Raw genomic sequence first — 56,606 nt, 5'->3', positions numbered from 1 at the left:
TAATCCCGCGCCAAGGTTTTCGGAAACGGGCATCACAAAACCTGTACCGATGGTATTGATGCCGTCAAAGTTATAGTGAGAATCATAGGTGGAGAAAACGGCTGCGGTGGATATGCCGCCAAGCCCGGCAACGTTATTGCCGATGGCGTAATAATCAGACCGTGCGATGGTCGCGTTCGCCAGGCCCCAGGCTTTTGCACCGACGGGAAATGGATTCCCGTCAGCGAAAGCCCTGTAAGTTATTGCAATAAAAATAACGAAGGATCGAAGGAAGTTTTTCTGTCGAGATAAACATCCAGATCGCTCTTTCATATTTACTACGCCAGTAAAATAATACGACGAAAACGGCTATTGCCTCAGCTGAATTTCCGTTTAACAATGGACAACAATGCCTGAATTGCCTCTCCGTTTACATCCCATGCATATTTGGAAGCGTAACGATGCCAGATCAGGTTTTCGGCTTCTTCAAAATTTTTCACCAGGTCCAGCTCATAAATCGCCTTATCAAAGTGTTCGCTATTCCTGTTGAACAATTGATTTACAAACATAAACCGCTGCCCCAACGGAATAGATCCGGCAATATTTTCAACTTTCACCTGGACACTTCCGTAGCGGCTTTCATCAGAAACCTTGGGTATCTCTACCTTGAAACGGTTATTCAGCGATTCTCGCTCGGAAGAATTTGTCTTAGAAACAATTTCAGAAAGTACCGCTACCCCTGGTTCCGCACGTTGCTGGCTGGAAGTCTGCCCTGGAATAGTGACCGGCCTGGCAGGATCAATTTCAGAAAATGCCGAATCAAAAAATGATTTCGGTTCCTGCTTCTGACCATTCTGGGCAGATACCTGCGACGAAACATGAACCACCGGAAGTAATTCCGACGAATCCAATGTCAATATCTCAGAAAACTGACTGATAAAAGGTGTCACATCGTCCAGCAATTCCGCATCGCTTTTTACTTCATAAAGCCATCCGATTACCTGTGTCATGTAAACAGAATCTGCATTGCTATCGGCCAGGCGTTGGGCAAGGGCTTTGGCAATACCGTTATGAATCTGTGTATATTTCACCAGTTGTGCTGCATTCTCGGGGGTAAAAACCGACTCTGGCATTGCCCGGAGCTTTTCTTCGAAATAGCTTTCCGGTGTATATAAAAGCGTGATGGCATCCTTCACAGCATCCAGAAAAAGCGGTTCGAGATCATTGCGTTTTACGGCAATATGCTGCGAGGCCGTATTCATGAACGCCTGAAGTGCTGTCTTGACATCTTCACTTTCAAAATCAAAATATATACTGCGGAATGCAAGGGCCGTATTTTTCCATTGTTCAAACAGTCGGTTAAGGATACCGAGATTAACCTGACGAACAGGTGTAATTTTCAGTAATTCAGGACCTTTTACAACAGTTTCGTTACGATATGCTTCATTAAGGACAGTAGCCGTAAATCGCGCTGCATATTGATTAAGTGCATTTGAGTTCAAACTATTCGGCATGACGAATAAGAGCTTTGTAACAAGAGTGTTTAAAAAATGTGTTTGTTTTGTAAATATAATTAAAAAATGACTGTTCAGACAGTCAATCACAGATTCAACTTATTTCGCGGCCATCATGTTCATCGAGCCTTCACATGTAAGACACCACCAATACCCCCGCGCAGGATGGATTGAGGTGATTTGCGGATCCATGTTTTCGGGTAAAACCGAAGAATTAATCCGTCGGCTTACCCGCGCCAAAATTGCACGCCAGAAAATAAAGATCTTTAAACCTGCTCTGGATAAACGCTATCATCTTGAGAACATTGTTTCACATAACGAGAATTCCATCGAAGCGATCCCGGTTAAAAACGCATCCGAGATTATTGCGCTGTCTGGCGATGCAGAGGTAGTCGGACTGGATGAAGCACAATTTTTTGATGAATCCATTGCTGCCGTGTGTGATGAGCTGGCAAATTCCGGAACGCGCGTGATCATCGCCGGACTGGATATGGATTATCTTGGAAAACCCTTCGGCTGTATGCCTCGGCTGATGGCCATTGCGGAGTACGTGACCAAAGTGCATGCGATCTGCATGGTTTGCGGGGAAGTTGCCTCTCATTCATACCGGCTTTCGCCATCGAATGAAAAAGTATTACTCGGAGAAACCGATTTGTATGAAGCAAGATGCCGCAGGTGTTTCAACCTGGGCGAAGAGGCTTATCATCAGGAATAAAAAAATCGGAGGTTACCGCGCGCTGCCGTAACCTCCGACTGTAAATATTATTTTGTCAATTCTTCAACCAGTCTGTTGGCTTTGTAAATGTATTTCATCGCCGCGATCATCCCGCCGGCATGCACCGAAACCGTACGGTTGCCAGCATCCGGGGCGAAGATGAAATAACCCGGCAAACTTTCCACGTTTCCGTCAAATATCAATCCGACGGCTTCCAGTTTCTGATTCACCATGGGCGATCCTGAATTTCCACCGATGATATCGTTGGTCGAAATAAAGTTAACTGGCGCCTTCAGCAACTCCGTTGGAGGATTCAGCCAGCGTTTTGGCAATGACCAGGGAAACACGCCGCCATTGGATTCATAACGGTCATACATTCCGAAGTAGGTTGTTTTAACCGGCGCCGTGGTACCATTGTATTCAAATGATTTGACAACACCATCGCTGATACGTAAAGAAAAAGTAGCGTCCGGCGGAATGCTTGTTCCGTAAACATCATACAGCAAACGGCCAAGTTTACTGCGGTCCACATTCAATTTCGCATTGGCATCCCGCGCGGTCGTTGCGGCATACATAAATCTTGGCTGAGAAATCCTGGCCAGCCTGATAAGCGGATCATCCGAAGCAGTGATTGCAGCGGCGCCACCATCCAGCAACTTATTCACATAAGCGTCGTCACTGAGTTTTGTATTTTTTAGCGCTGTTATCGCCGCTTCCTTCGGTGATTTACCCCCCAAAGCCGTCTTTACGTATTCATCATTTCTACCTAAAAACATAATGGCTTCTTCAAAGTGAGCCGTCAGATACGCCTCTTCCAACGAAGCAATATCCGGCTGGAATGCTTTCAAAGTACCTTTCAACGTAGCCGCACGGTCCGGATTCGTCTTAGAAAGCGAAGCGAAGTCAACCAGCTGCTGTGCAAAAGTCAGCAATTCACCCCGCGAAAGCGGATTCGGCTGCATGATCGAGACATCGTTACGAACGGCACGCAAAGTTTGCACGTTTTCAGAAATATTATCCCACATGCCATAATTCGGCGTCAGCTTCGGGTTTTCACGAACGGCCTTCTTAAAATTCTTTTCAAAATCCCGCTTACGCGCCATCAAAACCGGATCCTTCATGCCTTCCAGTCGTCCGGCATAAGCCTTGTAACTGTTTTCGTAGCTAAAAATTTCATTCAGGATACTATCGTTTTTTGCCGTTTTATTATATTCCTGCAAAGCAAGAGAACGGTTTTTCAATAACTGAAGTGTGAAAGGTATAACCAGGTCACGGTCCAGTTCCAGTTCATCCACCGTACGCAAACGCCCCGTGCTTCCCGGATTTCCTACGACAAAAACAGGCTCGCCATCCTTAACCCCATCCGTATTGAATTTGTAATAGTTTTCTGTTTGAAGCGGTTTGCCATTGTCGTCATAAACCCGGAAGAATGAGCAGTCCAGGTTATAACGCGGATAGGTAAAGTTATCCGGATCGCCACCGAAAAAGCCCATTTGAAGCTCCGGCATAAATACCACCCGCACATCTTTATATCTTTTAAAACCGTATAAAGAATAACGGCCTCCGCTATAAAAACTCACCGTTTCAACTTCAAGTCCCTTCCAGTCCTCTTTTGCCTGATATTCTTTTTTAATATTCTCGAACGCCTGGTCACGCAATTTTACGCGCTCGGTATTTGACTCACCCTGGTCTTCGATTTTCTGAATTCGTTCGGTAATGTCTTCAATTTTCACAAGCTGGTCAACAAACAGGTCCGCGACTTTTCTTTCATCGGAAAGTTTGGTGGCATAAAACCCGTTTGCCAGGAAATCCTCTCCTTTTTTCTGAACCGCCACACCCGACTCACGCGCGCAATGGTGGTTGGTCATCACCAGACCATTGGCCGAAACAAAGGAAGCCGAACAATACGTAGCAAAACGGAGCGCCGAAAGTCTGGCCTTTTCAAACCACTTTTCATCCGGCGTAAAGTTGTAGGTCTTTTGAAAATACTCGGCAGGCGGGGTATCGAACGTCCACATTTTGCCCATATCAAATTCCCCGGCTTTTACAGAGTCCAGCCTGATATCCTGTGCCTGAACGACCACATGCCCAAGGGAAAGCAATCCGATCAAACCAAGTTTTTTAATGATTTTTGTTGTTGACTGCATAAATTTATCCAAATAATAAAGATGTAACACCGTTGCACAAAGCTAGCAAGTTTATGTAAAAGTATATCTCAATAGACATATATCGTTATTATTTGGAGCGAAATCATGACATTTAGAGCATTTGTCGTTGCCCGGCTTTATTAAACTGAATCTTATAGATGAAAACAAAATCTATCCTCCTTATTTCTTTGGCGTGCAACATCATCTTTCTGATCACCTGTTTTTATATTTTTCGTGATAAGTGGATTCAAAAAATCGTAGCGATGCAAGGCGACGCCAAAATAGTCATGTTCGGGAACTCCCTGACGGCGCAGGGAAAATGGGTTGAACTTCTGGGTCGAACCGACGTGCTCAACAGCGGCTTTCCCGGACTTTGCACCTATCATTTTGTGTCTCTTTTGCAGCCTCATGTCATCGACAAACATCCGTCCGTTTGTTTTGTTGAGGCAGGAATTAACGATATCACCGTTGGCGTTTCGCAGGAGAAAATCCAGCAAAACTATCAGGTTATTTTAGAAACGATTTTAAAAAATGGTATCACACCGGTCGTCACTTTGACGCTTTACGAGCAAAATGATCCTGAGAGTAAAAGAGAGGTAATTCAGCTGAATGAATTCCTGATAACCTATTGTCAAAAAAATAAAATTGAGTACCTGGATCTGAATCAATACCTTTCAGATTCAACAGGGCTAAAACCGGAGTTTGCAAGGGACAAGACGCATTTAAATACGGCAGCTTATGAAATATGGGCGGAGGAGGCTGACAAAGTTTTAAAAAGGATGAAGTTATAAAACATTAATGAGCCACAAAAAAGACGGGCCACCTTCCAAGGAAAGTGACCCGTCTTTATATAATTTGGAACCAATCAGCTATTAAGCGTTGATTTGATTCATCACTTCAGTTTGTTTACGGATCGACTCCATGTGTACAAGCTTGAAAAGTTCGTCAACAAGATTTGGGTAAAGATTAAGGCTCTTACCCCAAGTTGCACGGGTTTCCAATACTTCACGGAAACGATCTACCTGGTAAGCAGCAACGTTGTTATCACGTTTGTACTCAGCAAGTTTTTCAACCAGCGCCATACGGTTTGCAAGATTTTCAAGCAATTCACGGTCAAGGTTATCTATTTTACCACGAACGATTTCCAATTGAGACTGGTAATCTGTTGGGTAAGATTCTTTACGAACGTGCAGTTCATGCAACATTTCGCCCAATGCCACAGGCGTCAATTGCTGAGAAGCATCCGACCATGCCTTATCCGGATCGCGGTGTGATTCGATGATCAAACCATCATAGTTCAAGTCAAGTGCACGCTGCGCAACTTCAAACAATAACGCACGTTTACCCGCCATATGGCTAGGGTCACCGATTACAGGAAGCTGAGGGAAAAGCGTTTTAAGTTCAATGGCGATATTCCACATTGGAGAATTGCGGAACTTTGTTTCCTGAGCATTAGAAAAACCACGGTGAATAGCACCCAGTTTTTTCACGCCAGCCTGGTTCAAACGCTCCAAAGCACCGATCCAAAGCTGCAAATCCGGGTTAACCGGGTTTTTAACCAAAACAGGAACATCCACACCTCTCAATGCCTCAGCCAATTCCTGAACGTTAAATGGATTCACTGTTGTACGTGCACCCACCCAAAGGATATCCACACCATACTTCAATGCCAATTCTATATGCTGAGGGTTTGCTACCTCAACAGCAACAGGAAGACCTGTTTCTTTTTTTGCTGCTTGCAACCATGGCAAAGCCGCCTCACCCATCCCTTCAAAACTTCCCGGACGCGTTCTTGGCTTCCAAATTCCCGCACGCAATACGTGAGCAAATCCTTCTTTTTTGATCTGGCTTGCGGTTTCTAACATTTGTTCCTCGGTCTCGGCACTGCAAGGCCCGGCGATTACCAAAGGTTTTCCTTCGGTATTGATCCAACTGCTAAGCGGAAGGATATCTAAAGAAGCATTCATATTCAAAAACTTGTCCTTAATAAAACAATAAGATAACTATAATATTTCGACTCGGTATTATGCGTATTTAACGGATTGCCGTACATTTGATGCGTCAAAAGTATTCAACCCTTTTTGGTATTTACTTTTGCCCGATTGGTTTACTAAAAAAACCAGGAGGAAACCACTCATGATAAACATAAAAATGGCTTACGCTTCTCAAAAAGACCAAATACCTGTATTTTTTGAAGACACTTCAATCGCATTTGCTTCAAAATCAGACTCCCAACTCCGGAAAACGTACTGGGTATTTAGCTTAATGAACCAGGCTCGAGTGGTAAATTTAGGCACTTTTTTTATAAAGATCGCTCTAAAGCTTCACTTACCTATAAAAAATCTTATTCGCGTCACTATTTTTGAACAATTCTGTGGGGGTGAGACGATTAGTGACTGTCAGCATACAATTTCCACATTGGCCCAATCAGGTCTGGGAACGATACTTGACTACTCGGTTGAGGGAGAAGGCGATGAAAATAGTTTTGATTTTACAGCCGATGAAATTTTACGCACCATTCAAAAGGCTTCTGAATCTAAAGATATCCCATTTTCGGTTTTCAAGATCACCGGAATTGCTTCCACGGATTTATTAGAAAAAGTACAACGCAAGGAAACACTGTCGGCCCTGGAGGCAGCGGCCTATGAAAGAGTAAGAGAACGACTTGAAAAGCTTTGTTCATTATCCAACAAGCTTAATGTCCGCATTTTTGTAGATGCCGAGGAAAGCTGGGTTCAGGGAGTCATTGATGAGCTGACTTACGAAATGATGGAAAAATACAATAAGGAAAGAGCCATTGTTTACAACACGTACCAGTTTTACAAACACGAAACACTTGCAGCGCTGAAAAACGCCTACATAACGGCCCGTCAAAAAGGATATCTGCTAGGCGGGAAACTTGTTCGTGGTGCTTATATGGAAAAGGAACGCATCCGCGCCCGTGAAAACGAATATTTCAATCCGATCCATACTTCCAAGGAAGCGACAGACAAAGACTATAATGCGGCCATTGATTTTTGTCTTGAAAATGTGGAACATATCTCCATTTGCCTGGGTACGCACAATGAATACAGTTCACAGTACTGTACCTGCAAGATGAAAAAACTGGGCATCAAAAACGACGATGGCAGAATATGGTTTGCACAGCTTCTGGGCATGAGTGATAATATTTCTTTCAACCTTGCCAAGGTAGGTTACAATGTGGCGAAATATGTCCCTTACGGCCCTATCGATGCCGTCCTGCCTTATTTAATCCGCCGCGCCGAGGAAAATACTTCCATCGCCGGGCAAAGCAGCAGGGAGTACCTGCTGGTAAAAAGCGAAATGCAAAGAAGAGGATTAAGGTCTTTATAAGTAACTTGCTATTTTTGCATTCATATCGATATTAATTGTAATCAATCTGGAATGAACCAACCAAAAAATCCAAGCCGGTATTTACTGTTCAGCGTATTATTAATCGCAGTGGATCAATTGTCAAAACTTTTGGTCTACAAGTATATGGAACCGGGGTTTTCAGGACAGATTTTGCTGATGGGCAACTGGCTTAAACTGCATTATGTATTAAATCCCGGCATGGCTTTCGGCATGCAGCTTGGGCATGAATACGGTAAATTATTTCTTACGCTTTTCAGATTGGTTGCCATGTGTGCCATCGGCTGGTATTTGGTGCATCTTGCCCGCAGCGGCGCATCCAAAGGGTTACTCTGGGCTTTGGCGATGATCCTGGCAGGAGCCGTTGGAAACGTAATTGACAGTACATTTTATGGTGTTTTCCTAGATAATGCCCCGTACGGATCGCCAACACCCTGGTTTCATGGTCAGGTTATTGACATGATCTTTGTGGATTTCTGGGAAGGATTTATTCCTGAATGGGTACCGGTCTGGGGCGGACAATATTATTCAACACCCATATTTAACATTGCGGACTCGTGCATCTTCGTAGGTGTTTGCAGTATACTGATCTTCCAGGGCCATTTTTACAACCCTGAGGAGGGCGATCACCACACCAAGGACACCGACAACAATGAAACACCGGATACGCTTCCAGGAGATGATCAACCTGCTGAAACGGATCCAACCAACGAAGCACCGCAAACAGAAACCTCAGAAAAAAACGAATTCCATCATTCGGATTCTCCCGAGGTTTCTCCTCCGCTAAATCCGGAGGAAGAGGGAAACAAAAAAGAGAGCTTGTAGCTCTCTTTTTTGTTTCCGGTCAGTAAACCTCACGAATAATATTGTAAGACATTTTTGCTATCAGCTATCGACAATCGTCCGAGATGTTGTTTCTTGCATTAATCTGATAGCCGATAGCTGACGGCCGATAGCGCTACAAAAGAATTCGTGATAATATTTAAAATCCCTTTCGGGTTATTCATCTTTCTCCAATGGCATAAAATCCTTAAATGCCTTTTTGATCGCAGCATCTACTTTCTTTTCGTCATAACCCGCTGCCTTTTTATTCTCCCAGTTGGCATCCAATTCCAAAGCGACCAATCCGCTCAGGTTCATCAGTGCTTTGAACTCATCCAGTCTTCTGATAAAATCAGGCGAACGGCGAGCAGACTTCTGGGCGTATTCACGAGCAAATACATCTCCTTTATTCTGCAATTCGTTTTTCTTCTGCATCACATAGTTAAAGCGGTCCAGCAAACCATTGGTGGATTTACCGATAACCTCCGTGGCTTCAAGCGTTCCCAGCGTCGCCACGGTAGTGCCACCCAAGGTTGTGATATAACCTCTTGTTTCCACACTGGATTTAGCAATAACCGGCGCCAGACCTGTCGTTGCTCCCAAGGATGCATTGACCAGCGATCGGCTTCTCTTACCTTTCTTAGCTCTTCCGTAAGCTCTTTTAAGCTCGCCTTCCTTCTCTTTCATTTGTTCAAGCAAACCCCAGGCATTCACCAATCCGCCGCGGTACAGGCCATAAACATAGGCATCACGCTCGGCTTCGTTCACGGTGTTTTCGATCAGAAAGCGTAAAGTTCTTTCCTTTTTATTCTGCTCCTTATCCAGCACATAAAAAGTAACATTGAAAGCAAGCGAATCAAACGGATCCTTCACAAACTCATAACCCGGTTCCCAGATAAATTCATAACTGGTCGGGGCATTTTTAACCAATGCCGACTTAGGAACATTTTTATTTTCAGATACAAAATCAAAAGTGGCAATATCATCGTCTCCGTTCGGATCTGACAAAGTAAATTTCAGGTTGATGCGGTTATTTTCCTTGCTGCGCACCAGTTGGTTTTGCGGTACGATTTTAAAGTCCGGTTCAAGATCCATCTGCGTCACATCAAGTTTCAACCGGCCTTTTGTACGGGCTTTTGAGGGCTGATCTTCCACAAAGAATTCGATATATCTTGGTCCCTTTTTCAACAGGCTAAATTGCGTTGTTGAAGGATCCCAGGTAATCTCTCCCGAGGCCGTCATACGCATTGCTTGCGGCATGCCCTCCAAAATCGGAATAAAGACCACCGGGTCACCATCCGCATCCCGGACAGAATTCATGTCGATCTGATACGTATTCTGCGTCTTATACTGTACGTAAAATGGTTTTAGTTCATCCACTTCCGGCGCACGATTTACGTGCAGAATTTTGAAAGCGATCTGCTGGGAAACCGTTTCGCCAGCCTGATTCGTCGCTTCGAAAACGATCGGCAATAACTTAACCGTATTGATCCGGTCCGCCATTTCATAGGATGGTGTCCACACAAAATGTCCAGTCGAATCAAATTTCATATCCTTTCTCCAGCCACTGGTGATGCTGTAACGTGTCGAGTCGCTCTTTCCCCCACGAACCTGAAGATGAAAATTTATTTCCTTCCCCTCTTCCAGTGTGTTCCACTCCGCATCCTTTGGAAAAATCAACTGGTATGGTCCATTTCCTCCATTCGGCTGGGTATTATCCTGTGCCAAAACCGGATAAGAGCAACATGCGGTTAACAAGAGAATAAGAAAGTAAGAGATATTTTTAAAAACCATAATTGCAGAAATATAATTTATTTTATGAGCTCAGGAATCTAACTTCCATAACGCAAAATTAACAAATCCTGTATGCTTAACGTTCTGAATACTTCTGTTTTTTTAGAAGCCAGAATTTTCATTATATCCAATGCGCCTCATTTTGCACTTTTTAAATACGATACAATTTAAAACCTATTGGATGTCAGGCCACAGAGCGCTGTCAACAAAAAACACGCTCTAAAACAAATACCGGGGAACAGCCTCTAAAAGACTACTCCCCGGTACTATATATTATAAAGACTTAGAAAAAAACGACTGCTTATTTCTTTTTAGGCGTAGCAGCAGGTGTTGTTGCTGGCTTCGTTGCAGGCGCTGGTGTCGTTGCAGCCGGTTTGGTTGCAGGCGCAGCAGCTTCTACTTTATCAGGATCTACACCTAGTTTTTTGAAAATAAAAGGCGTTGCGTTATTTTCCTCAGATCCTACATACAAAATAATTGGTGTAGTATTTGCACCTGCATCCATATTTAAGATGTAAAGGAATCCGAGTTCTTTACCAACTTCCTGAATAGCATTGTTCACCTTTGTAAGAATTGGCTCCATCAACTGTTGCTGTTTTGCCTGCAAAGACTGCTGCGCGTTGGTTTGCATTTCCTGGATACGCGTCTGAAGGTTTTGCAACTCCTTTTCTTTGTCCGCACGGATCACCTCGGTCATCTGCGCGCCGTTTTTCTGGTATGCTTCGTATTTCTCCTGCGCTTCTTTATACGTTTCGCCAATGGCTTTATCCAGCTGCGCTTTAGTTACTTCAAGTTGGTTTTGCATTACTTTACTCTCAGGCAACTTGCTAAGTATATAGTCCACATTGGTGTAACCAATTTTAGTAAGACCGCTAGCAGGTGTTGTTTGCGCCAAAAGAGGAGTACTCAGCATGGCCATTGCGACCATAAACACTATCAATTTTTGTTTCATTGTTTTTTTACTATTTAAGTTTATTGGTTGTACTTTTTTGTTTAGGGGCGCTTTCCTTTGGTGCTACCGCCGGTTCTTCTTTTATTGACTTTTCTTTCGTTTTGGCAGGCTGGGCATCTATTCCCAGTTCTTCCATAATATAATCCGAATAGTCGTGCTTGGGGTTTGAATAAATCATGCCCACGTCACTGGATTTGTCAAACATAAAATCAAGACGTTTCTGCACACATATTTTCGAAACCGCCCTTTGGACTTTCTCCATCACCGGCTTCATCAGCTCCTTTTTTTTCTGAAAGAGCAACCCTTCCATCCCAAAAATCTTACTGTTATATTCTCTCGCCTCCAGCTCCTTGTCCTTTATTTCTGATTGTCTTTTTCTTTTCAGATCGTCCGTCAGCAGAACCTCTTCGGCCATGTAGGCACGCTGCATCCGGCTAACGTCAGCAAACTTATCCTGAATTTCTTTGGCCCATTTTTCGGAGAACTTTTTCATTTCCGTCTGCGCCAGCTGATACTCGGGCATTTTACTGGTAATAAACTCCATATCGGTGTACCCGAATTTCTGAGCCATTATCTGTCCGCTGGAAATAAGGGACAAAACTAGTAAAATAATAATGTTCTTCATGTCAAGCCGCCAATAATTTAAACAGGTTTAACGAAAAGGGATCTATAATATTATCTGATTTGCTGCCCTATAGTAAAGTGGAACTGCGCTCCGCTTTTCTTAGCCTGTCCCTGAATGCTGTCAAATCCATACCCCCAGTCAATACCCAAAAGACCAAACGCTGGCATGAAAATACGAGCACCTACACCGGCAGATTTTTTCAGCGCAAAAGGATTAAATTCTTTGTAAGTTCCCCAGTTGTTACCACCTTCTGCAAAGCCAAGAATGAAAATGGTTGCCTGCGGATTAAGCGAAACAGGGTAACGAAGTTCCATTACATATTTGTTGTAAACGATACCACCACCTGAAGCCGGATATCCCTGAGCGGTCAAAGGACCCACTTTCTGATCTTCGTAACCACGCAAACCGATGATGTCCTGGTCAGCAAGTGAGAAAGATCCCTGACCTGCCAAACCTGATCCCCCAACGATGAAACGTCCGAATTTACTAAAATCAAGTTTATTGTTATATCTGCCCAAATACCCCATGTGTGTTCTTGCGCTCAATACCAGTTTCCCTGTGATGGTTGCGTAGTACGTGGCATCAAACATCCACTTGTTGTATTCTACCCAACGGTAGGTGTCGCTGATATCCTTGTAGTCATTTTTACGCAACGCTGAATAAGGAGGCGTGAAAGTTGCACTTAAAGAGATATTCGACCCGCTTCTCGGGAATTGGAAATCACTTAACGTATTACGTGAGATCGTTGTGTTGAATGAAATGTTGTTGGAAACACCATTGCTGTAACCAATCCGGAAAATATCCAGGTCATTCAAACGATAACGCTGATAAGATAACGAGTGCGTCAACACCAGGTAACGATCCGGTTCTTTTAAACGACGCCCTACTGATAATGTAATACCGGTGTTGTAATAGCCACCACCGTAGCTAACACCCGTCCCTGCACTTGATTGGTAGTAGTTGTTATAACTTGCTACACGATAAACCGTGTGCTGCAAAGAAACCCCGAAATTGATCGGTTTTTTACCTCCCAGCCAGGGTTCGCTGAACGACATCGAATAGGTCTGATACTGCTTACCATTTGCCTGGAAACGAAGGGACAATTTCTGCCCGTCTCCCGATGGAAGTGGTCTCCAGGTTTCCCTGTTTGGAATGTTACGCAATGAGAAGTTATTGAAAACAAGACCCAGCGTACCTACGAAACCGATATAACCTCCCCAACCTCCGGAAAGCTCGATCTGGTCAGATGGTTTTTCTTCTACGTTCCATTCGATATCCACCGTTCCGTCCTGCGGATTTGGAACCGGATTCGGAACGATTTTCTCCGGGTTGAAATAACCCATCTGAGATAATTGACGCTGCGTGTTGATAATCTCCGTTTTACTGAATTTCTGTCCCGGCAATGTAAAAAGTTCACGCAACACGACGCGGTCACTTGTCTTGGTATTACCATTCAAAACGATACGGTTGATCGTAGCCTGTTTACCTTCAAACATCCGAAGTTCCACGTCGATCGAGTCGCCGTCAACGGCTTTTTCAGTCGGATCAATACGGAAATACAAATAACCGTCATCCATATAAATGGAGCTGATATCGCCGCCTGGAATTCCGTTGATTTTCTTTTCAAGTTCTTCCGGATTGTAAACGTCCCCCTTATTGATACCTAACTTTTCACTCAGTGATTTTGACGGATACAGATAGTTACCAGTCCATGTGATATTGCGATAAAAGTATTTCTTACCCTCATCAATTTTCATGTTGATGCTGATCGTCTCTCCGTTACTTTTAATCGTATCGAACTCGATCGTTGCATCGCGGTAACCGTTCTTACGGTAGTATGCGATCAGTTTTTCCTTATCCTCGTCGTACTTTTTAGGAATATATTTTGAAGGATTAAACAGACGGCCAATGCGTTTCTGCTTGGTTCCCTTCATCTTACGTTTCAGCGTAGCGCTGCTGATATCCGAGTTGCCTTCAATTTTAATCTCCTTGATTTTTACCTTACTGCCTTTTGTAATGGTAAAGTTCAGCGTGGCTTGTCCACGTGTGGAATCCGGGATTTGCAGCACCTTTACCTTGGTGTTATAAAAACCTTTATCCAGATAATATTTCTTGATAACAAGCTGCGTGTTTTTGATAACCGTAGGCGTAATCACCCGCCCTTTGATCAGCTTCACCTTGTCATTCAAAGTCTCTCTTTCCCCCTTACGGACACCGGAAAAAGACACTTTATAAAGCCTTGGACGCTCTTTGATGTGAATATTAAGCCAGATCTTTTCGCCTTCCACTTTGGTCGCTGCGATTTCCACATCATCCAAAGTTCCGAAATCCATCATTCTTTTGATCGAAGACGGAATAGCCGGGCCCGGCACACGAATTTTATCCCCAGGTTTCAAACCCGAAATAGAAACCATAGAATTCGGATCCAGAAACTGCGTTCCGGAAACCGTAACTTCTGCAATTGTATATTCCTTTGGATTAGCCGGATCAATGCCGAGATTGGCAGTAGCTGCTGCCGGTTTTGGAGATGCACCCAACCCTACTTTTTGCGCCTCAGCCGAAAAACACCAGCATAACAATACTCCTGTTAGTGCCCAATTACTTTGTACGAATGTCTTAATAAAGTTTCTCACCAGGTTCATATAATTCTACTTAGCTCCATTCGCTTTTACTTGTTCACCGGTTTTACCAAAACGCCGTTCCGTTTTCTGGTATGCCAAAATTGCCTCATAAAGATGTTCCTTGCGGAAATCGGGCCAAAAAAGGTCTTTATAAAAATACAACTCCGCATAAGCGAGCTGCCATAACAGGAAATTACTGATCCGATGATCACCACCGGTGCGCAGCATCAGGTCCACTTCGGGCCTGTCCTCCGTAGAAAGATGCTGATTCAACAAAGTTTCGTTGATTTCTTCGGGCTTAATCGTGCCTTTCTGAACTCCCTCTGCAAGCTTTTTCGCGGCCTGCACAATATCCCATTTCCCGCTGTATCCCAGGGCAAGAATAAGATTAAGCCCCGTATTCTGGCGGGTGCTTTCAACGGCCTCCGCAAGCTGGTTCTGACAACTTTGTGGTAAACTATCCATATCACCAATGGTGTCCAGCCTCACGTTGTTCTTCTGCATCGTAGGAAGCTCGTTGCGGATAGACTGCACCAATAACTCCATCAATGCACGAACTTCAAACTGCGGACGCGCCCAGTTCTCCGTGGAAAATGCGTAAAGGGTCAGATAGGATACTCCGAGTTCAGCACAGCCTTCGGTCACCTCTCTTACTGCTTTGATTGCATTACGATGCCCGAATACACGCGCCGCACCCTGGTTCTGTGCCCATCGCCCGTTACCATCCATGATAACGGCTATGTGCTTTGGCAGATTGCCCGAATCAATGAGTTCTTTCATTATATCTGAACTCTTTTAACCTTTTTTAACAAAAACAAACGAACCATTATACGCCGATCTTATAAATTCTATTTGATGTTTTTTTCAATCTGACATGTAATGTGGGTCTTCCGCTCCTATTGAGGTACGCAGATTGTGTCACAATTGTGTCGAAAAATATTAAATTTCAACAACAAAAATTCGCGATTACAACACAAATGTACTGATAAAGAGCACATTAAACCAAAAACACATACGTCGGATTTTAACAGGGGCGCAATTTAGGAATAAGTATGCCGTCTTCAAAATCAATATTTCCAACAGCACACCAGGATGCAAGGTGATTAATTATCAAGAAGATGGCGAATGACTTCCGTATAAGTGCTCCCGCTTTGCAGTTGAGAGACTTTCTTGTCGCGCATCACAACGACATATTTTCCATTAAAATGCTTTTGAATTTCTTTGATATGGTGGGAATTTACAATACCTGCCCGGCTGATGCGAAGGTAATGTGAAGGAAGCTTTTCTTCCAGTGAAGTCAGCGTATAGTTCAGAAGATATTTTAATCCGTCCAGCGTATTGAGAAATACATACTTCTCCTCCGCTTCAAAATGGGTGATTTCCGTTAACGGAATGAGCAGGATGCGGTCTCCGGATTTTACGGATAGTGAAAAGACCTCCTTTTTGGGTTTCATTTCTTCCAGTAAACGTAAAAGGTTGTCAGAATAGGGGTTATACCTTTCTCCTGTTTTAAAACCAGCCTGAAGAATGTTACGGATCTTGTCGATTGTTTTTAACAACCGGTCGTTTTCAACGGGTTTTAATAAATAATCCACTGAATTTTCTTCAAAGGCACGGATCGCGTACTGGTCGTAGGCCGTGGAGAAAACAACCAACGGCATTTTTGTAAGTTTTGCCAGCATCTCGAAACCATTGAGCAGCGGCATTTCGATATCCAGGAAAATAATATCTGGATTATGTCTGTCAATTTCGAGCAGGCCTTCGGCTCCGTTTTTCGCTTCTGCCACAATCAGGAAAGTTTCCGGATGTTTTTCCAAGAGTCTCCTGAGGCGGCTTAAGGCCAAAGGCTCGTCGTCAATTAATATAGTCTTTAAAGGAAAATTCATTTGAGATTAATTTTTCGCAGCGAAATGGTGCGTGGAATTAACAATTATTTTACAACAGGATTTCAAAATTAACAACTATTCCATGTCTTCTCCGCCTTTCTCGATCACAGATTTAAGAATCGAAATATTGACCGATTTATGCGGCTCGTTGTGAAGCTCCAGGCGGGCATCCTCACCATACAACAATTTAAGTTTTTCCTGGATGCTCCGTATGCCATAACCTGCACCCATGGTATCTGCAAAAAGCGGGCCGTTGTCATGCACACAAAGATGCAGCCATCCGTTTTCTTCATAAATCCGGACAATGATCTTGCCCTGATCGGCAAGTTTAGCAATGCCATGTTTAATGGCGTTCTCGACAATCGGCTGTAAAATAAATTTAGGGACCTGAAGGGTTTTCAACTCCGGATTAGTTACCTCTACGTCAAACTGCAGCCTTTCCCCGAACCTTACTTTTTCCACCTGAAGATAGGTCTGCACCATTTCCAACTCATTTTCGATCGTGTCAAAATAGTCCCTGTTTTTACGACCGGTGGTATAACGGAAAAGCTTCGAGAGCAATAACGTCATTTCCTCCGCCTTATCTGGATCTTCATGCACGAGGCTGGCGATACTGTTGAGCGCATTGTACAGAAAGTGGGGGTTGATTCTGGCCTGCAGGGCGTCCAGCTCCGCACGGGTTTTCAGTTTTTCAAGATTGAGAAGCTGATATTCCTGATCCGAAATTTTCCGGGACAGCTGTCGTCCCTGTCGTGCCAGATAATAAAACACGTTGGCTACAACAACAGGGCCAATGGTATACCAATACCAGGCATCGTTCTGATCCCCTTCCTGCGGATATTGAACATGCATCGCCTGAATAATATTTTGCCCAAAGGACAAATACATCCCCATCAACAATGCCAGAAAAAACAACACAATCACTGCACTCAGGACAAGATGCCGGAAAATGACCCGATCAATCGTGGTATCCAGCCAAACCGCCATGTTCTGCGCGATTAAAACGGTCATCACACCGCCAATTACATTTTGGGCAATGATATATTGATTGAGCTGAACCCGGACGGCGTTGGATGTATATAAAATTTCGAGGGTAAAATAGATAATCGCACTTGTCCCGTAAAGCATCAGTGCCCCGATGAATACAGCCACCAATGTGCCCACCCAGCTCTGGCTCTGGATAAGTCCTATTAATTTCAGATCCTGCCAGTTAAACGATTTCCCCTGAGAGGAAAAACTAAAATTAGCCCCTTCGATCTTCGCGCCGGTCATATCGGTATCGGTCAGACTGCTGAAACTCATGTCTGCATTCGTCAGGTCCGCGTTTCGGAATGTCGCTTTTTCCAAGGATGCAAACCGTATTTTCGCTCCCCGAAGATTGGATCCGTCAAAATTGATCCCTTCCAGGCTCGAAAAGCTAAAATCAGCACCTTCCAGATTCATGTTACTAAAATCCCGTCCTTCAAGCGAAGTGCCGGTCATACGCAAAGGCTTTTTCTTATCTTCCATCGGGTTATTCCAAAATACTTAATGACTTACTGATTTGCCTGGGAGAGCATCCACTCCGCTTCCATTTTGCCCCACTGCGGAGCAATGGTGCTTTGCGGTTTGAAAGTAGAAAATTTTGCAACGGATTTTTCCAACAAAGGCTTCGCCACTTTTTTACCACCGCCATACTCTTCCGGCTTAAAAAACAGACTTGAACCTTCAAGATAATAAATACGTGGGTTATCACCATTTATCGCTTTGGCGGCGTCAATATTTTCAGTAAAGAGAGCGCCATACTTTTGCCAGCGGTTCATGGCATCGGCCGCCAGCCGGATCTGTGCTGCATAAGCTTTCATAATCAGTATTTCATCGGAAGGTTTTCCGGCCAGCGTCTCCGATTCTTTGAGCAAGCCGTCTGCTTTATCCAAAAATTTATCTTTCTCTTCAATCGAACTTCCCGACAAACCCATTAGCGTATAACAATAGGCAGCATAATAACGTGGCAGCCATTCTTTTGCCTCGGCTGTGCCAATGCGCTCGAAACGGTTGGCTATTTCCTGTAATTCAACCGGGTCATTTTTTGCTTTATCGACTTTATTTAAAAGGCCAATAGACGACTCCATAGCCTGCACGTATTTTTCATTTTGTGCAAAAACGCTGATCATGGAAACCAGCAGCAGCGCGGATGTAATGAATAACTTTTTCATAATTTTTCTTGATTGGGATCGTATGATACAAATAGGTTATAAATCGTTTTTATCAACTTTGGCTTTTTTCGATAACATAATCTGGGTACCTACAAAAAAACTGCGGTAACTCTGCGGCCCCACCGCGTACCGCGTTTTGCCGTCGGGTGTGTAACGATAGGTAAATACATTTTTTATGTTGAGAATATTGTCAACGGAGGCGTACAGAATAATCAGGTTGCCTTTGATGCTTGTAAGCTTACTTGCCTGAATACTCAGATTATGCACGGTCGGTGTACGGTTGGCTAAAAATTCTTTGCTATTCGGATTGTAATAGGGGCGGCCACTCGTAAAAGCATACGTCATACTGAGGTTCGTCTGGATTTTATCAAACCACTTTTTAGTAATCAGGCTGGCATTGTGATGGGAGATAAAAGTCGGGGTAGCCGAATGATCAAATTGTTGAAATAACCTTTTGGAATCGACATAGCTGTATGTAACCCAGTAATCGAAGTTTTTGATCGTTTTTTGATCGCGCCAGAAAAAATCGAAACCTCTTGCATAACCATGCCCGCCATTGCTGGTTGTGCCCCAGGGAAAACGATAAGGATCGGCATCATAAGCCTGTCCCGTAAACTCCCGGACCAGCTGTGCATAATTTTTATAAAAAGTCTCAAAGCGGAAAGTGCGCTGATTCTTGATGATCTGGAAATTCAGGATCAAATGATCGGCTCTTTCAAAATTGAGGTTTTTATTGCGGTATAAATAACGGTAATCGGGGTTCTGATAAAACTGCCCGGCGGCTAAGGAAACCTGGCTGTACTTCCCGGTTTTATAAGCGAACGATAACCTCGGTGCTAGGTTAAAACGGCCCAGTAGTGCAGAATACTCACCGCGAACACCCACGCGACCGGCAAGAAGCCGGGTCACATAAATTTCACTTTCCGCAAAAACAGTCGTGTAACGGTCTTGCAGATGATACAATTTCCCGTTTACGCCATTTTGTAAATTTATAATATGCGCCTCGCCGCCAAAAAGGATGGAATTATTGCCCGACAATAACCCGGTCAATACCAGACGTGCCTGTGTTCTTTCATCAAAACGATCAAAATTGGCGGCGTCGAACGTCATATTGTCTTTATTACGGCTATACGAAAAACCCGAATTCAACAGCCATTTCCCCTCGCGCCATTGGTCGGTATACGTACTTGTTACAAAAGCATTCCGGTTTTTCAGGTCGAGTTTCATCTTGCCCGATTCGCTCGACGGATCTTTTGAATTCATGCTCAGTCGGCTATCGGAATACATACCGTAGACTTTCAGCACCCCATACTTGGTCGGTTTCAGACGATAGGTCAGTGAGGAACCTTTAAACTCAGGTTCGTGCAGCCAGTCCACATTCTGCCTGACCAATGTAAAAAGCGGTTTCAAATTTCCGTAGTAGGCCACGGCCGATACAGACTGATTTTTGGTAGCATAATCATAATTCAGCCCGGCGTTGGCAAGATTGAGACTTATGCCTAAACCATTGTTACTGGCCTTATCCGTTGTATTCAGCAATAAAACCGAAGACAAGGCCTGCCCATACTGCGCCGAATAACCACCGGTGCTGAAAGATGTGCCCTTAAACATAAACGGATTGAAACGGCCCCGCTGCTGCACGTCCGGCAACGAACTAAAAAATGGATTTTGAACAATCATCCCGTCGATTACCACCTTGGTTTCCTGTCCTGAGCCTCCGCGGACAAATAGTCCTTCCTGCTCCCCTACCCGCTGCGCTCCAGGTAAAAACTGGATGGCACCCGTAATATCCGCAGCGGCTCCGGCCGTCGTAACGATATCCAGCGGTTTGAGCATAGCCATTCTTTTTTCATCAGAAGCGTCAAAAGCGCCAGCCGTGATGACAACCGTATTCAATTCGTTGGCAAGTTCTTCAAGACGAAATTGATGGCTAATCTCCTTTTCCTTTAAAGAAAGTTTTGTTTCAGCAATTTCGAAACCAACATAGCTGGCAACCAGTGTAACGGTATCTTTTTCAAAGGTTTTAAAATAAAATACGCCGGAAGAATCCGTGGTGGTACCATCATAAGTCCCTTTAAGGAATACATTGGCTCCCGGCATCGCATGCCCCTTTTTATCCAGCACCTTTCCCTTCACCACCGTTTGTCCGTAAGAGACCGTGGTTGAGAAAAAGAGCAGATAATAAAAAAGCTTCATGGCTGACAGATTTTGTGTTTTTGATGACACAAATCTATCAGCCATGAAGCCAGTATGTTACCTAATTCCGACGAACTGCGCCTTAACACCGCATGAACCTCGCAACTATGGAAATGAATAAAAAATCAAAGTCCTACATTTCTTCAAGAACGATGTCCTTCCAGCGTACTTTAATGCCTCCGCCCGAGTGAATCTGCAATGCAATCGATCCGTTTGCTGCGCCAATTTTAGCATCATCAAAATCTACCATGGCATTACCGTTTAACCAGGTTTGAACTTTTGGCCCAACCACGCGGATTCTTAACGTATTCCACTCACCCATTTTCAGGAAACCTTCCTTTTCGTCCGGGATTTTCACCAGCCACTCGCGGCCATAAGATTCGTAAACACCACCGGTGTCATGGTTTGGCGGCGCCACTTCTACCTGCCAGCCAGAAACTTTTGTGCCGTCAACCGTCGATCTGAAAAACACACCGCTGTTTCCGTTTGCTTCCTGCTTAAACTTTAAAGAAAGATCAAAATTCTTGTAAAATTTATCCGTAGTCAGATAGCCATACTCCTTGTCCGGGCCGCTTTCACAGATCAACTCTCCTTTTTCAGCATACCATTTTTCAGTACCGTTGATTTTCCAGCCGGTCAAATCTTTACCGTTAAACAATTTTACCGGCTTCTTTTTAGTTATAGTTCCATCCTCTTTAATGACCAGAAAGGCGGAACTTGTAAACAAAATGACCGCACAGCACGCGGCTAAAAATTTAAACTTTAACATGTTATATTGGGTTTAGAATTAAAAAAATTTGGTTATAAAATTCATCAAACTACAATTTCAATTAGTTTTACAAAAATTAAACCGATTCGAAGCTATGAAAAAAATCAACTTTATAGGGCGTTATACGGCAATTTTTTTGTCGGTTCTATTATTAGGCACCGTAATAACCTCCTGCAAGGAAGATGACAAGGACGTTGTAAAACCGAAAACCATTACGGACGTTATTATGACGAACAGCCAGTTTTCGATCCTGAAAGAAATTATTGTAGCCAATGGGCTGAGTGATGCTTTCAGAACTGAAAACATTACCCTATTCGCTCCCGATGACGCTGCATTTAAAAATTCCAAGATCACCAGTGCCATGGTAAATGCGTTGGATACAACAGCGGCAAGAGCTTTCGTGTTAAAACACACCTTAAAGGGAACCATCAAATATGGTGATCTTAAAGAAGGCAATTTTCTTGGCTATATAAAAGGCGATACCATCAAGGTTGCAAAGGCGTCCAAAACGGACACGACCCTCCTGCTCAATTCAGAAGGAAGAATAATCACTAAAAATGTCAATGCGAACAATGGCATCATCCAGGTCGTTGACAAGGTTCTGGTAAAAGTTAAGTAAAGTTATTTTCTATAAAAAAGGCCTAATGTCGCTGACATTAGGCCTTTTTTATAGAAACAGTTTCCAGATTAGAACTGCTCCGTGTGTGCGAAAAAGAAGTTTCCTTCAATTTCAGCGTTTTCGTCTGAGTCAGAACCGTGGATCGCGTTTGCTTCGATCGATTTGGCAAACAATTTACGAATTGTTCCTTCGTCCGCATTGGCAGGGTTTGTCGCCCCGATCAGCGTGCGGAAATCTGCTACTGCATTTTCCTTTTCAAGGATCATCGGGACAATAGGACCTGATGACATGTAGGCACATAAATCGTTATAGAAAGGTCTTTCTTTATGTACTGCATAAAACTCTCCCGCACGCTCAGGAGTTAATTGTGTTTTCTTAAGGGCCACAACACGGAATCCGGCTGCCTCAATCATTTTGATAATAGAACCTGCGTTTCCGTCTAATACGGCGTCAGGTTTGATCATCGTGAAGGTCTTATTAGTTGACATACAGTTTGCTATAATTTATTTGGCTGCAAAACTACAATTTTCATTTTACATAGCCAGCAATTCTGTCAGGAACGTCATTTAAGCATAAAAAGATTGGGTTGAGAATAAGCCTTTAGTACTCAACATTAAACAAATCCCAACAGTTTTGTTAATTTTGTGATCAAAATGCAGGGTCCAAGTTTTCTTTTTGAATTAAATAACTGTGAATCAAACCATTGAAGAGCTTGTTGCTTTTCTATCTACTCCTCAAAAAATCATCATCACGATGCATAGAGATCCAGACGCGGATGCGCTTGGTTCTTCGCTTGGGTGGGCAAGTTATTTATCCAAAAAAGGTCATACCGTCACCGTAATCAGTCCAACCGACTATGCCGCAAACCTTTGCTGGCTACCCGGCGTGAGCGAAGTGATGGTGTATGAGAAAACTGGTGAAAGCGGAAAGGCAAAAAGAAAAATCGAAGAAGCGACCTTAATTTGCTGTCTGGATTTCTCTGCACTGTCCCGTTTAAAAGATCTCGGAAAAGTAGTTCAGAATGCCAAGGCTCCTAAATTAATGATTGATCATCATCTGGAACCTGAACATTTTGCGAAATGGATGATCTGGGACACGGCCGCTGCGGCAACGGCGCAGCTGGTTTATGCGTTAATAAAAGAAATGGAAGGAGACGTTCCCTCCACGGATATCTTTGATATTCCGATGGCCGAATGTCTTTATGCGGGCATCATGACCGATACGGGTTCCTTCAGGCACGGCAATGTAACACCGGCCGTACACCTGGCCGTGGCAGATCTGATGCTGACCGGATTTGATTCCAGCAGAGTGCACAGGCTGATTTATGACAATTCGCCGCTGTCGCGCCTTCAGTTCCTGGGTTATGTATTGTCCCAGAAATTAACGGTGCTTCCCGAATACCGGACCGCTTACATGGTGCTTACGGAGACCGAACTGATCCGGTTCAATTCCAGTGCCGGGGAAACGGAGGGAATTGTCAATTACGGATTGCAGGTGGAAAATGTGGTCATGTCCGCCCTGTTTATTGAAAGAAAAGGGGAGATAAAAATATCTTTCCGCTCAGTTGGCGCGTTTTCGGTGCGTGATGTTTCGAGCACTTATTTTAGTGGCGGAGGACACAAAAATGCGTCAGGAGGAAGAACGGAGCTTTCGATCAATGAAACTGTTGATCTGTTTTTATCCATCCTTCCAAAATACAAAGAAGAACTTTTAAAGGTTGACTAATACAAATATAACATTCACATAAATATTTTTTAATTAATACAATCCAATGAATCTTAAATCACTAGGTTATGTACTAGGCATAACTATCCTCGCATCAGCCTGCGACAAGTATAAGACAAAGGTTAATGAAAACGGTCTTAAATACCAGATTTTTGAGCACGATGATGACGCTCGCAAAGCGAAACTTGGTGATATCATGTCATTTCATCTGGTTCTAAAAAATGGCGCTGATTCAGTTTTAAAAGATAGTTACAAAGACAAAAACCCTGTTAAACTGGTTCTTCAGGCGCCTCCTTTCAAAGGAAGTTTCGAAGAAGGTTTGGCGATGCTTTCATCAGGTGACAGCGCGAAATTCTTCATCAATGCAGATACCTTATTTGCAAAAATGATGCAGCCACTGCCTCCAATGATCAAAAAAGGTTCAGAAATTACTTTTACAGTTAAAGTTTTGAGCGTTCTTACTTCTGAAGAATTCCAGAAACAGCAAACTGAATCTGCCGGAAAACAAAAGTCAGTTGACGAAAAAACAATCCAGGATTATCTTGCAAAAAATAACCTGAAAGACAAAGCGCAACATACGGCTTCCGGATTGTATTATGTGGATGAAGTGGTTGGAACGGGCGCAAATCCTACACAGGGCGACAACGTGAAAGTACACTACACGGGTAAACTTTTGGACGGAAAAGTATTTGACAGTTCTAAAAATGCAGGCAAACCGATCGACTTCCAGGTTGGTGTGGGTATGGTTATTCCAGGTTGGGAAGAAGGTATCATGCTGATGAAAAAAGGTGGCAAACGTACACTTATCATTCCATCAGGATTGGCTTACGGTGTTGACGGTTCTCCAGGTGCAATTCCAGGTAACTCTGTATTGTTGTTCGATGTTGAACTGGTTGACTTTACAAAAGGTGCGGCTCCAGCAGCACACCCAGCTCCGGCACCAGCCAAATAATACATAAGTAATAAAATTAAAAAACGGCTGCTTCTTCTGATGTGGCCGTTTTTTGTTAAACAGCATTTTAAAATAAAGCAACTCAAACGATGAAACTCTGTTTTGCAACGAACAACACCCATAAACTGGAAGAGATTCAGGATTTACTAGGCGATTCTTTTTCCCTGACTACATTGCGTGAAATTGGCTGTGAAGAAGAGATCCCGGAAACACACGACACGATACCGGAAAACTCTTTCGAAAAAGCCGAATACATCTGGAAAAACTATGGCATCAATTGCTTCGCCGATGATTCCGGTCTTGAAGTTGATACGTTAAACGGAGCTCCGGGCGTACATTCTGCGTATTATGCCGGGCCTCAGCGGGATGCTGATGATAACATGGATCTGCTTTTGGAAAATCTGAAAGGCCATGAAAACCTGGCGGCGCGGTTTATTTGTGTGATCACTTTGGTCCTGGATGGTGAGTACCGTCAGTTTGAAGGAGCCATTGAAGGGAAAATTTCAATGGAAAAACGTGGCAGCCATGGCTTCGGTTACAACCCCGTTTTTATTCCGGAAGGCCACGACCGCACTTTTGCCGAAATGACCATGCAAGAGAAAAGCGAACTAAGTCACAGAGGCAGAGCTTTTGAAAAATTGAAACAGTATCTGATCAGCTTGTAGGAAAAACTTGGCCTGGACGGTAAAAATCGTAAATTGAGAATCTTATTACCTATTCATTCCATAAGCTAAATCCAGGCATATGTCCAATTTCAAATCCGGTGCATTCCGTGTAGACGGGACTGAAAAGTTTGATATCAAAAAAGCCAGCACCCGCTTCCAAGATATTTATGACAACAAAGAGGAATACGAATCCATGCTCGCTGATTTTGTACAGCAACTGGACGAACTGCAAAGCAAAATGTACGCGCATAACCGCTACGGGCTTCTGATTATTTTCCAGGCTATGGACGCGGCCGGAAAAGACGGAACGATCAAACACGTGCTCTCGGGTGTAAATCCGGTAGGCTTAAAAATTCATTCGTTTAAACGCCCTACTGATACCGAGCTTGGTCATGATTTTCTTTGGAGAACCAATAACGTACTTCCTCAACGCGGGACCATTACCATTTTTAACCGTAGTTATTACGAAGAAGTATTGGTCGTGAAAGTGGATCCGGCAATATTAACAGGTTCGCAGCGACTGCCCACCGAGTTAACGGAAGATCTTGATAAGGTCTGGGACCAGCGTTATTCGGATATAAAAAACCTCGAAAAATACCTCTACCGCAACGGCATCCGGGTGATCAAATTCTTTCTAAATGTTTCAAAGGAGGAACAGGCCGAACGATTGATTGAACGCATCGAAGACCCGAATAAAAACTGGAAATTTGAAGAACAGGACGTTAAGGTAAGAGACAAATGGGATGAATACCAGCAGGCTTATCAGGATGCGATCAATGAAACAGCCACCAAAAAATCACCCTGGTTTGTCATTCCTGCCGATGATAAAAAGAATACCCGCCTGATTGTTGGTGAAATTATTGTCGAGGAGCTAAAAAAAATGGATATGAATTATCCGGAAGTGAGTCCGGAAAGGGCCGCAGAATTGCAGCGGTTTATCCAGATTATCAAAGATCAGAATACGAAATAAGTAATTGTAAGTAGCTGTTGGTAATTAGCTATATGCGGTTAGCTCAGTAACCGGATGATTAATAGCTTATTATAAAAATCAATAATATAAACTAATTTTTCACTACTACTTATAAAGCAAAAATGGAGTCTGACAATTGTCAGACTCCATTTTTTTGTCAAGCTAAAACACTGTCAGCGTTATTACTTAATCGTGAAGTTTGTTCCACCGATTTTATAACCTTCTGAATAAAGTTCAACGCTGTATTTACCAGGACGGAACTGAGATGTGTTGTCATACAACATTTCCACTTTCTGGTTGTTGTTCTGGTATGCTACTGATTCACGTGTTGTGAATTTCGATGGCGCACCGTCAACTTCAAATTCTCCTGAACCAGTAGCATCGTCTGCTACCACGGCTCCCTGTGGATCCAAAACTCTCACGTAGATATCTTTCGATTCCTGTGCAGTAAGTGCGTTTTCAGGTAGGTTGAAAACCAATTTCAGTTTATCAACACGTTTTGCTTTATACTCTTCTTTATCCTTCACTTTGCCTCTTGAATTCACCGTCAAAACTTTGATGTTTTGCGCTTTAAGGGCAGCTGCCTGACTAACTTTTGCAGATAGTTCTTTGTTGGCAGCAGTAAAAGTTACAACGGAATCAGTAAGTTCAGCCTGGCGTTGGACGAGTCTCTGACGCTCGTTTGTCAACGTTCCTACGTGTGTGCTTAGTGAATCATTTGATGCTACCAGATGTTCATTTTCTAATCTTAACTGAGCGATAACCTCATCTTTTTCAGCAAGGAACTTTTCGTACTCCTTAATTTTGCCAAGGTATTTGTTTGTTTCAACCTTGTTGCTTCTACGGAATGCGAGCTTATCCTTTTCAAGTTGCTCTTTAACTTTGGTAAGTTCCGAAACATCTCCGCCTAGTTTTTCGATCTCTGCAATTTTCGCATCAAGTACTGTCGAAATTGAATCAAGTTTTGTTTTGGTTAATGCCAATTCTCTGGCTTTTTCCACCACCAATGATTCCTGCTGTGTCAATTCACTTTTCTGCGTAGTGAATAGATAGCCAAACATGGCCGTTGCTAGCCCAAGGACAACTACCATTGCCCACGCTATTGTCTGCTTGTTTTTCTGTTCTGGTTGCATTGAGAATAGGTTTATTTTAATTGTGTAATGTTTGATTTATTTAGATTTCAGTTAAACTCTGAACCCTTTATTACCAATATCATTCCCCAACTTTTTGAGCATCTTCAAAAATCTCGCAGCCACGTAAAACCTAATTCTACAAAACAAAAAAAACGCCATTACAGCGTTTTTAAGCATATTTAATAAAATAAATTATAATAATAATGTTTTTTTTACCAGTTTTATACTTACCATAAACCCCTTAAATTTCTGGGTACGGCATACACAAATTAGGGTAAAATAGGACAATATGGAATAATATCCGCCTAGTAACTTACCTGTGCATTGATATTAAAATCCTTCTGGTCCATCATGGCAAGTTTCTGATATCCTTTTATCGAATAAGACATCAGGCGCCACTGATTCGAATGGCTGGCACAATGCATCTCGATATTCTTTTCGGAACTGTACAACTTATTCTCCGACCGAAGCTGCGCCTGAATGGATACAGGATTTCCCGATACTTTATCCCGTTGTATTTTCAAATAGCGGACAGGCAGATTTTCCGTCGCTTTCAATGTATAGATCACCGTAAGGGAGTCCGGTTTTTCCACGACATAACTTTTACTGTACGCCGGCTTGTTGATGTCCGACTGAACAAATAATTCCAGTTCTTTTTTCCAGTCAACATTCTTGGTCGACCTTTCCTCTTTTTTACCGGCCACGCCCATTTGTTTGCTTACCGTCGGTTTTTGTTCCGATAAAAAAGCGATCTGCGTTTCGATAAATCCTTTAACGTCATAGTAACTTTTTTTGTCAGCCGGTTTGTCTTTTGGCTGATCGCAACCTGTCAAAAATAAGAAACTTATTATCGACAGGCATTTAATAAACTGATTGCAAGAACGTTGAATCGTAAGATCTAAAAATCCGGTATTCATATTTTTTAAGTAGCCAGCACAATGGTGAAAATCCACGGGAAAGACCCGTACAAAAAATCAGAGAGCCTGATCCAGACTCTCTGACAAAAATAACACCTTTTATACTTGTATAGTTTACAGAATGCTTTCGCCAGTCATTTCTGCCGGTTTGGCAACACCCATCAAATCCAGAATTGTTGGTGCCATATCGGCCAGTTTCCCGTTTTTGATTGTTTTTTGATAATCATTATCAACCAAAATACAGGGTACCAAATTGAGCGAATGGGCCGTATTAGGTGATCCGTCGTCGTTGGCCATGTAATCCGAATTACCGTGGTCAGCAATGATGATCGACGTATAACCATGTTCCAGACCGGTTGTTACAACAGCCTGTACACATTGATCCACCGTTTCACAAGCCTTTACCGCCGCTTCAAAAACACCTGTGTGACCAACCATATCCGCGTTGGCAAAGTTCAGACACACGAAATCAACCTCTTCCTTGATCAGTTCAGGCACAATCAAATCACGAAGTCCGAATGCAGACATTTCAGGCTGAAGGTCATACGTCGCTACTTTCGGAGACGGACTTAACAAACGGCTTTCACCTTCAAATGGTTTTTCACGGCCACCTGAGAAGAAAAATGTAACGTGCGGATATTTTTCCGTTTCAGCAATACGGATTTGTTTTTTACCCGCTGCCTCCAATACTTCTCCCAAAGTATTGTTCAGGTTATCCTTATCAAAAATGACCGATACGCCCGTGAAGGTATCGTCATAGTTTGTCATCGTGATGTAACGCAGATTCAGTTTGTGCATATTCTGCTCGTGGAAATCCTGCTGCGTAAGTGCTTCGGTGATCTCGCGGCCACGGTCTGTACGGAAATTGAAACAAACGACTACGTCATCTTCTTCGATAACTGCCACCGGCGAACCGTCTTCTTTTACCGCAATGATTGGCAGAATAAATTCGTCCGTCACACCTGCTTCGTAAGATTCCTCCACAGCGGCCAAAATACCACCTGCCTTAACATGTTTGCCTTCGCCAAGCACCATGGCGTCATAAGCCAGTTTTACACGCTCCCAGCGCTTATCACGGTCCATTGCATAATAACGGCCGGTTACGCTGGCAATCTGCCCGGTTGACGCAGCCATTGTTTCTTCAAGCTCGGTAAGGAAACCGAGGCCACTTTTAGGATCCGTGTCACGACCGTCCGTAAAAGCATGCACAAAAACATTGCTCAAACCTTTATCAGCCGCAATTTTACACAAACCTTTTACGTGATCGATATGCGAATGCACGCCGCCATCGGATACAAGACCGATAAAGTGTACCTTCTTATTATTTTCCTTCGCAAAAGTAAGGGCATCTGCCAATACCGGCTCGTTGGCCAGAGTTCCGGAAGAAACCGCAAGATTAATTTTTACAAGATCCTGATACACGACACGGCCAGCGCCCAGGTTGGTATGCCCCACTTCGGAATTACCCATTTGTCCGTCTGGCAAACCTACCGCAAGACCGCTTGCTTCCAGTTTACTATGCGGGTATTTCGTTAAGATACTGTCATAAAATGGCGTACGCGCAGCCAAAATAGCTGAACGATTTTCTTCTCCGGCTTTGGCAATTCCCCAGCCGTCCATGATGATAAGGATTACTTTTTTTCCCAATTTCGTATTTGTTTAAAAATGCTACTGTATATATTTCAAAAATCCGGCGGTAAACAAAGGTTATCCGTTTGACGCCAGACTGTGTTTTTCAATTAAAAAATCCAGAAATGCAGTTCCGCTTCGTTTCACAATTCCGTAGACATCGTCGAAGGCCGAAAGTTCTTCATAATAAGGATCGGGAACAATAACCGCGTCCCCTCTTTCAGGATCGAACATCCTGTATAAATATAACTGATCTTCGGGCAAATAAAATCCATGGGCGCGAAAGCTCTCCTTTCGAATATTTTCGAAATTAGACTCATCCATAGCCACAATGTAATTGAAATTGATAAAATCTTCGAAGGAAAGCTGTCTGGCCTGATGCGTCAGGGTAAGGCCGTTTGCCGAAGCCACTTTTCGCATACGTTTATCGGGCAAACTTCCAATGTGATAAGCTCCCGTGCCCGCCGAGTCGCATTGAATCAGGTGATCAAGCCCTTTTTGTTTGACAAGATCTTTAAAAACACCTTCTGCAATCGGGGAACGGCAAATATTTCCCAAGCAAATAAAGAGTACGTTAATCAAAGTGCAGTGGTAAGTAAACAGTTTTAGAGTGAACAGGATTGCCGGAGAGTCTGTTTGCTCTGTTATAAGGAAATGGTCCGATCTGTTACCGGCGCTTTATTTCCTATTCCTCCTTCCGGCTTTCGATGGGTTGATTGTTTTCATCCACAATGACATAAACATCCTCATGTGGCTTTCGCATATAATATTCTTCACGAGCCCATTTTTCAAGCATTTTGGGATTTCCAAAAACTTCGTTACGCTCGCGCACTACCTTTTTTATTTTGTCTTCGAGTATGCTTTTTTGTTTTTCAAGCTCTTTCATTTTGACACGGTTGGACAAAACTACTTTGAGGTTATTGTTATCCAAAAACAAAATCCACACCAGCCATACCACAAAAGTTGCCGTATAGAATTGTCGCATGGATTGCAGAAGCCAGTAAGATTTGTTCTTTAAATCGGTCATGCTGGGAAAACAGAAAACCGGAGCCATAAGCTCCGGTTTCATTATACTAAAATTAGAATTTCAATCCTGGGAAGTATGCGCTTTCGCCCAATTCTTCTTCGATACGAAGAAGTTGGTTGTATTTCGCCATACGGTCAGAACGTGAAGCAGAACCAGTTTTGATCTGTCCTGTGTTCAACGCTACGGCAAGGTCAGCAATGGTAGAATCCTCAGTTTCGCCAGAACGGTGAGACATGATGGTTTTATAGCTGTTTCTCTTAGCAAGATTAACGGTATCGATTGTTTCAGTCAATGAACCGATTTGGTTTACTTTAACCAAAACAGCGTTAGCGATCTGAGACTCGATTCCCTGCTGCAAACGTGTTACGTTTGTAACGAATAAATCGTCACCTACCAATTGACATTTTTTACCAACTGATTCCGTAAGTGTTTTCCAACCTGCCCAGTCATCTTCGTCCATACCGTCTTCGATAGAGATAATAGGGTATTTAGCAACCCACTGAGTCCAGTAGTCAGCCATTTCAGGAGAAGTCAATTTACGTCCGTCTGATTTTTTGAAGTGATAGAAACCATCTTCGTAGAATTCAGAAACAGCTGCATCCATCGCAATGAAGATATCTTCACCTGGTTTGTAACCTGCTTTTTCAATCGCCTGAATAACGATTTCAATCGCTTCTTCGTTTGATTTAATGTTTGGTGCAAATCCACCTTCGTCACCAACATTCGTAGAGTATCCTTTGCTTTTCAATACGGTTTTCAAAGTATGGAATACTTCAACACCCATACGAAGCGACTCAGAGAAAGTATCCGCCTTCGCAGGAAGGATCATAAACTCCTGGAAATCGATTGAATTATCTGCATGGCTACCACCGTTCAGAATGTTCATCATTGGAACAGGAAGTGTGTTTGCATTCACACCGCCGATGTAACGATACAATGGAAGACCGGCTTCCTGCGCAGCCGCTTTAGCAAGCGCTAAAGAAACACCAAGGATCGCGTTAGCGCCAAGCTTGCTTTTGTTTGGCGTACCATCCAATTCAAGCATTATTTTATCAATCAGGTTTTGTTCGAAAACAGAAGCGCCGATCAATTCAGGGAAAATGATCTCATTTACATTTTCAACAGCTTTCAAAACTCCTTTTCCAACATATACATTTTTGTCGTCATCGCGAAGCTCAACGGCTTCGTGCTTACCGGTTGATGCACCAGAAGGCACCGCAGCGCGTCCTAAATAACCATTTTCGGTACGAATATCTACTTCTACTGTAGGGTTTCCTCTTGAATCCAGAATTTGTCTTGCATGTACTGACTGAATCGTACTCATTTGCAGCTTTGGGTTTGATTTGAAATGGATATATTAACGGTACAAAATAACACAAAAAAAATGTCATACGTGAGTCGACAATCTATTTTAAAGTAAATTTACATTATCATAGAATTAAATTTAAAAACATGAAAAGTATTCTCATATCATTTCTAAGCATATTGCTAACCGCTTCTGCGGGGCTGGCTCAGACTCAGTTATCCACCAATGACTTCCAAAACAAGCTGAATGCAACCAAACAAGCGCAATTATTAGATGTAAGAACGCCGGAAGAATATAAACAGGGACATTTGGAAAAAGCCGAAAATATCGATTACAAAAATGCCGCGTTCCAAGAACAGGTAGAAAAACTGGATAAAAATAAACCAGTTTTTGTTTACTGCCTTGCGGGCGGCAGAAGTGCGGCAGCGGCCAAAGTTTTGCATGAGAAAGGTTTTACCAACGTTTATGACATGCAGGGTGGTTATTTAAAATGGACATCCACCGGCAAATTGATCGATGCGCCGAAGGACGCCTCCGCCGCCAATAAAGGAATGAGCAGCGCAGTTTTTAAGAAACTGATCAGTTCGGAGCAATTGGTGATGGTTGACTTTTACGCGCCCTGGTGCGCACCATGTATCAAAATGCTGCCAACCGTGCATAAACTGGCCGAAGAGTATAAGTCCAAAGCGAAAATTGAAACGATCCATTACGATCAGAATAAAGCCCTTGCAAAGGAGCTTGGCATTGATGAAATCCCCGCGTTTCTTTTCTACAAAAATGGCAAGCTGATACTGCGCAAAAATGGCCTGATGGAAGAAGCCGAATTCAGGAAACTGATCGAGCAGCATCTTTAAAACGCCTGAAACAAAAAATCCCTCAGAAATTAAATTCTGAGGGATTTTTTGTTGTCTATATATCCGGTTTATACTTCCGCTAACAGCTTCGTAAAATCATCGAACAGATACCGTGAATCGTGCGGACCAGGTGACGCTTCCGGGTGATATTGTACCGAGAAAGCAGGATAATCCTTACGACGAATTCCTTCAATCGTTTTGTCATTCAGGTTCACATGGGTAATTTCCACATCAGGATGGTTCTCAATTTCATCCGGATTCACTGCGAAACCGTGATTTTGTGAAGTCACCTCGCACATACCTGTGATCAGGTTTTTAACCGGGTGGTTCAAACCGCGGTGTCCGTGGTGCATTTTGTAGGTGTTGATGCCGCTTGACAAAGCCAGCAACTGGTGCCCCAGACAGATACCGAACAACGGCTTACCTGTTTTCACCATTTCGCTTACTGTTTCCACAGCATAAGCCATCGCCGACGGGTCTCCAGGACCGTTTGAGATAAAGAATCCATCCGGGTTCCAGTCCATCACTTCTTTGAAAGAAGTTTTAGCAGGGAACACCTTGCAATAACATCCGCGTTGCGTAAGGTTATTCAAAATGCTCTTCTTGATCCCGTAATCCATGACCGCAATTCTCCACTTACTTTCGGTTTCAGCACCTATAAAGTATGGATTTTCCGTCGTTACCTGAGAAGATAATTCCAGACCGTCCATGGAAGGTATTTTATGCAACTCGTCCATCAACTCTTTTTCATCCAGAATCTGAGATGATATGATGGCATTCATTACGCCCTTTTCACGTACGTGGCGCACAATGTGTCTTGTATCCACATTGCTTACCCCAACGATCTTCGCTCTTTCGAAATACTCCTGCAAAGAGAAATCCGCCGTGTCGCGTGAGTAAATTGTCGAGAAAGTGTTACACACCATCCCTCTGATCTTAACCGAACTCGATTCTTCCTCGTCTTCCAGCTGAACACCGTAATTTCCAATGTGGGAATTGGTGTTCACTATGATTTGTCCAAAATAGGAAGGGTCAGTATAAATTTCCTGATACCCCGTCATTCCGGTGTTAAAGCAGATCTCGCCACCGGTTGTGCCGTCTATCCCCAAAGCTAACCCTCTATATGCTGTTCCGTCTTCCAACAGTAATAAAGCCTCTTTTTTTTGATTCATATATGGTTAAATCGATTTGCTATTTGTAACATTCTCACAGTTAAACCAGTTCAAATTTAAGGGTGAGAAATAGGCATCTTTTATGTTTAATAATTTCGCACTGCAAAATTATATAATTTCAGTCATAAAAAAGGGTTAAACGAAAACGTTCAACCCTTTTTCAATAAACTTAATACAATATGAACGTAATCTTATTCACTGTCGCGACCTCCGATTAATTCATCTTGCAAAGTCTTTAATTCATCCCATTTACCGTCAGCAGCAAGTTGTGCTTGTGCAGGCCATGTTTCCGGGTTATGAATTGCATATTGGTTACCAGCGTTATCAAGGATTTCGCGGATAGCTTCTGCCGTAGAAGATGCCAAAAGAGCGAAAGTTGTGATTCCGGCTGCGTTAAGCACATCAGCAATTTTCGGGCCGATACCTTCAACTTTAGCAAGATCATCACCTTCAGCAACCGGAGCCTCTTTGCTTGCAGCAGCTGCTACAGGCTTAACAGTTTCTTCCGATCCTTCCTTTTTACCACCACGACGGCTACGACGTGTTTTCACAGGCTTATCTGCGTTAGCAAGAAGTAATGCGTCGTTGAAATCTACAAGTTCCATTAAAGCTACCTCAGCAGCATCACCCAAACGGTTTCCCAATTTGATGATACGTGTATAACCACCTGGACGATTAGCGATTTTGTCTGAAACAGTTCCAAAAAGTTCTTTTACTGATTCTTTGTCGTTCAGGTAACCAAAAGCAATACGACGATTGTGTGTAGTATCTTCTTTGGCACGAGTCAACAAAGGCTCAACAAACTTTTTAAGTTCTTTCGCTTTTGCAAGCGTTGTTTCAATTCTTTTGTGAAGAATCAACGAGGAAGCCATATTCGAAAGCATTGCTTTTCTGTGTGAATGCGTTCTTCCCAGGTGATTTACTTTTCTTCCGTGTCTCATTTTGTTTTTGTTTAGTTGCTTCGAGCTGCGCACTGCTACGCGCTACAGAATACAGACTTATTATGGAATTTATTTTATTCTTCGTCCAAACGATATTTGGCAACATCCATTCCAAATACGAGTTGTTTGTCAGCAACAAGTTGCTCCAACTCTGTTAGAGATTTTTTACCGAAGTTACGGAACTTCATCATGTCCGAAATCTCAAGTCTTACTAGATCACCCAAAGATTTCACGTCAGCTGATTTCAAACAGTTGTATGCACGAACTGAAAGATCCAATTCAGACAATGAAGTTTTAAGCAATTTCCTCATACGCAACATTTCCTCATCAACCTGATTATCTTCTTCAGCTTTCTGTTTCTCAAACGTCATTGTTTGATCAGAGAATAGCATAAAGTGTTGAATCAAGATATTCGCAGCTCCTTTCAGTGCGTCTTCAGGGTGGATTGACCCGTCAGTCTGAATATCTATCAAAAGGCGTTCGTAATCGGTACGTTGTTCAACACGCGTATTTTCAACGCTGTATTTCACATTTTTGATCGGCGTGTAGATCGAGTCCATTGCGATGTATCCGAAAGGCAATTCATTTGCTCTTGGCTCATCCGCAGGAACGTATCCTCTTCCTTTATCCAACAAAAGTTCCATTTCGAACTCCTTGTTGTCGTCAATATGACAAATTACTTGATCAGGATTTAAAACTTCGAAAGCGCTGGTAAACTTGCTGATGTCACCGGCAGTAATCACCGAAACATTTTTAAGGTTAACAACAATTCTGCTTTCGTTTAAATCCGATACTTTTTTAAATCGAACCATTTTAAGATTCAGGATGATTTCTGTTACATCCTCAACAATACCTTCAATGGACGAAAATTCATGAAGCACCCCAGGGAACTTCACGCTCGTGATGGCATAGCCTTCCAAAGATGAAAGTAGAATCCTGCGTAACGCATTACCGATTGTTACGCCATACCCTTTCTCTAAAGGCTTAAACTCAAACAACCCGTGAAAGTCGTCTGCTTTTTCCATGACGACCTTATCAGGCATTTGGAAAGCTAATATTGACATAGTCCTTGCTCCTTTTATAGTAGTAAATGATAGTTGATCACGCTACCGTTACCTTTGCGATCGCAAATATTGCCGTTTTTCGGCTACAAGCACGCTCCATAGATGAAGCGTGCTCATAAATTTTGAAGATTATTATTATTTCGAGTACAACTCAACGATAAGTTGCTCGTTGATATTTTCTGGAATTTGTTCGCGGTCAGGGAAAGTTACAAACTTACCTGAAAGCTCCTGTCCATTCCATTCCAACCAGTTAAAACCTTTAGAACTGTGGCCAGCCAAGCTATCCGTAACAGCTTCAAGAGATTTAGATTTTTCACGTACTGTAACTACTTGTCCAGGACGCAAAGAATACGAAGGAATATTAACCAGTTCTCCGTCAACAAGGATGTGTTTGTGAGAAACCAACTGACGCGCTGCACGTCTTGTAGGAGCAATACCTAAACGATAAACAGTGTTATCAAGACGGGCTTCGCAGAAACGAAGTAAGTTTTCACCGGTAAGACCTTCTTTTACAGACGCTTTTTCGAATAAATTACGAAACTGTCTTTCAAGAATACCGTAGATAAACTTAACCTTTTGCTTTTCCATCAATTGTAAAGCGTATTCCGATTTTTTGGAACGACGACCCTTTCCGTGTACTCCGGGAGGGTAATTCTTCTTTGCAAGTGCCTTACTTGGGCCTAAGATAGGTTCTCCGTAGCGTCTTGCAATCTTGGATTTGGGACCTGTGTAACGAGCCATTTGATACTAATTGTTTGTAAAGTTAATGATAACCATTCTGTAACCCCAGTGTCCAAATTACGAATGAAGGAATCATTGATATAAAAAATAAACTAAACTCTTCTTCTTTTCGGAGGACGACATCCGTTGTGCGGAAGTGGAGTAATATCACGGATTGTGGTTACTTCAATTCCTGCATTTTGAATCGTACGAATTGCCGACTCACGACCTGAACCAGGTCCTTTAACAAAAATTTCAGCTTTACGCATTCCAAGGTCAAACGCTACCTGAGCACAGTTTTGTGCCGCAGTCTGAGCTGCGTAAGGCGTGTTTTTCTTAGAACCACGGAATCCCATTTTACCAGCCGAAGCCCATGAGATCACCTGTCCATTGCTGTTAGTAATCGAGATGATGATGTTGTTGAAAGAAGCTCTGATGTGTACCTGACCCACCGACTCTACTACAACCACTCTCTTTTTTGCCTTGTCTTTTCTTTTATTTTGTGCCATTGCTTATGGAATAAGATGTGGCTGTTACACCACACTCATTGTTTATTTAGTAGCCTTTTTCTTGTTCGCGATTGTCTTGCGTTTACCCTTACGAGTACGAGAGTTATTCTTGGTTCTCTGTCCGCGCAATGGCAATCCTTTACGATGACGAAGGCCACGGTAACAAGCAATATCCATTAAGCGTTTGATACTCAATTGAACCTCCGACTTTAGTGCTCCCTCAACTTTATATTCGCCTGCAATCACAGAACGAATAGCCCCTGACTCTTCATCTGTCCAGTCAAGTACCTTTTTATCCAGATCCACACCTGCTTTGCCCAGAATTTTCTTCGCAGTACTGCGACCAATTCCAAAAATGTAAGTTAAGGCAATTTCGCCTCTTTTACGGTCGGGGATATCAACTCCTGAAATACGTGCCATAATTTATTAACCTTGTCTTTGTTTATACCGTGGGTTCTTCTTATTAATTACATAAACCTTACCCTTCCGGCGTATGACTTTGCAGTCTACACTGCGTTTTTTAACTGATGCTTTAACTTTCATCTTACTTATTAGTTATTTCCTAAACCAATCTATTCAAACTCTTAGCTTATTTGTATCGATATACAATTCTAGCTTTCGATAAGTCGTATGGAGACATTTCAAGCTTTACACGGTCTCCAGGTAAAATTTTAATATAGTGCATCCTCATTTTACCTGAAATGTGTGCGATAACCTCGTGCTTATTTTCCAATACTACACGAAACATTGCATTAGAGAGCGCTTCTAAAATTACTCCGTCTTGTTCAATTGATGCTTGTTTTGCCATTCGTAGCTTTTATTACTTTACTTCAACCATTAGGCTGGTATTCGCCGTGACTTGTTCTATATAATCAAAAGTAGTAAGAATTTCGGCTTTTCCTTTACGTACCACAACAGTGTGTTCAAAGTGAGCTGAATACTTGCGGTCTGTTGTCCTGATCGTCCAACCATCTTTTTCCTGCATGACAGACTTAGTGCCTAAGTTAATCATCGGTTCAATAGCCAAAACCATCCCTTCTTTCAACCGCAAACCTTTACCTCGTTTTCCGTAATTAGGAACCTCAGGGCTTTCATGTAGTTCTCTTCCAACCCCATGACCTACAAGTTCCCGCACCACGGTGTAACCTCTTTCTTCACAATAATGCTGTACCGCGTAACCGATATCACCTATTCTAAATCCGTCAACCGCCTGCTCGATGCCTTTATAAAGAGACTTCTTGGTAGCAGTTAAAAGATCCATTACTTCCTTTGATACTTCACCCACAGGGTAAGTGTAAGCACTGTCGCTGTGAAATCCGTTTAGCTTAACACCACAATCAATTGAAACAATGTCTCCGTCTTTCAGTTCGTAGTTGCCGGGAATTCCGTGTACTACAACTTCATTTACAGACATGCAAAGAGAAGCAGGGAAATTATTAAAGCCTTTAAACGAGGGGATACCTCCGTAGCTTCTGATATAATCCTCAGCAATGATGTCAAGCTTTTTGGTGGTGATACCTGGTTTTACCCATTGGGCAACTTCGGCATGTGCCTTACCCAAAACCTGGGCACTTTGCTTGATGAGGTTTATTTCCTCCTCTGTTTTCAAATAGATCATTTACAAATCAGATAGCAACACTTTCAGTCCTACCTTTTACACGTCCCGATTTCATAAGACCTTCATATCTGCGCATCAAAAGGTAACTTTCAACTTGCTGCAATGTATCCAGAACAACACCGACCATAATCAGTAACGATGTTCCTCCGAAGAAGTGAGCAAAGTCGGTCGATACACCTGCAAGACTTGCAAACGCTGGCAGCGTAGCAACAATGGCAAGCATAATTGCGCCCGGGAAAGTAATACGGTCTAAGACAGAACTGATATATTCCGAAGTTTGCTGACCAGGTTTAACACCCGGGATAAAACCGCCTCCTCTTTTCATATCATCTGCAATTTGCTGCGGGTTAACCGAGATTGCAGTGTAGAAGAATGTGAAAACGATGATAAGGAAAGCAAACAACAAATTATATTGCCAGGTCGTATAGTTTGCAAAAATGGTAGCAACATTGCTCGCAAAGTCACTCTTTTCTGCAAAATACGACGCACCCAGCGAAGGTATGAACATCAACGCCTGAGCGAAAATGATCGGCATTACACCCGCTGCGTTCAGTTTCAACGGCAGGTATTGACGCTGGCCACCCATAACGCGGTTACCAACTACCTGTTTTGCATACTGTATCGGAATACGACGTACTGCCTGTGTCAACATAACAGCGCCCATAATTACAAAATACAAGGCTACAATTTCTAAAACGAAAAGCAAGATTCCCCCACTTCCTCTTGAAGAAAATTCTTTAAGTATCGCACCCGGGAAACGGGAAACAATACCAATCATAATCAACATCGAGATACCGTTCCCTACACCTTTATCCGTAATACGCTCTCCCAACCACATGCAGAACATGGTTCCGGCTGCCAGAACAAATACAGACGATATAGAAAACAAGCTCCGTGAAACCAATAAAGCTTCGTCAGGAACAGTGGTATTCAAATAAGCTGTTCCCTGAACTAATGTAACAACAATCGTAAGGACCCTAGTAATCTGATTTAACTTCTTGCGCCCGGATTCTCCTTCTTTTTGCATCTTCTGGAAATACGGCAAGGCCATAGTCAGAAGTTGAATCGCAATGGAAGCAGAAATGTAAGGCATGATACCCAAAGCAAAGATGGAGGCTTTACTAAAAGCTCCACCTAAGAAGGTATCAAGAAGACCTAATAAACCCTGTGATGAAAAATTCATCTGATCCGGTTCTACACCAGGCAAAGCTACATAAGACCCTAAACGGAATATTGTTATAAACAAAAGAGTGTTGAGAATTCTAGTTCTCAACTCCTCAATCGAAAATATATGTTTTATCGTCTCAAAAAATCGTTTCATGTTATGGGGCTTACATTATCTGTTTCGATAATCAAACATACACGGTTTAGAACTGAACCAACAAGGTTACAATTTAACGGCTTTACCACCTGCTTTCTCAATTGCCTCAATTGCAGAGGAAGAAAAACCATTCGCCTGAACTTCAACAGCAGCTTTAATTTCGCCGCGGTTAAGGATCTTAACAAGGTCTTTTTTCGCGCAAAGTCCGTTTTCACGGATCAGCTCAAGTGTAATAACAGTAGCATTCGTTTTTTCAACAAGAGCCTGTATCGCATCAAGATTCAATGCTTTGTACTCCACTCTGTTAATGTTGTTAAAACCGAATTTAGGCAAACGACGTTGAAGGGGCATCTGACCACCTTCAAAACCTACCTTACGGCTATAACCAGAACGAGACTGGGCTCCTTTATGTCCACGTGCAGAAGTTCCGCCTAAACCGGATCCCTGACCACGTCCGACACGTTTTCCGACTTTAACGGATCCAGCTGCCGGTTTTAATGAACTAAGATTCATACTTTTAGTATTTATTAGATTTCTTCAACTAAAACTAAGTGACTTACCTTACGGATCATACCCGCAATGGCGTCGGTATTTTCCTGCTCAACCGAACGGTTAATCTTACCCAAGCCTAAAGCCTGGATCGTTAACTTTTGTCTTTCCGGACGATCGATAACACTTTTAATTTGTGTAATACGTACTCTTGACATAATTACTCTCAGATAAAGGATAATCCCCTAAAGGATTATCCGTTGAATACTTTGTCCAATTTAACTCCACGTTGGAAAGCAACCTGATGAGGAGCTCTCATTTTCAGAAGAGCGTCAATTGTCGCTTTAATAACGTTGTGCGGGTTCGAAGAACCTTTTGACTTCGCAAGGACGTCTTTGATACCAGCACTTTCAAGAACGGCACGCATAGGACCACCTGCAAGTACTCCTGTACCAGGAGCTGCTGGTTTGATCAAAACAAACCCGCCGCTGAATTTACCTTCCATCGCATGAGGAACAGTGTTTTTCAACATTGGAATCTGAATCAAATTCTTCTTAGCATCATCAATTCCTTTGGCGATAGCATCTGTTACTTCATTTGCCTTACCTAGTCCATGACCTACCACACCTTTTCCGTCACCCACAACCACGATGGCAGAGAAACTAAAACGACGACCGCCTTTTACTACTTTTGCAACCCGATTGATCGCTACTACGCGTTCTTTCAGATCCGATTCGTTAACCTTTGAAGGTTTTGTATTTGTAGACATAGTCTTTGCTTATTCTTAGAATTTCAGGCCACCCTCGCGAGCTCCTTCGGCCAATGCTTTAACTTTACCATGGTACAAATATCCGTTACGGTCAAATACTACCGCTAGAATACCTGCCGCCTGCGCCTTTTCGGCAATCTTCTTTCCAACAAGCAGAGCTGCCTCTACGTTAGAATTTTCTTTTCTATCACCAAGGTCAAGTGTCGAAGCACTTACCAGGGTTACTCCTTGAATATCATCAATGATTTGAGCATAGATGCTAGTGTTTGAACGGAAAACCGAAAGACGGGGACGTTCAGCACTACCTTTCACTTTCTTACGAATGTGATATTTAAGGCGTTGTCTTCTATCTACTTTTGAGGTAGCCATTTTAAATCTTATCTAAACTTAGTTAACAAAATCATCCTGTGGCTACGCACTATTTCTTAGCAGACTTACCAGCTTTGCGGCGAACGATCTCACCCACAAAACGAATACCCTTACCTTTATAAGGTTCTACTTTACGTAGAGACTTAATTTTAGCAGCAACAGAACCTATCAATTCCTTGTCAATTCCTTCCAAAATTACTTTTGGATTCTGACCCTTTTCGGAAGTGGTTGTAAGTTTCAACTCGCCAGGGATCGACATAAAGATATTATGCGAATAACCCAATTGCAATTCCAAAACATTACCAACGGCACTGGCTTTATAACCAACACCGATGATTTCCATTTCCTTCTTGTAACCTGTCTCAACACCAATTACCATGTTGTTAATTAGGGAGCGGTACAATCCGTGCAAAGCCTTGTGGCGTTTTTGTTCGCTAGGGCGCACTACTTTCAGCTCGCTTCCTTCGATCTCAATTGCGATATCGGAGTCAACAGCTTGCGTAAGTGTTCCTTTTGGACCTTTAACTGATACCAGGTTGTCGTCCGATACTGAGACCGTTACTCCTGCTGGTATAGTGATTAATTTATTTCCTATTCGTGACATTTCCTGAATAACTTTAAAATATTAGTACACGAAACATAACACCTCTCCACCTACATTCAGTGTTTTGGCTTCCTTATCTGTCATAACACCTTTCGATGTAGAGATAATTACAGTTCCAAGACCACCCAAAACGCGAGGGAGTGTAGATGTCCCGGAGTACTTGCGTAACCCAGGCTTACTAACGCGCTGCAATTTTACAATTGCATTTTGTTTCGTAACAGGGTTGTATTTCAAGGCTATCTTGATCACACCCTGTGGGCCGACTTCGTCAAATTTATAACTCTGGATATACCCTTTATCAAAAAGTACCTTCGTTATTTCTTTTTTTATGTTGGATGCAGGTATCTCAACAACCCTGTGCTTCGCTTTGATGGCGTTTCTGAGTCTCGTCAGATAATCTGCTATGGGATCCGTTAACATTTTTTATGCCTAGTTTAAACACTCCCTTAAAACGGGAGTGCAAAGTTAAGTAATTGAAATCAGAATTGAAAGTATTCCTACCAACTTGATTTTGTAACACCCGGAATTTTACCATCTGAGGCCATTTCCCGGAACAGAACTCTTGAGATTCCGAATTTGCGCATATATCCACGAGGTCTTCCTGTGATTTTGCAACGATTGTGCAGACGTACAGGCGATGAGTTACGGGGTAATTTATCTAGGCCAACCCAATCCTCAGCAGCTTTTAACGTTTTGCGCTTTTCAGCGTAACGCGCTACCAATGCTTGTCTTTTTCTTTCCCGTGCTTTTACTGATTCTTTTGCCATTGTCGGTAAATATCTTAATCTTAAGAATTATCCTTTATTGTTCGCATTTGTGAAAGGCATACCCAGTGCTTTCAACAATTCATAACTTTCTTCGTCAGAATTTGTTGAGGTAACAAATGTGATATCCATACCTGTAATCTTGTTTACCTTTTCGATAGAGATTTCAGGGAAGATGATTTGTTCCTTCACACCAAAAGTATAATTTCCACGACCGTCGAAACCTTTGTCGCTGATTCCTTTAAAATCACGTACACGAGGCATCGCGATAGAAGTCAAACGGTCAAGGAATTCGTACATACGATCTCCGCGTAGTGTAACTTTTGCACCAATCGGCATGTTTTCACGCAACTTAAAGTTGGAAACCGCCTTTTTAGAAATGGTAGCAATTGCTTTCTGTCCTGTAATCAATCCAAGCTCTTCAACGCCTGTATCAACCAATTTCTTGTCAGATACGGCTGCGCCGATACCTTTGTTGATCACAATTTTTGTCAAGCGAGGTACTTGCATTACTGACTTGTACTCGAACTTTTCTTTCAGTTGGGAAACTACTTCACCAACGTACTTTTCTTTTAATCTTGGCTGTGCCATTTTTCTGAGTTAATTATGTGGATTACCGACCCACGCGCTTCGTATATAAAACTAACAGATGGTCCTGAAACCAGAAGACTTAAATAAAGTCTCCTGATTTTTTAGAGAACCGCTGTAACTTTCCTTTATCGTTTGCTTTACGGCCTGTACGGGTCGCTTCGCCAGTCTTAGGATCGATAACCATCAGGTTGCTGATATGAATAGCGCCTTCACGTTTTTCGATGCTTCCCTGTGGGTTCTGTGCATTTGGTTTTACGTGTTTCGTAATCAAATTAACACCTTCCACAGTTGCTCTTGATTTCTCAATAAGCACACTTTTAATAACCCCTGTTTCACCTTTCGCATTACCAGAAATTACCTTAACAGTATCTCCTTTGCGTATGTGCAACTTAGCGGGTAGGTTTTTATTTTTGCTTTCCATTTGAGGTATTCTCTTATCGGTTCTAAAGAAATACTTTTGTCTTTATTTCTTACAACACTTCCGGTGCCAGGGAAACAATCTTCATAAATTGTTTTTCACGCAATTCTCGCGCTACTGGACCGAAGATACGTGAGCCACGTGGTTCGTCGTTGTTGTTAAGTAAAACGGCTGCATTATCTTCAAAGCGAATGTATGTACCATCCTTGCGGCGTACTTCCTTTTTAGTCCGTACAACCACGGCTTTTGAAACCGTTCCTTTTTTCATGCTGCTCGAAGAAAGAGCAGATTTTACTGTTACGACGATCTTATCGCCTACTGAAGCATAGCGTTTGCCAGTTCCGCCAAGTACACGTATTACGAGTACTTCCTTCGCTCCACTGTTGTCTGCTACCGACAGTCTTGATTCTTGCTGTACCATTTGTTACTTAGCTTTTTCAAGGATTTCAATTAATCTCCAACGCTTATTCTTACTAAGCGGACGTGTTTCCATAACTTTGATCGTATCACCGATACCAACCTGGTTATTCTCGTCGTGCACCATCAATTTGGTAGTTTTAGTCATAAACTTACCATATTTCTCGTGCTTAACTTTACGCTCAACAGTGATCACACAGGATTTCTCCATTTTGTTGCTCACTACTTTACCGACTCTTTCTTTCCGTAAATTTCTTTCTGTTGCCTCCATAATTTCTTAAACTGATTTACTGTTGGTTAGATTTAGCCGACAGTTCGGTCAATAGTTTTGCAATTTCCTTACGCGAGGCGCGAATACGCAAAGGGTTTTCGATCGGTGAAATAGCGTGCGCGAATTTCAATCGTAGTAAGCGCTCTCTTTCTTGTGCGATCTGTTCTTTCAGCTGATCCTGCGACAGGTCCTTTATTTCTTTACTAGTCATTGCTTTTAATAATTAGCGTTCTTAGATACGTTCGGGGTTGGTCTATTCTTGATAATCCCGACGTACCACGAACTTTGTTTTTACTGGCAGCTTTTGTGCAGCCAGACGCAATGCTTCGCTAGCTGTTTCCAGTGGAACACCGGTTGCTTCGAAGATGATTGTTCCCGGCTTGATTGGTGCAACCCAATACTCAGGAGCTCCTTTTCCTTTACCCATACGAACCTCTGCAGGTTTCTTTGTAATAGGTTTGTCAGGGAACACACGAATCCACACCTGGCCTTCACGTTTCATAGCGCGGGTAACTGAAATACGCGCTGCTTCTATCTGACGTGCTGTTAGCCAGCCTGGCTCAAGCGACTTGATTGCGAAAGATCCGAAAGCGATTTCAGCGCCACGTGTGGCTAGTCCCTTTTCCGAACCTTTGTTTTTTTGTTGCTTGCGAAATTTTGTTCTTTTCGGCTGTAACATGATTCTAATCTATTTGAACCGATTTAACAAAATCGGAAAATGTCTGATTACTTCTTCTTATTTCTACTTCTCTTACGACGATCCGCTTCGCTTCCGCCGCCTTCGTTTCCGCCACGGCTACCTTCGTTTCCGCCACGACCACCTCTTCTGTCTTTGTTACGGTCGCTTCCGCCGCCTGATCCTGTTCCTCTGTCGTTTCTGTCAGCAGCAGCTGTGGCAGCACTTGGAGTCAAATCACGCTTTCCGTACAATTCGCCTTTGAAGATCCAAACTTTGATACCTATTTTACCATAGATCGTTTGTGCTTCTGAGATTGCATAGTCGATATCCGCTCTCAATGTATGTAGTGGAATACGTCCTTCTTTGTACTCTTCAGTACGAGCCATTTCAGCTCCACCCAAACGTCCCGCAAGACGAATTTTGATACCTTGAGTTCCTACACGCATAGCCGAAGCGATTGATTGCTTCATGGCACGACGGTAAGAGATACGAGCCTGTAGTTGTTGTGCGATTGCTTCTCCAACTAATTTTGCATCAATCTCAGGACGTTTGATTTCGTAGATGTTAATCTGAACGTCTTTTCCTGTGATTTTTTTAAGCTCTTCTTTGATCTTGTCAACTTCACTACCACCTTTACCAATTACGATACCCGGACGTGCCGTGTGAATTGTAAGCGTGATGCGTTTCAGTGTACGCTCGATAACTACTTTAGAGATTGATCCTTTTGGGATACGTGCTTTTATATAGTTACGAATTTTTTCGTCTTCAACAAGTTTGTCAGAAAAATCTTTTCCTCCATACCAGCTAGAGTCCCAGCCTCTAACAATTCCTAGTCTCAGACCTATAGGATTAACCTTTTGTCCCATTCGAAATAGATCGTTTACTTATGATTCGGTGATTACTTTGTTTTCCACGCTTGCGGCAACTTCCGCTTTGTCATCCACCACAAGTGTAATGTGGTTTGAACGCTTACGGATTCTGTGTGCTCTTCCTTGCGGTGCAGGGCGCAAACGCTTCAACATACGTCCACCGTCAATAAATACGGTTTTAACATAAAGATCAGCGTCTTCCAGCTTTGCATCTTCGTTCAATTGTTGCCAGTTGGCAACTGCAGAAAGTAAAACTTTGTGCAAAATTGGTGAAGACGCTCTTGGTTGAAACTTTAACAGCGCCAACGCTTTGCTGACCTTTTGTCCGCGAATCATGTCGGCTACTAATCTCATCTTACGAGGAGAAGTAGGCACATTTCTTAATATAGCTCTTGCTTCCATGTTCTTTCAGATATAGGCTGGTTCCGATTGACGAAACCCAGCTATCGTCGACTAATTATTTTCTACCTTTATCTTTTTTGGCGGTGTGACCACGGAAGTTGCGCGTTGGCGAAAACTCTCCTAATTTGTGTCCTACCATGTTTTCAGTTACATAAACCGGTATAAACTTGTTACCGTTGTGAACTGCGAATGTATGTCCAATAAAATCCGGAGAGATCATTGAGCGTCTTGACCATGTCTTTATTACCGACTTACGAGCTGCGCTGTTCATCGCCTGAATCTTGATGTCCAGACGAAAGTCGATGTATGGTCCTTTTTTTAATGAGCGTGCCATATTATTCTAATTATTTTTTACGACGGCTGATAATCAATTTCTCAGAATGCTTATTGCGATCACGAGTCTTAAGTCCTTTCGAGAACTGTCCGTTTCTTGATCTAGGCTGGCCTCCCGATGAGCGGCCTTCACCACCACCCATTGGGTGATCGACTGGGTTCATAGCAACACCACGAACTCTTGGGCGACGACCTAACCAACGTTTACGGCCTGCTTTACCGTAATTCACATTCATGTGACTTGAATTGGAAACTGTTCCAACCGTTGCGATACAAGTTGAAAGAATCATACGCATTTCGCCAGATGGCATTTTAATCACTGCGTACTTACCTTCACGCGCTACAAGCTGAGCATAAGCTCCTGCGCTTCTTGCAAACTGACCGCCTTTACCAGGTGTCAATTCAATATTGTGAACAATTGTACCGATTGGCATTGAACCTAGCGGAAGTGCATTTCCCATTTCTGGTGCTACTGAACTTCCTGAAACAATTACTTGTCCTACTTTCAATCCGTTCGGAGCGATTACGTATCTTTTTTCGTCATCAGTATATTGTACCAGAGCGATACGTGCTGAGCGGTTTGGATCGTATTCAATTGTAAGAACTGTTGCTGGTGCATCAAAACGATTTCTTTTGAAATCGATAACACGGTATCTGCGTTTGTGACCACCACCTATATGACGCATGGTACGATGTCCGGAGCTATTACGACCACCTGTTCTTTTAACAGGCTCTAATAGGCTCTTTTCAGGTTTTGACGCTGTGATCTCCTCAAAAGCAGGAGCCATGCGAAAACGTTGACCAGCACTTGTCGGTTTTAATTTTTTAACTGCCATTGCTATACTTAAACTCTTCTAAGATTTGAATAGATCAACCAAAATTCTAAGCTTCACCGTAAATGTCGATGACCTCGCCTTCAGCTACTGTAACAATAGCCTTTTTGATGGTTGACGTTTTTCCACTTACAAACTTTCCTCCCGAAGTGCGGGATTTGCTTTTACCAATGCTGCGCATGGTATGAACGCTCTCTACGGTAACCCCAAACAGTTTCTCGATAGCCTTTTTGATTTCAACCTTGTTTGAAGTAAGTGTTACTTCAAAGGCATACTTTCCCTGACCACCCTGAGCCGTTACCTTTTCTGTTATAATCGGTCGTTTCAGTACACTCATCACTATTTGTTTAATAGGGTTTCCAAATTAGACAGAGCAGATTCACTTATTAAAAGGCGGTCTGCATTCATCAGATCATATGTATTTACCAAATCAACCGTAGTAACTTTCGCTTTAGGAATGTTTCTGCTTGACAGGTACACATTGCTATCAACTTCAGGAAGGATCAACAATGTTTTTGTGTTCACCAATGCAAGTGAATTAAGTACAGTCAGATATGACTTCGTTTTTGGTGCATCAAAAGTGAATGCTTCCAAAACAGATATTGCGTCAATTTTCGCTTTCGCAGAAAGAGCTGAAATACGCGCTAACGTTTTCACTTTTCTGTTGATCTTGAAAGTATAGTTACGAGAACGAGGACCGAATATACGACCACCACCTACGAATACCGGAGATTTAATGCTACCTGCACGGGCTCCACCAGTACCTTTTTGTTTCTTAATCTTGCGTGTTGAGTGATTGATCTCAGCACGTTCTTTTGACTTGTGTGTACCCTGACGCTGATTGGCCAAGTACAATTTTACATCGAGATAGATCGCATGCTCGTTAGGCTCGATGCCGAAGATTTCTTCAGACACTGTTACCTTCTTGCCGGTATCTTCTCCTTTTATATTTAATACGGACAGTTCCATGGTACTATTTCTCAATGATTAGAAATGAATTCTTTGAACCCGGTACTGAGCCACTTACTACTAGCAAGTTTTGCTCAGGTATCACTTTCAGAATACGCAAATTCTGAATTTTTACACGATTGTTACCCATGCGACCACCCATACGAATGCCTTTAAATACGCGTGAGGGGAACGAACAAGCACCAATCGAACCTGGGTGACGTGCACGGTTATGCTGACCGTGTGTTTGTCCACCAACCCCTGCGAAACCATGACGTTTTACAACACCCTGGAAACCGCGGCCTTTGGCAGAACCGACTACATCCACGAATTCACCTTCTGCAAAGATATCTTGCACTGATAGTGAAGTTCCAAGTTCATGCTCCACTTCAAATTCCTTGAACTCAACAAGCTTGTGCTTTGGAGTTGTACCGGCCTTTTTGAAGTGACCTATTAACGGCTGAGTAGAGTTTTTCTCCTTTCTCTCGCCAAAACCTAATTGGAGGGCCTTATACCCATCCTTTTCCTCGGACCTAACTTGCGTAACAACACAAGGACCAGCTTGAATCACAGTACATGCCAGAGCCTGCCCGTCAGCATTGTACAAACTAGTCATTCCGATTTTTTTACCTATTAAACCAGACATCGTAATTAATTTAAATTAGCAGGTAAAACCCTATTCTTTAAAACGGACTGCAAAGATAGAAATTTGAATTTTTATATCAAAGCGGTTTTTTATTATTTCTCACTGATAATCAGCAAAAAAGGTCAGATGTACTAAACATCTGACCTCAGTTAATTCCTGGTATTAATCGAACACAAAAAAAACATTCGAATAGTTACCTGAATGAGCTCAGATGTGGTTTCCAGAATTCCGGACCTTCATCCAATTATATATTTGACTTAACTCAATAAGTCCGTAAGAATCACTAAACTTTGATCTCTACGTCAACACCGCTTGGTAATTCAAGCTTCATCAGTGCATCAACAGTTTTTGCACTTGTAGAGAAAATATCAACCAGACGTTTGTAAGTACAAAGCTGGAACTGTTCACGAGACTTTTTGTTCACGTGAGGAGAACGTAAAACAGTGAACTTCTCTGTTTTAGTTGGCAAAGGGATTGGACCGCTAACAACGGCACCAGTTGCCTTTACAGCCTTAACGATCTTCTCAGCTGATTTGTCAACTAAGTTGTGATCGAATGACCGCAATTTGATACGAATTTTTTGATTCATCTTATTTGCTTATTTCCGGTTCTTAGAAAAATTAAACCGGAACAAGTTCCGGCAATCCGCCAACGAAAGAACCATTTACTTCGTTGGTTTAAGTTATTAAGCCTCCGCCCTTTTCAGGACAGAGGCCAGTATTTTATTAAGCTTTAATCAAGCCTTTTGCTTTCTCGATAACCGTATCAGAGATGTGCTGCGGTACGATTTCGTAGTAAGCGAAAGTCAACGACGCAGTAGCACGTCCGGATGACATCGTACGAAGGTCCGTTACGTAACCGAACAATTCTGACAAAGGAACGTCTGCTTTGATAACCTGAGCACCATTACGTGAATCCATACCTCTCATGATACCACGACGACGGTTAAGGTCACCTGTGATAGGTCCAGTGTATTCATCAGGCGTAAGTACTTCAACGTGCATGATAGGCTCCATCAATTTCGAACCTGCGTGACGTGCTGATTCTCTGAAACCAATCTTCGCTGCTAATTCAAAAGATAGTGCATCTGAATCGACATCGTGGAATGAACCGTGGTACAAACGCACTTTCATCGAATCCAAAGGATATCCTGCCAAAGCACCATTAGACATAGATGCTTCGAAACCTTTCTGGATTGGCGCGATAAATTCACGAGGAATCGTACCACCCACAATCTGGTTAACGAACTGCAAACCAGTTTTTGGCTCTTGTCCTTCTTCGTTATCGTCTCTTGGTCCGATTTCGAAAAGGATATCGGCAAACTTACCACGACCACCCGTTTGTTTCTTGTAAACTTCACGGTGTTCGAAGTTCTTCGTAAGAATCTCTTTGTAAGCAACCTGAGGTGCACCCTGGTTTACCTCCACTTTAAATTCACGACGCATACGGTCGATGATAATTTCAAGATGAAGCTCTCCCATTCCTTTGATGATCGTCTGACCAGTCTCTTCGTTACTTTCAACTTGCAACGTAGGATCTTCTTCGATCAATTTTGTGATCGCCTTAGAGAAGTTATCGCTATCCGCAGCTTTCTTAGGCTCGATTGCGTAACCAATTACAGGCTCAGGGAATACCATTGATTCAAGAACAATTGGGTTCTTTTCATCAGAAAGCGTATCTCCTGTTTTGATATCCTTGAAACCTACTACCGCTCCAATATCACCCGCTTCAAGACGATCAATTTGATTTTGCTTGTTCGCGTGCATTTGGAAAATACGAGAGATACGCTCCTTATTTCCTGAACGGTTGTTCAATACATAAGAACCTGAATCAAGGAAACCTGAGTAAGAGCGGATAAAGCAAAGACGTCCTACATAAGGATCCGTTGCAATTTTAAACGCTAGTGCACAGAAAGGATCTGCATCCGTTGGCTGACGTGAAATTTCAAGTCCAGTACGTGGATCCGTTCCGATGATGCTTTCACGATCCTGAGGAGAAGGCAAAATAGCCATCACGTAATCAAGCATCGTTTGAACACCCTTGTTTTTGAAAGAAGAACCACAAACCATAGGAACGATTTTCATGCTGATTGTCGCTGCGCGCAAAGCTGCAAGAATTTCGTTTTCTGAGATCGAATTAGGATCTTCGAAATATTTCTCCATCAAAGTATCATCGAATTCAGCAACTGCTTCAAGAAGTTTTTCTCTCCACTCTGTCGCTTCTTCAACCATATCTTCCGGAATTGGAACTTCCGTGAAAGTCATCCCTTTATCTTCTTCATTCCATTCGATACCACGGAAGTTAACCAGGTCAACTACACCTCTGAACGTATCTTCAGCACCGATCGGCAATTGAAGAGGAACAGCGTAGCTACCTAGCATATCTTTCACCTGACCGCAAACTTTAAGGAAATCTGCGCCAGAACGGTCCATTTTGTTAACGAAACCGATACGTGCTACGTTATAGTTATTCGCCAGACGCCAGTTTGTTTCTGACTGAGGCTCAACACCATCAACAGCGCTGAATAAGAAAACCAATCCATCCAATACACGAAGAGAACGGTTTACTTCTACTGTAAAGTCAACGTGACCCGGAGTATCGATAATGTTGATGTGATATTTTTCACCGCGGTAGTTCCAGTCTACTGTTGTAGCCGCTGAAGTAATGGTAATACCACGCTCCTGCTCCTGCTCCATCCAGTCCATTGTAGCAGCACCATCGTGTACTTCTCCAATTTTGTGGCTTACTCCGGCGTAATAAAGGATACGCTCGGTGGTGGTAGTTTTACCCGCATCAATGTGCGCAGCAATACCAATATTTCTTGTTAATCTTAGATCACGTGCCATGGCAAATGGTGATGTTATTTATATTCGTTGTGCAATTCAATACTTGAAGCAATTTCTGGACTTTTAAAAGGGCATTTTCACACCACTGCAAAAAATTCAGAGTGCAAAAGTATAAATAGTTGATTATAAAAACAATGAATAGGAAAGTTATTTTTTTAAGAAATAATAAAAAAACGAAAACGGATCCGTTTTCAGATAAATCAAATCAAAAACGGAGTAATTTTTTGAGGGTCAGTTACATTTAATATCACCTTCATGACAATCGCACGCCAAATTTGAAAAACCAACTCGGCTTATCGAACCGATACAAATTGCATTCAAACCGGACCCGGATCCTCCGCAATGACCTCACATTTTGCTATGATCCAAAAATCACCACTCCTCGAGACATTGCAACTTCCCAACACAAAACTAAATTCAGATCCAGTCCATAAACAAGAAAAAAGGGTTCCGGTTTAAAACCAGAACCCTTTTCAAACATTCCTCCCAGAGGAGATTTCCTAGAAACGGAAATGCGAGAATGCCTTGTTCGCATCCGCCATACGGTGCGTATCGTCTTTTTTCTTAACAGCAGCGCCTTCACCTTTAGCAGCAGCAACGATTTCACCAGCCAAACGGTCTACCATAGTTTTCTCTCCACGCTTACGAGCGTAGTTGATCAACCATTTCATACCCAAAGCTTGTTTACGTTCCGGACGTACCTCAGTTGGAACCTGGAAAGTAGCACCACCCACGCGGCGACTTTTTACTTCAACAGATGGCGTTACATTGTTCAATGCTTTTTTCCAAGTTTCTAGGCCGCTTTCGCTGGTTTTTTTCTCAACCACATCCAGCGCGTCATAAAAAATGGTGAACGCAATGCTTTTCTTGCCTTGAAGCATCAGGTTGTTTACAAATTTTGTAACCTGTACATCTCTGAACTTTGGATCAGGCAGGATATATCTTTTCTTTGGTTTGGACTTTCTCATTTTTGTACTTAATGTTTTACACGAGGTTTCGTTTTGCAACTTATTCACCCTGAACAGAATCCAGGATTACTTCCCTTTTATTTATCAGAATAGTTCTTTAATAAAAGCAGAGAGAGTTACTTTTTATTTTTTCTTACCTTTTACCGGCGCTGCAACTTGTCCTGGCTTAGGGCGTTTTGCACCGTATTTAGAACGACGTTGTTTACGTCCGTTAACACCCGCTGTATCCAAAGCACCACGGATAATGTGGTAACGAACACCCGGTAAATCTTTAACACGACCACCACGGATCAAAACGATCGAGTGCTCTTGCAAGTTGTGGCCTTCTCCAGGGATATAGGCATTCACTTCTTTGTTGTTAGAAAGACGAACACGCGCCACTTTACGAAGTGCTGAGTTCGGTTTCTTTGGCGTTGTGGTATATACACGAGTACATACTCCACGACGCTGAGGGCAAGAATCCAAAGCCGGTGACTTGGATTTCCATGTAATGGTCTCTCTACCTTTACGGACTAATTGTGAAATAGTTGGCATTTAATAAATTGATTTTGATCTAGTTAATCAACTAATCGATTGTTTTACAAACAGTTTTTCCGGAAAATCGGACTGCAAAAGTAACAGACTTGGACTGATTTACAAAATGTTAATACTTTTTTTTATCAGCAGCACCCATAAATTCTCCTCAATTTATTTGAAAGGCCTTGTTTGCCCATCGTTTTCCACCCGGATTTCCGCGCTGAGCGCATGTAAAACAACATTTCATTGCCCGAAGCCCTCCCGAATAAAAATCAGAAAAATGACGCCACGCAGGGCAGATAATTTTAGTATTGGTCAAGTGATCGGGTAAAATAATTTTTCGGGAATCATTAATTTCAAATGATTCTCGCGTAATAATTACAGCCTCATAACTATTTTGTGACAACGAATGACTATTTTGGGAGCACTAATGAAATTTTGAATAAAAAATTTTGTCCGGTATATCCAGAATTTTATTTCCAAACGTTGTTTTAGTAGTATTGTCTTTTGTAACCCATAAACGCCTATCAATTCGTTAGCATTTATACATAACCATATGAAAATATTGCGGTGTTATTTTACCCTCGTTATTAGTATCCTGGTACTAGGCACGTTCCTGGCTGGCTGTAATTCTGCCATGCAGGCTTATAAAGATGGCGTGAAGAAATTTGATAACGGGGAATATGACCTCGCTATTAAGGGGTTGCAGAAAGCAGCGGCGGCTAACTACGAGCCCGTGCAGACCACTTTCCTGATTGCAGAATCATACCGCTTTTCCAATCGCTTTAAAGAGGCTATCCCTTTCTATAAAAAAGCACTTGATGCCGGTGTTACCAATCCGGAAGCTCAGTTTCAATATGCTTATGCCCTAAAAACGGCGGGACAATACCAGGAGGCGGCCAATCAGTTTTCGTTATTCGCAAAAGCACCGAACAGCCCGAAAAATTTACAGGAAAGAGCTTTACGTGAAATTGAGATCCTGAAAATCACCGATAAACTGAGCATTGAAAAAATGCCTGACGTTAAGTTGAAAAATGTCCCTTTCAACACGACAGGATCTGAATTTTCTCCATATCCACTGGGCAATGAACTGGTTTTTTCTTCTTCCAAAAAAGAAAAAATCTATAAAAATAATGGCCAGTCCATGCTGGGGCTTTATAAAATCGCTTTGGCAAAAGACGCAGGCGAGACACAAGGCGCCACAGACTTGTTCAGCAAGGACATATTGGATCCCGAAGCCAATGAAGGTTCTCCCGCTTTCAGTCCCGATGGCAAAACGCTAATTTTTGCACGCGGAAATACCGGAAAGAAAAAAGGGACTACCGATGTGGACCTTTATCTAAGCCGCAATGCAAACGGCCAGTGGACGCCGCCGACTATTTTGCCCATTAACGATTCTCTGGCCTGGGATGGCTCTCCGTCTTTTTCACGGGATGGGAAAACTTTATATTTCGCTTCCAACCGTGCCGGCGGCGCAGGTGGTATTGATTTGTACAGAACCAATATCGACGCATCGGGCCGTTTCAGCAAACCCGTTAATATGGGGCGTGATATCAATACGGCCGGTGATGATATGTTTCCGTATGTAGCGGAGGGTGGAAAGTTATATTTTGCTTCTGACGGGCATCCGGGCCTGGGTAAGCTCGATTTGTTTTCAGCAACACGTTCACAGGGCGTAATCACGATTGAAAACCTCGGACTGCCTTTTAACAGTCCTCAGGATGATTTCGGACTCGTATTTTATAAGGATAAAGACCAGGGCTTTTTTGCTTCCAACCGCGAAGGCGGAAAAGGCGATGATGATATTTATTATTTCTACACGCCCAAAGCACCGGATACCACCGTCGCGCAAAGAGACCCGATGGATCCTTTGAACCCAAACAATCCGAATTATATCGAGGGTAAACTGAAAACGGTGCGTTACTTTCTGGCAGGTGACGTTTATGACAATTCAAATAACCCATCCCCTATTGACTCCGCAACGGTACACATTTTACCGGATACTTCTGATACGCAGATTGCCCAGCTAAAAACCAATGCCGCCGGTAAGTTCGGCACACAACCGGTTGAAGAAGGAAGATCTTACGTACTGCTGGTTGAACGCAAAGGATTTATCAGCAGAAGGGAACCGTTTTCGATGAATGG

At 42.7% G+C, this 56,606-nt stretch carries 66 protein-coding genes (2 of these 66 cut by a window edge); 11 read left to right on the top strand and 55 right to left on the bottom strand.

Annotation, left to right across the window (positions count from 1 at the left end; translation table 11 throughout):
- Both RB622_RS09250 and RB622_RS09245 read right to left on the bottom strand, forming a co-directional pair.
- On the bottom strand, window positions 1-312 hold the 5' portion of the coding sequence (locus RB622_RS09250) for a hypothetical protein (protein WP_308046264.1). The gene continues 558 nt to the left of window position 1, outside the view; 312 of the gene's 870 nt are visible here — the first part of the coding sequence; the start codon lies at window positions 310-312; the stop codon falls past the left edge of the window.
- 44 nt (window positions 313-356) lie between these two features.
- Complete coding sequence (locus tag RB622_RS09245; protein ID WP_308046263.1) at window positions 357-1,493, bottom strand: hypothetical protein; 1,137 nt, start codon at window positions 1,491-1,493, stop codon at window positions 357-359.
- Window positions 1,494-1,608: 115 nt separating this feature from the next.
- On the opposite strand from RB622_RS09245, the gene RB622_RS09240 reads away from it, so the two are divergent.
- A complete protein-coding gene (locus RB622_RS09240) occupies window positions 1,609-2,208 on the top strand; it encodes a thymidine kinase (RefSeq protein ID WP_308046262.1) in 600 nt (199 codons plus the stop codon).
- Window positions 2,209-2,255: 47 nt separating this feature from the next.
- Here the strand turns inward: RB622_RS09240 and RB622_RS09235 are convergent, their stop codons facing one another.
- Window positions 2,256-4,355 (bottom strand): S46 family peptidase, encoded by a 2,100-nt coding sequence (locus RB622_RS09235; RefSeq protein WP_308046261.1) that lies wholly within the window; start codon window positions 4,353-4,355, stop codon window positions 2,256-2,258.
- A gap of 158 nt (window positions 4,356-4,513) precedes the next feature.
- Between RB622_RS09235 and RB622_RS09230 the strand changes: the two genes are divergently transcribed.
- Window positions 4,514-5,146, top strand: coding sequence for a GDSL-type esterase/lipase family protein (locus RB622_RS09230; RefSeq protein ID WP_308046260.1), 633 nt, complete (start codon window positions 4,514-4,516; stop codon window positions 5,144-5,146).
- 81 nt (window positions 5,147-5,227) lie between these two features.
- Here the strand turns inward: RB622_RS09230 and RB622_RS09225 are convergent, their stop codons facing one another.
- Window positions 5,228-6,322, bottom strand: a complete 1,095-nt coding sequence (locus RB622_RS09225) for a chorismate mutase (RefSeq protein ID WP_308046259.1) — start codon at window positions 6,320-6,322, stop codon at window positions 5,228-5,230.
- A 184-nt stretch (window positions 6,323-6,506) separates the two neighbouring features.
- Between RB622_RS09225 and RB622_RS09220 the strand changes: the two genes are divergently transcribed.
- Both RB622_RS09220 and RB622_RS09215 read left to right on the top strand, forming a co-directional pair.
- Window positions 6,507-7,709 carry a proline dehydrogenase family protein gene (locus tag RB622_RS09220; RefSeq protein WP_308046258.1) on the top strand — a complete coding sequence of 401 codons (1,203 nt, stop codon included), beginning with the start codon at window positions 6,507-6,509 and terminating at the stop codon, window positions 7,707-7,709.
- 51 nt (window positions 7,710-7,760) lie between these two features.
- Complete coding sequence (locus tag RB622_RS09215; protein ID WP_308046257.1) at window positions 7,761-8,552, top strand: lipoprotein signal peptidase; 792 nt, start codon at window positions 7,761-7,763, stop codon at window positions 8,550-8,552.
- Window positions 8,553-8,726: 174 nt separating this feature from the next.
- On the opposite strand, the gene RB622_RS09210 is transcribed toward RB622_RS09215, so the two are convergent.
- From RB622_RS09210 to RB622_RS09165, 10 genes are all read right to left on the bottom strand, one after another.
- Window positions 8,727-10,343, bottom strand: a complete 1,617-nt coding sequence (locus RB622_RS09210; RefSeq protein WP_308046256.1) for a hypothetical protein — start codon at window positions 10,341-10,343, stop codon at window positions 8,727-8,729.
- 301 nt (window positions 10,344-10,644) lie between these two features.
- The gene (locus RB622_RS09205; protein WP_308046255.1) at window positions 10,645-11,295 is read right to left on the bottom strand and encodes an OmpH family outer membrane protein; all 651 of its coding nucleotides are present in this window, start codon (window positions 11,293-11,295) and stop codon (window positions 10,645-10,647) included.
- Window positions 11,296-11,305: 10 nt separating this feature from the next.
- Window positions 11,306-11,920, bottom strand: a complete 615-nt coding sequence (locus RB622_RS09200) for an OmpH family outer membrane protein (RefSeq protein ID WP_308046254.1) — start codon at window positions 11,918-11,920, stop codon at window positions 11,306-11,308.
- 50 nt (window positions 11,921-11,970) lie between these two features.
- Window positions 11,971-14,562, bottom strand: a complete 2,592-nt coding sequence (gene bamA, locus RB622_RS09195) for an outer membrane protein assembly factor BamA (protein ID WP_308046253.1) — start codon at window positions 14,560-14,562, stop codon at window positions 11,971-11,973.
- 6 nt (window positions 14,563-14,568) lie between these two features.
- Window positions 14,569-15,321, bottom strand: coding sequence for an isoprenyl transferase (locus RB622_RS09190; protein WP_308046252.1), 753 nt, complete (start codon window positions 15,319-15,321; stop codon window positions 14,569-14,571).
- Window positions 15,322-15,644: 323 nt separating this feature from the next.
- Window positions 15,645-16,427, bottom strand: a complete 783-nt coding sequence (locus RB622_RS09185) for a response regulator (RefSeq protein ID WP_308046251.1) — start codon at window positions 16,425-16,427, stop codon at window positions 15,645-15,647.
- A gap of 75 nt (window positions 16,428-16,502) precedes the next feature.
- Window positions 16,503-17,936 (bottom strand): histidine kinase, encoded by a 1,434-nt coding sequence (locus tag RB622_RS09180; protein ID WP_308046250.1) that lies wholly within the window; start codon window positions 17,934-17,936, stop codon window positions 16,503-16,505.
- Window positions 17,937-17,962: 26 nt separating this feature from the next.
- Window positions 17,963-18,622, bottom strand: a complete 660-nt coding sequence (locus RB622_RS09175; protein ID WP_308046249.1) for a hypothetical protein — start codon at window positions 18,620-18,622, stop codon at window positions 17,963-17,965.
- A gap of 36 nt (window positions 18,623-18,658) precedes the next feature.
- Window positions 18,659-20,818, bottom strand: a complete 2,160-nt coding sequence (locus RB622_RS09170) for a TonB-dependent receptor (RefSeq protein WP_308046248.1) — start codon at window positions 20,816-20,818, stop codon at window positions 18,659-18,661.
- A 133-nt stretch (window positions 20,819-20,951) separates the two neighbouring features.
- On the bottom strand, window positions 20,952-21,587 hold the full coding sequence (locus RB622_RS09165) for a DUF1080 domain-containing protein (RefSeq protein WP_308046247.1): 636 nt from the start codon (window positions 21,585-21,587) through the stop codon (window positions 20,952-20,954).
- 94 nt (window positions 21,588-21,681) lie between these two features.
- On the opposite strand from RB622_RS09165, the gene RB622_RS09160 reads away from it, so the two are divergent.
- A complete protein-coding gene (locus tag RB622_RS09160; RefSeq protein ID WP_308046246.1) occupies window positions 21,682-22,206 on the top strand; it encodes a fasciclin domain-containing protein in 525 nt (174 codons plus the stop codon).
- 68 nt (window positions 22,207-22,274) lie between these two features.
- Here the strand turns inward: RB622_RS09160 and RB622_RS09155 are convergent, their stop codons facing one another.
- A complete protein-coding gene (locus RB622_RS09155; RefSeq protein WP_308046245.1) occupies window positions 22,275-22,694 on the bottom strand; it encodes a nucleoside-diphosphate kinase in 420 nt (139 codons plus the stop codon).
- Between the two features lie 202 nt (window positions 22,695-22,896).
- Here RB622_RS09155 and RB622_RS09150 point away from each other — a divergent pair, with 202 nt between their 5' ends.
- The 4 genes from RB622_RS09150 to RB622_RS09135 all read left to right on the top strand — a co-directional run bounded on the left by RB622_RS09150 (window position 22,897) and on the right by RB622_RS09135 (window position 26,518).
- Entirely contained in the window at window positions 22,897-23,931 is a 1,035-nt protein-coding gene (locus tag RB622_RS09150) for a bifunctional oligoribonuclease/PAP phosphatase NrnA (protein ID WP_308046244.1), read from the top strand.
- A gap of 46 nt (window positions 23,932-23,977) precedes the next feature.
- The gene (locus RB622_RS09145) at window positions 23,978-24,883 is read left to right on the top strand and encodes an FKBP-type peptidyl-prolyl cis-trans isomerase (RefSeq protein ID WP_308046243.1); all 906 of its coding nucleotides are present in this window, start codon (window positions 23,978-23,980) and stop codon (window positions 24,881-24,883) included.
- Window positions 24,884-24,972: 89 nt separating this feature from the next.
- Window positions 24,973-25,548 (top strand): RdgB/HAM1 family non-canonical purine NTP pyrophosphatase, encoded by a 576-nt coding sequence (gene rdgB / locus RB622_RS09140; RefSeq protein WP_308046242.1) that lies wholly within the window; start codon window positions 24,973-24,975, stop codon window positions 25,546-25,548.
- A gap of 79 nt (window positions 25,549-25,627) precedes the next feature.
- Window positions 25,628-26,518: a polyphosphate kinase 2 family protein gene (locus tag RB622_RS09135; protein WP_308046241.1), complete on the top strand. Its 891-nt coding sequence runs from the start codon at window positions 25,628-25,630 to the stop codon at window positions 26,516-26,518.
- Between the two features lie 182 nt (window positions 26,519-26,700).
- Here the strand turns inward: RB622_RS09135 and RB622_RS09130 are convergent, their stop codons facing one another.
- The 6 genes from RB622_RS09130 to eno form a co-directional block, all read right to left on the bottom strand.
- Window positions 26,701-27,651 carry a hypothetical protein gene (locus tag RB622_RS09130; protein WP_308046240.1) on the bottom strand — a complete coding sequence of 317 codons (951 nt, stop codon included), beginning with the start codon at window positions 27,649-27,651 and terminating at the stop codon, window positions 26,701-26,703.
- A gap of 305 nt (window positions 27,652-27,956) precedes the next feature.
- Entirely contained in the window at window positions 27,957-28,484 is a 528-nt protein-coding gene (locus RB622_RS09125; RefSeq protein WP_308046239.1) for a hypothetical protein, read from the bottom strand.
- A gap of 198 nt (window positions 28,485-28,682) precedes the next feature.
- A complete protein-coding gene (gene gpmI / locus RB622_RS09120) occupies window positions 28,683-30,215 on the bottom strand; it encodes a 2,3-bisphosphoglycerate-independent phosphoglycerate mutase (RefSeq protein WP_308046238.1) in 1,533 nt (510 codons plus the stop codon).
- A 60-nt stretch (window positions 30,216-30,275) separates the two neighbouring features.
- A complete protein-coding gene (locus RB622_RS09115) occupies window positions 30,276-30,779 on the bottom strand; it encodes a low molecular weight protein-tyrosine-phosphatase (protein WP_308046237.1) in 504 nt (167 codons plus the stop codon).
- 103 nt (window positions 30,780-30,882) lie between these two features.
- Window positions 30,883-31,266 carry a septum formation initiator family protein gene (locus tag RB622_RS09110; protein ID WP_308046236.1) on the bottom strand — a complete coding sequence of 128 codons (384 nt, stop codon included), beginning with the start codon at window positions 31,264-31,266 and terminating at the stop codon, window positions 30,883-30,885.
- A 10-nt stretch (window positions 31,267-31,276) separates the two neighbouring features.
- On the bottom strand, window positions 31,277-32,548 hold the full coding sequence (eno, locus tag RB622_RS09105; RefSeq protein WP_308046235.1) for a phosphopyruvate hydratase: 1,272 nt from the start codon (window positions 32,546-32,548) through the stop codon (window positions 31,277-31,279).
- A 128-nt stretch (window positions 32,549-32,676) separates the two neighbouring features.
- Here eno and RB622_RS09100 point away from each other — a divergent pair, with 128 nt between their 5' ends.
- Window positions 32,677-33,384, top strand: coding sequence for a thioredoxin domain-containing protein (locus RB622_RS09100; protein WP_308046234.1), 708 nt, complete (start codon window positions 32,677-32,679; stop codon window positions 33,382-33,384).
- Between the two features lie 68 nt (window positions 33,385-33,452).
- On the opposite strand, the gene carA is transcribed toward RB622_RS09100, so the two are convergent.
- From carA to rpsL, 34 genes are all read right to left on the bottom strand, one after another.
- Complete coding sequence (gene carA, locus RB622_RS09095; protein ID WP_308046233.1) at window positions 33,453-34,556, bottom strand: glutamine-hydrolyzing carbamoyl-phosphate synthase small subunit; 1,104 nt, start codon at window positions 34,554-34,556, stop codon at window positions 33,453-33,455.
- A gap of 191 nt (window positions 34,557-34,747) precedes the next feature.
- The gene (rplQ, locus tag RB622_RS09090) at window positions 34,748-35,497 is read right to left on the bottom strand and encodes a 50S ribosomal protein L17 (protein WP_308046232.1); all 750 of its coding nucleotides are present in this window, start codon (window positions 35,495-35,497) and stop codon (window positions 34,748-34,750) included.
- A 74-nt stretch (window positions 35,498-35,571) separates the two neighbouring features.
- Window positions 35,572-36,561: a DNA-directed RNA polymerase subunit alpha gene (locus RB622_RS09085; RefSeq protein WP_090341206.1), complete on the bottom strand. Its 990-nt coding sequence runs from the start codon at window positions 36,559-36,561 to the stop codon at window positions 35,572-35,574.
- Between the two features lie 135 nt (window positions 36,562-36,696).
- Complete coding sequence (gene rpsD / locus RB622_RS09080; RefSeq protein WP_254562810.1) at window positions 36,697-37,302, bottom strand: 30S ribosomal protein S4; 606 nt, start codon at window positions 37,300-37,302, stop codon at window positions 36,697-36,699.
- A 92-nt stretch (window positions 37,303-37,394) separates the two neighbouring features.
- The gene (gene rpsK / locus RB622_RS09075; RefSeq protein ID WP_159469528.1) at window positions 37,395-37,790 is read right to left on the bottom strand and encodes a 30S ribosomal protein S11; all 396 of its coding nucleotides are present in this window, start codon (window positions 37,788-37,790) and stop codon (window positions 37,395-37,397) included.
- A gap of 42 nt (window positions 37,791-37,832) precedes the next feature.
- Window positions 37,833-38,210, bottom strand: coding sequence for a 30S ribosomal protein S13 (gene rpsM, locus RB622_RS09070; RefSeq protein WP_308046231.1), 378 nt, complete (start codon window positions 38,208-38,210; stop codon window positions 37,833-37,835).
- A 6-nt stretch (window positions 38,211-38,216) separates the two neighbouring features.
- On the bottom strand, window positions 38,217-38,333 hold the full coding sequence (gene rpmJ / locus RB622_RS09065; protein ID WP_090341197.1) for a 50S ribosomal protein L36: 117 nt from the start codon (window positions 38,331-38,333) through the stop codon (window positions 38,217-38,219).
- A 46-nt stretch (window positions 38,334-38,379) separates the two neighbouring features.
- The gene (infA, locus tag RB622_RS09060) at window positions 38,380-38,598 is read right to left on the bottom strand and encodes a translation initiation factor IF-1 (protein ID WP_090341195.1); all 219 of its coding nucleotides are present in this window, start codon (window positions 38,596-38,598) and stop codon (window positions 38,380-38,382) included.
- A 12-nt stretch (window positions 38,599-38,610) separates the two neighbouring features.
- A complete protein-coding gene (gene map / locus RB622_RS09055; protein WP_308046230.1) occupies window positions 38,611-39,408 on the bottom strand; it encodes a type I methionyl aminopeptidase in 798 nt (265 codons plus the stop codon).
- Between the two features lie 7 nt (window positions 39,409-39,415).
- Window positions 39,416-40,729, bottom strand: coding sequence for a preprotein translocase subunit SecY (gene secY / locus RB622_RS09050; RefSeq protein ID WP_308046229.1), 1,314 nt, complete (start codon window positions 40,727-40,729; stop codon window positions 39,416-39,418).
- Between the two features lie 66 nt (window positions 40,730-40,795).
- Entirely contained in the window at window positions 40,796-41,242 is a 447-nt protein-coding gene (gene rplO, locus RB622_RS09045) for a 50S ribosomal protein L15 (RefSeq protein WP_308046228.1), read from the bottom strand.
- 14 nt (window positions 41,243-41,256) lie between these two features.
- Window positions 41,257-41,436 (bottom strand): 50S ribosomal protein L30, encoded by a 180-nt coding sequence (rpmD, locus tag RB622_RS09040; RefSeq protein ID WP_308046227.1) that lies wholly within the window; start codon window positions 41,434-41,436, stop codon window positions 41,257-41,259.
- A 35-nt stretch (window positions 41,437-41,471) separates the two neighbouring features.
- Window positions 41,472-41,987, bottom strand: a complete 516-nt coding sequence (gene rpsE, locus RB622_RS09035) for a 30S ribosomal protein S5 (RefSeq protein ID WP_090341189.1) — start codon at window positions 41,985-41,987, stop codon at window positions 41,472-41,474.
- A gap of 15 nt (window positions 41,988-42,002) precedes the next feature.
- Window positions 42,003-42,356, bottom strand: a complete 354-nt coding sequence (gene rplR, locus RB622_RS09030; RefSeq protein ID WP_308046226.1) for a 50S ribosomal protein L18 — start codon at window positions 42,354-42,356, stop codon at window positions 42,003-42,005.
- A gap of 49 nt (window positions 42,357-42,405) precedes the next feature.
- Complete coding sequence (rplF, locus tag RB622_RS09025; RefSeq protein WP_308046225.1) at window positions 42,406-42,960, bottom strand: 50S ribosomal protein L6; 555 nt, start codon at window positions 42,958-42,960, stop codon at window positions 42,406-42,408.
- Window positions 42,961-42,981: 21 nt separating this feature from the next.
- Window positions 42,982-43,380, bottom strand: a complete 399-nt coding sequence (rpsH, locus tag RB622_RS09020; RefSeq protein WP_090341180.1) for a 30S ribosomal protein S8 — start codon at window positions 43,378-43,380, stop codon at window positions 42,982-42,984.
- Window positions 43,381-43,457: 77 nt separating this feature from the next.
- The gene (gene rpsN, locus RB622_RS09015; RefSeq protein ID WP_090341179.1) at window positions 43,458-43,727 is read right to left on the bottom strand and encodes a 30S ribosomal protein S14; all 270 of its coding nucleotides are present in this window, start codon (window positions 43,725-43,727) and stop codon (window positions 43,458-43,460) included.
- Window positions 43,728-43,754: 27 nt separating this feature from the next.
- On the bottom strand, window positions 43,755-44,315 hold the full coding sequence (rplE, locus tag RB622_RS09010) for a 50S ribosomal protein L5 (protein ID WP_254562804.1): 561 nt from the start codon (window positions 44,313-44,315) through the stop codon (window positions 43,755-43,757).
- A 79-nt stretch (window positions 44,316-44,394) separates the two neighbouring features.
- Window positions 44,395-44,736, bottom strand: coding sequence for a 50S ribosomal protein L24 (gene rplX, locus RB622_RS09005; protein ID WP_254562803.1), 342 nt, complete (start codon window positions 44,734-44,736; stop codon window positions 44,395-44,397).
- Between the two features lie 49 nt (window positions 44,737-44,785).
- Entirely contained in the window at window positions 44,786-45,154 is a 369-nt protein-coding gene (rplN, locus tag RB622_RS09000; RefSeq protein ID WP_090341176.1) for a 50S ribosomal protein L14, read from the bottom strand.
- Between the two features lie 3 nt (window positions 45,155-45,157).
- Window positions 45,158-45,421 (bottom strand): 30S ribosomal protein S17, encoded by a 264-nt coding sequence (gene rpsQ, locus RB622_RS08995; RefSeq protein ID WP_090341174.1) that lies wholly within the window; start codon window positions 45,419-45,421, stop codon window positions 45,158-45,160.
- A 16-nt stretch (window positions 45,422-45,437) separates the two neighbouring features.
- Window positions 45,438-45,632: a 50S ribosomal protein L29 gene (gene rpmC, locus RB622_RS08990; RefSeq protein ID WP_308046224.1), complete on the bottom strand. Its 195-nt coding sequence runs from the start codon at window positions 45,630-45,632 to the stop codon at window positions 45,438-45,440.
- 42 nt (window positions 45,633-45,674) lie between these two features.
- Window positions 45,675-46,100 carry a 50S ribosomal protein L16 gene (gene rplP, locus RB622_RS08985; RefSeq protein WP_308046223.1) on the bottom strand — a complete coding sequence of 142 codons (426 nt, stop codon included), beginning with the start codon at window positions 46,098-46,100 and terminating at the stop codon, window positions 45,675-45,677.
- Between the two features lie 47 nt (window positions 46,101-46,147).
- The gene (gene rpsC, locus RB622_RS08980) at window positions 46,148-46,966 is read right to left on the bottom strand and encodes a 30S ribosomal protein S3 (RefSeq protein ID WP_308046222.1); all 819 of its coding nucleotides are present in this window, start codon (window positions 46,964-46,966) and stop codon (window positions 46,148-46,150) included.
- 18 nt (window positions 46,967-46,984) lie between these two features.
- The gene (gene rplV, locus RB622_RS08975) at window positions 46,985-47,371 is read right to left on the bottom strand and encodes a 50S ribosomal protein L22 (RefSeq protein WP_194123667.1); all 387 of its coding nucleotides are present in this window, start codon (window positions 47,369-47,371) and stop codon (window positions 46,985-46,987) included.
- 55 nt (window positions 47,372-47,426) lie between these two features.
- The gene (gene rpsS / locus RB622_RS08970) at window positions 47,427-47,705 is read right to left on the bottom strand and encodes a 30S ribosomal protein S19 (protein WP_090341161.1); all 279 of its coding nucleotides are present in this window, start codon (window positions 47,703-47,705) and stop codon (window positions 47,427-47,429) included.
- Window positions 47,706-47,715: 10 nt separating this feature from the next.
- The gene (rplB, locus tag RB622_RS08965) at window positions 47,716-48,540 is read right to left on the bottom strand and encodes a 50S ribosomal protein L2 (protein WP_308046221.1); all 825 of its coding nucleotides are present in this window, start codon (window positions 48,538-48,540) and stop codon (window positions 47,716-47,718) included.
- 46 nt (window positions 48,541-48,586) lie between these two features.
- Window positions 48,587-48,874, bottom strand: coding sequence for a 50S ribosomal protein L23 (gene rplW / locus RB622_RS08960; RefSeq protein ID WP_254562800.1), 288 nt, complete (start codon window positions 48,872-48,874; stop codon window positions 48,587-48,589).
- Window positions 48,875-48,876: 2 nt separating this feature from the next.
- Entirely contained in the window at window positions 48,877-49,506 is a 630-nt protein-coding gene (gene rplD / locus RB622_RS08955) for a 50S ribosomal protein L4 (RefSeq protein ID WP_308046220.1), read from the bottom strand.
- 4 nt (window positions 49,507-49,510) lie between these two features.
- Entirely contained in the window at window positions 49,511-50,131 is a 621-nt protein-coding gene (gene rplC / locus RB622_RS08950; RefSeq protein WP_234648037.1) for a 50S ribosomal protein L3, read from the bottom strand.
- A gap of 283 nt (window positions 50,132-50,414) precedes the next feature.
- Window positions 50,415-50,720, bottom strand: coding sequence for a 30S ribosomal protein S10 (rpsJ, locus tag RB622_RS08945; RefSeq protein ID WP_015813787.1), 306 nt, complete (start codon window positions 50,718-50,720; stop codon window positions 50,415-50,417).
- A 136-nt stretch (window positions 50,721-50,856) separates the two neighbouring features.
- On the bottom strand, window positions 50,857-52,977 hold the full coding sequence (fusA, locus tag RB622_RS08940) for an elongation factor G (protein WP_308046219.1): 2,121 nt from the start codon (window positions 52,975-52,977) through the stop codon (window positions 50,857-50,859).
- Between the two features lie 500 nt (window positions 52,978-53,477).
- Window positions 53,478-53,945 carry a 30S ribosomal protein S7 gene (rpsG, locus tag RB622_RS08935; protein WP_308046218.1) on the bottom strand — a complete coding sequence of 156 codons (468 nt, stop codon included), beginning with the start codon at window positions 53,943-53,945 and terminating at the stop codon, window positions 53,478-53,480.
- A gap of 123 nt (window positions 53,946-54,068) precedes the next feature.
- The gene (gene rpsL, locus RB622_RS08930) at window positions 54,069-54,479 is read right to left on the bottom strand and encodes a 30S ribosomal protein S12 (protein WP_090341137.1); all 411 of its coding nucleotides are present in this window, start codon (window positions 54,477-54,479) and stop codon (window positions 54,069-54,071) included.
- A 619-nt stretch (window positions 54,480-55,098) separates the two neighbouring features.
- Here rpsL and RB622_RS08925 point away from each other — a divergent pair.
- On the top strand, window positions 55,099-56,606 hold the 5' portion of the coding sequence (locus tag RB622_RS08925) for an OmpA family protein (protein ID WP_308046361.1). 433 nt of this gene lie beyond the right edge of the window; only the first 1,508 of its 1,941 coding nucleotides appear in the window; the start codon lies at window positions 55,099-55,101; its stop codon lies off the right edge, out of view.

The sequence above is a fragment of the Dyadobacter sp. LHD-138 genome (assembly GCF_030929615.1).
Lineage (GTDB): Bacteria > Bacteroidota > Bacteroidia > Cytophagales > Spirosomataceae > Dyadobacter.
This window is presented reverse-complemented; position numbering and strand designations above follow the sequence as displayed.

Bases quoted from the DNA above. Each gene is read 5' to 3' on its own strand.
- RB622_RS09245 (WP_308046263.1), bottom strand. From the start codon at position 1,493: ATGCCGAATAGTTTGAACTCAAATGCACTTAATCAATATGCAGCGCGA.
- RB622_RS09240 (WP_308046262.1), top strand. From the start codon at position 1,609: ATGTTCATCGAGCCTTCACATGTAAGACACCACCAATACCCCCGCGCA.
- RB622_RS09235 (WP_308046261.1), bottom strand. From the start codon at position 4,355: ATGCAGTCAACAACAAAAATCATTAAAAAACTTGGTTTGATCGGATTG.
- RB622_RS09230 (WP_308046260.1), top strand. From the start codon at position 4,514: ATGAAAACAAAATCTATCCTCCTTATTTCTTTGGCGTGCAACATCATC.
- RB622_RS09225 (WP_308046259.1), bottom strand. From the start codon at position 6,322: ATGAATGCTTCTTTAGATATCCTTCCGCTTAGCAGTTGGATCAATACC.
- RB622_RS09220 (WP_308046258.1), top strand. From the start codon at position 6,507: ATGGCTTACGCTTCTCAAAAAGACCAAATACCTGTATTTTTTGAAGAC.
- RB622_RS09215 (WP_308046257.1), top strand. From the start codon at position 7,761: ATGAACCAACCAAAAAATCCAAGCCGGTATTTACTGTTCAGCGTATTA.
- RB622_RS09210 (WP_308046256.1), bottom strand. From the start codon at position 10,343: ATGGTTTTTAAAAATATCTCTTACTTTCTTATTCTCTTGTTAACCGCA.
- RB622_RS09205 (WP_308046255.1), bottom strand. From the start codon at position 11,295: ATGAAACAAAAATTGATAGTGTTTATGGTCGCAATGGCCATGCTGAGT.
- RB622_RS09200 (WP_308046254.1), bottom strand. From the start codon at position 11,920: ATGAAGAACATTATTATTTTACTAGTTTTGTCCCTTATTTCCAGCGGA.
- bamA (WP_308046253.1), bottom strand. From the start codon at position 14,562: ATGAACCTGGTGAGAAACTTTATTAAGACATTCGTACAAAGTAATTGG.
- RB622_RS09190 (WP_308046252.1), bottom strand. From the start codon at position 15,321: ATGAAAGAACTCATTGATTCGGGCAATCTGCCAAAGCACATAGCCGTT.
- RB622_RS09185 (WP_308046251.1), bottom strand. From the start codon at position 16,427: ATGAATTTTCCTTTAAAGACTATATTAATTGACGACGAGCCTTTGGCC.
- RB622_RS09180 (WP_308046250.1), bottom strand. From the start codon at position 17,936: ATGGAAGATAAGAAAAAGCCTTTGCGTATGACCGGCACTTCGCTTGAA.
- RB622_RS09175 (WP_308046249.1), bottom strand. From the start codon at position 18,622: ATGAAAAAGTTATTCATTACATCCGCGCTGCTGCTGGTTTCCATGATC.
- RB622_RS09170 (WP_308046248.1), bottom strand. From the start codon at position 20,818: ATGAAGCTTTTTTATTATCTGCTCTTTTTCTCAACCACGGTCTCTTAC.
- RB622_RS09165 (WP_308046247.1), bottom strand. From the start codon at position 21,587: ATGTTAAAGTTTAAATTTTTAGCCGCGTGCTGTGCGGTCATTTTGTTT.
- RB622_RS09160 (WP_308046246.1), top strand. From the start codon at position 21,682: ATGAAAAAAATCAACTTTATAGGGCGTTATACGGCAATTTTTTTGTCG.
- RB622_RS09155 (WP_308046245.1), bottom strand. From the start codon at position 22,694: ATGTCAACTAATAAGACCTTCACGATGATCAAACCTGACGCCGTATTA.
- RB622_RS09145 (WP_308046243.1), top strand. From the start codon at position 23,978: ATGAATCTTAAATCACTAGGTTATGTACTAGGCATAACTATCCTCGCA.
- rdgB (WP_308046242.1), top strand. From the start codon at position 24,973: ATGAAACTCTGTTTTGCAACGAACAACACCCATAAACTGGAAGAGATT.
- RB622_RS09135 (WP_308046241.1), top strand. From the start codon at position 25,628: ATGTCCAATTTCAAATCCGGTGCATTCCGTGTAGACGGGACTGAAAAG.
- RB622_RS09130 (WP_308046240.1), bottom strand. From the start codon at position 27,651: ATGCAACCAGAACAGAAAAACAAGCAGACAATAGCGTGGGCAATGGTA.
- RB622_RS09110 (WP_308046236.1), bottom strand. From the start codon at position 31,266: ATGAAACCGGAGCTTATGGCTCCGGTTTTCTGTTTTCCCAGCATGACC.
- eno (WP_308046235.1), bottom strand. From the start codon at position 32,548: ATGAGTACGATTCAGTCAGTACATGCAAGACAAATTCTGGATTCAAGA.
- RB622_RS09100 (WP_308046234.1), top strand. From the start codon at position 32,677: ATGAAAAGTATTCTCATATCATTTCTAAGCATATTGCTAACCGCTTCT.
- carA (WP_308046233.1), bottom strand. From the start codon at position 34,556: ATGAATCAAAAAAAAGAGGCTTTATTACTGTTGGAAGACGGAACAGCA.
- rplQ (WP_308046232.1), bottom strand. From the start codon at position 35,497: ATGAGACACGGAAGAAAAGTAAATCACCTGGGAAGAACGCATTCACAC.
- RB622_RS09085 (WP_090341206.1), bottom strand. From the start codon at position 36,561: ATGTCAATATTAGCTTTCCAAATGCCTGATAAGGTCGTCATGGAAAAA.
- rpsD (WP_254562810.1), bottom strand. From the start codon at position 37,302: ATGGCTCGTTACACAGGTCCCAAATCCAAGATTGCAAGACGCTACGGA.
- rpsK (WP_159469528.1), bottom strand. From the start codon at position 37,790: ATGGCACAAAATAAAAGAAAAGACAAGGCAAAAAAGAGAGTGGTTGTA.
- rpsM (WP_308046231.1), bottom strand. From the start codon at position 38,210: ATGGCACGTATTTCAGGAGTTGATATCCCCGACCGTAAAAGAGGCGAA.
- rpmJ (WP_090341197.1), bottom strand. From the start codon at position 38,333: ATGAAAGTTAAAGCATCAGTTAAAAAACGCAGTGTAGACTGCAAAGTC.
- infA (WP_090341195.1), bottom strand. From the start codon at position 38,598: ATGGCAAAACAAGCATCAATTGAACAAGACGGAGTAATTTTAGAAGCG.
- map (WP_308046230.1), bottom strand. From the start codon at position 39,408: ATGATCTATTTGAAAACAGAGGAGGAAATAAACCTCATCAAGCAAAGT.
- secY (WP_308046229.1), bottom strand. From the start codon at position 40,729: ATGAAACGATTTTTTGAGACGATAAAACATATATTTTCGATTGAGGAG.
- rplO (WP_308046228.1), bottom strand. From the start codon at position 41,242: ATGAATCTTAGTTCATTAAAACCGGCAGCTGGATCCGTTAAAGTCGGA.
- rpmD (WP_308046227.1), bottom strand. From the start codon at position 41,436: ATGTCAAGAGTACGTATTACACAAATTAAAAGTGTTATCGATCGTCCG.
- rpsE (WP_090341189.1), bottom strand. From the start codon at position 41,987: ATGTCTACAAATACAAAACCTTCAAAGGTTAACGAATCGGATCTGAAA.
- rplR (WP_308046226.1), bottom strand. From the start codon at position 42,356: ATGGCTACCTCAAAAGTAGATAGAAGACAACGCCTTAAATATCACATT.
- rplF (WP_308046225.1), bottom strand. From the start codon at position 42,960: ATGTCACGAATAGGAAATAAATTAATCACTATACCAGCAGGAGTAACG.
- rpsH (WP_090341180.1), bottom strand. From the start codon at position 43,380: ATGTTAACGGATCCCATAGCAGATTATCTGACGAGACTCAGAAACGCC.
- rpsN (WP_090341179.1), bottom strand. From the start codon at position 43,727: ATGGCAAAAGAATCAGTAAAAGCACGGGAAAGAAAAAGACAAGCATTG.
- rplE (WP_254562804.1), bottom strand. From the start codon at position 44,315: ATGGCACAGCCAAGATTAAAAGAAAAGTACGTTGGTGAAGTAGTTTCC.
- rplX (WP_254562803.1), bottom strand. From the start codon at position 44,736: ATGGAAAGCAAAAATAAAAACCTACCCGCTAAGTTGCACATACGCAAA.
- rplN (WP_090341176.1), bottom strand. From the start codon at position 45,154: ATGGTACAGCAAGAATCAAGACTGTCGGTAGCAGACAACAGTGGAGCG.
- rpsQ (WP_090341174.1), bottom strand. From the start codon at position 45,421: ATGGAGGCAACAGAAAGAAATTTACGGAAAGAAAGAGTCGGTAAAGTA.
- rpmC (WP_308046224.1), bottom strand. From the start codon at position 45,632: ATGACTAGTAAAGAAATAAAGGACCTGTCGCAGGATCAGCTGAAAGAA.
- rplP (WP_308046223.1), bottom strand. From the start codon at position 46,100: ATGTTACAGCCGAAAAGAACAAAATTTCGCAAGCAACAAAAAAACAAA.
- rpsC (WP_308046222.1), bottom strand. From the start codon at position 46,966: ATGGGACAAAAGGTTAATCCTATAGGTCTGAGACTAGGAATTGTTAGA.
- rplV (WP_194123667.1), bottom strand. From the start codon at position 47,371: ATGGAAGCAAGAGCTATATTAAGAAATGTGCCTACTTCTCCTCGTAAG.
- rpsS (WP_090341161.1), bottom strand. From the start codon at position 47,705: ATGGCACGCTCATTAAAAAAAGGACCATACATCGACTTTCGTCTGGAC.
- rplB (WP_308046221.1), bottom strand. From the start codon at position 48,540: ATGGCAGTTAAAAAATTAAAACCGACAAGTGCTGGTCAACGTTTTCGC.
- rplW (WP_254562800.1), bottom strand. From the start codon at position 48,874: ATGAGTGTACTGAAACGACCGATTATAACAGAAAAGGTAACGGCTCAG.
- rplD (WP_308046220.1), bottom strand. From the start codon at position 49,506: ATGGAACTGTCCGTATTAAATATAAAAGGAGAAGATACCGGCAAGAAG.
- rplC (WP_234648037.1), bottom strand. From the start codon at position 50,131: ATGTCTGGTTTAATAGGTAAAAAAATCGGAATGACTAGTTTGTACAAT.
- rpsJ (WP_015813787.1), bottom strand. From the start codon at position 50,720: ATGAATCAAAAAATTCGTATCAAATTGCGGTCATTCGATCACAACTTA.
- fusA (WP_308046219.1), bottom strand. From the start codon at position 52,977: ATGGCACGTGATCTAAGATTAACAAGAAATATTGGTATTGCTGCGCAC.
- rpsG (WP_308046218.1), bottom strand. From the start codon at position 53,945: ATGAGAAAGTCCAAACCAAAGAAAAGATATATCCTGCCTGATCCAAAG.
- rpsL (WP_090341137.1), bottom strand. From the start codon at position 54,479: ATGCCAACTATTTCACAATTAGTCCGTAAAGGTAGAGAGACCATTACA.